51 protein-coding genes, 2 tRNA genes and 1 pseudogene (1 of these 54 running past the window's edge) are annotated in these 57,671 nt (G+C 43.3%); 31 read left to right on the top strand and 23 right to left on the bottom strand.

Going from position 1 to position 57,671, the window contains the following annotated elements:
- On the top strand, nucleotides 1–35 hold the 3' end of the coding sequence (locus tag ACZMIG_RS12075; RefSeq protein ID WP_021855401.1) for a chromate transporter. It extends 541 nt beyond the left edge of the window; 35 of the gene's 576 nt are visible here — the last part of the coding sequence; its start codon lies off the left edge, out of view; the stop codon is at nucleotides 33–35.
- Between the two features lie 734 nt (nucleotides 36–769).
- Here the strand turns inward: ACZMIG_RS12075 and ACZMIG_RS12070 are convergent.
- The 9 genes from ACZMIG_RS12070 to ACZMIG_RS12030 all read right to left on the bottom strand — a co-directional run bounded on the left by ACZMIG_RS12070 (nucleotide 770) and on the right by ACZMIG_RS12030 (nucleotide 12,287).
- Nucleotides 770–1,669, bottom strand: coding sequence for a hypothetical protein (locus ACZMIG_RS12070; protein ID WP_053398794.1), 900 nt, complete (start codon nucleotides 1,667–1,669; stop codon nucleotides 770–772).
- Between the two features lie 27 nt (nucleotides 1,670–1,696).
- On the bottom strand, nucleotides 1,697–2,554 hold the full coding sequence (locus ACZMIG_RS12065; protein ID WP_303054449.1) for a hypothetical protein: 858 nt from the start codon (nucleotides 2,552–2,554) through the stop codon (nucleotides 1,697–1,699).
- A 30-nt stretch (nucleotides 2,555–2,584) separates the two neighbouring features.
- Nucleotides 2,585–3,211 carry a DUF6108 family protein gene (locus tag ACZMIG_RS12060; RefSeq protein WP_239684914.1) on the bottom strand — a complete coding sequence of 209 codons (627 nt, stop codon included), beginning with the start codon at nucleotides 3,209–3,211 and terminating at the stop codon, nucleotides 2,585–2,587.
- 83 nt (nucleotides 3,212–3,294) lie between these two features.
- The gene (locus ACZMIG_RS12055; protein WP_302024668.1) at nucleotides 3,295–3,744 is read right to left on the bottom strand and encodes a PG0215 family putative anti-sigma factor; all 450 of its coding nucleotides are present in this window, start codon (nucleotides 3,742–3,744) and stop codon (nucleotides 3,295–3,297) included.
- Between the two features lie 17 nt (nucleotides 3,745–3,761).
- Nucleotides 3,762–4,286 carry an RNA polymerase sigma factor gene (locus tag ACZMIG_RS12050; RefSeq protein ID WP_418874968.1) on the bottom strand — a complete coding sequence of 175 codons (525 nt, stop codon included), beginning with the start codon at nucleotides 4,284–4,286 and terminating at the stop codon, nucleotides 3,762–3,764.
- A gap of 312 nt (nucleotides 4,287–4,598) precedes the next feature.
- Entirely contained in the window at nucleotides 4,599–6,980 is a 2,382-nt protein-coding gene (locus tag ACZMIG_RS12045) for a choice-of-anchor J domain-containing protein (RefSeq protein WP_487889618.1), read from the bottom strand.
- Between the two features lie 906 nt (nucleotides 6,981–7,886).
- Nucleotides 7,887–9,827 (bottom strand): GmrSD restriction endonuclease domain-containing protein, encoded by a 1,941-nt coding sequence (locus ACZMIG_RS12040; protein ID WP_487889617.1) that lies wholly within the window; start codon nucleotides 9,825–9,827, stop codon nucleotides 7,887–7,889.
- A 1-nt stretch (nucleotide 9,828) separates the two neighbouring features.
- Nucleotides 9,829–11,124 (bottom strand): DUF262 domain-containing protein, encoded by a 1,296-nt coding sequence (locus ACZMIG_RS12035; protein ID WP_487889616.1) that lies wholly within the window; start codon nucleotides 11,122–11,124, stop codon nucleotides 9,829–9,831.
- Nucleotides 11,125–11,162: 38 nt separating this feature from the next.
- A complete protein-coding gene (locus tag ACZMIG_RS12030; RefSeq protein ID WP_487889615.1) occupies nucleotides 11,163–12,287 on the bottom strand; it encodes a Fic family protein in 1,125 nt (374 codons plus the stop codon).
- 931 nt (nucleotides 12,288–13,218) lie between these two features.
- Between ACZMIG_RS12030 and ACZMIG_RS12025 the strand changes: the two genes are divergently transcribed.
- The 7 genes from ACZMIG_RS12025 to ACZMIG_RS11995 all read left to right on the top strand — a co-directional run bounded on the left by ACZMIG_RS12025 (nucleotide 13,219) and on the right by ACZMIG_RS11995 (nucleotide 19,177).
- Nucleotides 13,219–13,995, top strand: coding sequence for a caspase family protein (locus tag ACZMIG_RS12025; RefSeq protein WP_196071324.1), 777 nt, complete (start codon nucleotides 13,219–13,221; stop codon nucleotides 13,993–13,995).
- Nucleotides 13,992–14,810: a hypothetical protein gene (locus ACZMIG_RS12020; RefSeq protein ID WP_487889614.1), complete on the top strand. Its 819-nt coding sequence runs from the start codon at nucleotides 13,992–13,994 to the stop codon at nucleotides 14,808–14,810. Before ACZMIG_RS12025 ends, ACZMIG_RS12020 begins: the two co-directional genes overlap by 4 nt.
- On the top strand, nucleotides 14,782–15,564 hold the full coding sequence (locus tag ACZMIG_RS12015) for a caspase family protein (protein WP_487889613.1): 783 nt from the start codon (nucleotides 14,782–14,784) through the stop codon (nucleotides 15,562–15,564). The genes ACZMIG_RS12020 and ACZMIG_RS12015 overlap by 29 nt, the downstream gene beginning before the upstream one ends.
- 410 nt (nucleotides 15,565–15,974) lie before the next feature.
- The gene (locus tag ACZMIG_RS12010; RefSeq protein WP_022459665.1) at nucleotides 15,975–17,291 is read left to right on the top strand and encodes an AAA family ATPase; all 1,317 of its coding nucleotides are present in this window, start codon (nucleotides 15,975–15,977) and stop codon (nucleotides 17,289–17,291) included.
- Between the two features lie 268 nt (nucleotides 17,292–17,559).
- A complete protein-coding gene (locus ACZMIG_RS12005) occupies nucleotides 17,560–17,964 on the top strand; it encodes a TIR domain-containing protein (protein ID WP_118046249.1) in 405 nt (134 codons plus the stop codon).
- Between the two features lie 9 nt (nucleotides 17,965–17,973).
- Complete coding sequence (locus tag ACZMIG_RS12000) at nucleotides 17,974–18,954, top strand: caspase family protein (RefSeq protein WP_022459664.1); 981 nt, start codon at nucleotides 17,974–17,976, stop codon at nucleotides 18,952–18,954.
- 49 nt (nucleotides 18,955–19,003) lie between these two features.
- Nucleotides 19,004–19,177, top strand: coding sequence for a hypothetical protein (locus ACZMIG_RS11995; protein ID WP_196071322.1), 174 nt, complete (start codon nucleotides 19,004–19,006; stop codon nucleotides 19,175–19,177).
- 52 nt (nucleotides 19,178–19,229) lie between these two features.
- Here ACZMIG_RS11995 and ACZMIG_RS11990 read toward each other — a convergent pair whose 3' ends face one another.
- From ACZMIG_RS11990 to ACZMIG_RS11965, 6 genes are all read right to left on the bottom strand, one after another.
- Nucleotides 19,230–23,183 carry an Eco57I restriction-modification methylase domain-containing protein gene (locus ACZMIG_RS11990; RefSeq protein ID WP_487889612.1) on the bottom strand — a complete coding sequence of 1,318 codons (3,954 nt, stop codon included), beginning with the start codon at nucleotides 23,181–23,183 and terminating at the stop codon, nucleotides 19,230–19,232.
- A complete protein-coding gene (locus ACZMIG_RS11985) occupies nucleotides 23,180–24,214 on the bottom strand; it encodes a restriction endonuclease subunit M (protein ID WP_487889611.1) in 1,035 nt (344 codons plus the stop codon). The genes ACZMIG_RS11990 and ACZMIG_RS11985 overlap by 4 nt, the downstream gene beginning before the upstream one ends.
- A gap of 255 nt (nucleotides 24,215–24,469) precedes the next feature.
- Entirely contained in the window at nucleotides 24,470–25,672 is a 1,203-nt protein-coding gene (locus tag ACZMIG_RS11980; protein ID WP_087429717.1) for a site-specific integrase, read from the bottom strand.
- Nucleotide 25,673: 1 nt separating this feature from the next.
- Entirely contained in the window at nucleotides 25,674–26,153 is a 480-nt protein-coding gene (locus ACZMIG_RS11975; protein ID WP_022459659.1) for a hypothetical protein, read from the bottom strand.
- 3 nt (nucleotides 26,154–26,156) lie between these two features.
- A complete protein-coding gene (locus ACZMIG_RS11970; RefSeq protein WP_487889610.1) occupies nucleotides 26,157–27,077 on the bottom strand; it encodes a relaxase/mobilization nuclease domain-containing protein in 921 nt (306 codons plus the stop codon).
- Nucleotides 27,074–27,439, bottom strand: a complete 366-nt coding sequence (locus ACZMIG_RS11965) for a MobC family plasmid mobilization relaxosome protein (protein ID WP_009319097.1) — start codon at nucleotides 27,437–27,439, stop codon at nucleotides 27,074–27,076. The genes ACZMIG_RS11970 and ACZMIG_RS11965 overlap by 4 nt, the downstream gene beginning before the upstream one ends.
- Nucleotides 27,440–28,296: 857 nt before the next feature.
- Between ACZMIG_RS11965 and ACZMIG_RS11960 the strand changes: the two genes are divergently transcribed.
- Together ACZMIG_RS11960 and ACZMIG_RS11955 are read left to right on the top strand one after the other, a co-directional pair.
- Nucleotides 28,297–28,608: a helix-turn-helix domain-containing protein gene (locus tag ACZMIG_RS11960; RefSeq protein ID WP_196071320.1), complete on the top strand. Its 312-nt coding sequence runs from the start codon at nucleotides 28,297–28,299 to the stop codon at nucleotides 28,606–28,608.
- A 33-nt stretch (nucleotides 28,609–28,641) separates the two neighbouring features.
- Nucleotides 28,642–28,944: a helix-turn-helix domain-containing protein gene (locus ACZMIG_RS11955; protein WP_022459656.1), complete on the top strand. Its 303-nt coding sequence runs from the start codon at nucleotides 28,642–28,644 to the stop codon at nucleotides 28,942–28,944.
- Between the two features lie 75 nt (nucleotides 28,945–29,019).
- Here ACZMIG_RS11955 and ACZMIG_RS11950 read toward each other — a convergent pair whose 3' ends face one another.
- The 4 genes from ACZMIG_RS11950 to ACZMIG_RS11935 form a co-directional block, all read right to left on the bottom strand.
- Nucleotides 29,020–30,144, bottom strand: a complete 1,125-nt coding sequence (locus tag ACZMIG_RS11950) for a Fic family protein (RefSeq protein WP_487889609.1) — start codon at nucleotides 30,142–30,144, stop codon at nucleotides 29,020–29,022.
- Nucleotides 30,145–30,240: 96 nt separating this feature from the next.
- Nucleotides 30,241–30,615: a hypothetical protein gene (locus tag ACZMIG_RS11945; RefSeq protein WP_278410048.1), complete on the bottom strand. Its 375-nt coding sequence runs from the start codon at nucleotides 30,613–30,615 to the stop codon at nucleotides 30,241–30,243.
- A gap of 3 nt (nucleotides 30,616–30,618) precedes the next feature.
- Nucleotides 30,619–31,851: a site-specific integrase gene (locus tag ACZMIG_RS11940; RefSeq protein ID WP_487889608.1), complete on the bottom strand. Its 1,233-nt coding sequence runs from the start codon at nucleotides 31,849–31,851 to the stop codon at nucleotides 30,619–30,621.
- Nucleotides 31,852–32,094: 243 nt separating this feature from the next.
- Nucleotides 32,095–32,167: transfer RNA gene (locus ACZMIG_RS11935), tRNA-Phe, on the bottom strand.
- A gap of 132 nt (nucleotides 32,168–32,299) precedes the next feature.
- Between ACZMIG_RS11935 and ACZMIG_RS11930 the strand changes: the two genes are divergently transcribed.
- From ACZMIG_RS11930 to ACZMIG_RS11865, 14 genes are all read left to right on the top strand, one after another.
- A tRNA-Pro gene (locus ACZMIG_RS11930) sits at nucleotides 32,300–32,375 on the top strand.
- A gap of 281 nt (nucleotides 32,376–32,656) precedes the next feature.
- On the top strand, nucleotides 32,657–33,448 hold the full coding sequence (locus ACZMIG_RS11925) for a pyrroline-5-carboxylate reductase family protein (protein WP_302354096.1): 792 nt from the start codon (nucleotides 32,657–32,659) through the stop codon (nucleotides 33,446–33,448).
- Between the two features lie 494 nt (nucleotides 33,449–33,942).
- On the top strand, nucleotides 33,943–34,905 hold the full coding sequence (locus ACZMIG_RS11920; protein WP_053398803.1) for a Rossmann-fold NAD(P)-binding domain-containing protein: 963 nt from the start codon (nucleotides 33,943–33,945) through the stop codon (nucleotides 34,903–34,905).
- A 153-nt stretch (nucleotides 34,906–35,058) separates the two neighbouring features.
- On the top strand, nucleotides 35,059–35,970 hold the full coding sequence (locus ACZMIG_RS11915; RefSeq protein WP_288950517.1) for an AEC family transporter: 912 nt from the start codon (nucleotides 35,059–35,061) through the stop codon (nucleotides 35,968–35,970).
- Nucleotides 35,971–36,098: 128 nt separating this feature from the next.
- The gene (locus ACZMIG_RS11910) at nucleotides 36,099–37,124 is read left to right on the top strand and encodes a hypothetical protein (RefSeq protein ID WP_418874267.1); all 1,026 of its coding nucleotides are present in this window, start codon (nucleotides 36,099–36,101) and stop codon (nucleotides 37,122–37,124) included.
- 215 nt (nucleotides 37,125–37,339) lie between these two features.
- Complete coding sequence (locus tag ACZMIG_RS11905; RefSeq protein WP_021855424.1) at nucleotides 37,340–38,059, top strand: Bax inhibitor-1/YccA family protein; 720 nt, start codon at nucleotides 37,340–37,342, stop codon at nucleotides 38,057–38,059.
- 202 nt (nucleotides 38,060–38,261) lie between these two features.
- A complete protein-coding gene (locus tag ACZMIG_RS11900) occupies nucleotides 38,262–38,738 on the top strand; it encodes an arginine repressor (protein WP_021855425.1) in 477 nt (158 codons plus the stop codon).
- Nucleotides 38,739–38,874: 136 nt separating this feature from the next.
- Complete coding sequence (locus ACZMIG_RS11895) at nucleotides 38,875–39,477, top strand: GNAT family N-acetyltransferase (RefSeq protein WP_125105346.1); 603 nt, start codon at nucleotides 38,875–38,877, stop codon at nucleotides 39,475–39,477.
- 18 nt (nucleotides 39,478–39,495) lie between these two features.
- Nucleotides 39,496–40,701, top strand: coding sequence for an argininosuccinate synthase (locus tag ACZMIG_RS11890; protein ID WP_303054425.1), 1,206 nt, complete (start codon nucleotides 39,496–39,498; stop codon nucleotides 40,699–40,701).
- A 4-nt stretch (nucleotides 40,702–40,705) separates the two neighbouring features.
- Entirely contained in the window at nucleotides 40,706–40,909 is a 204-nt protein-coding gene (locus tag ACZMIG_RS11885) for a PspC domain-containing protein (RefSeq protein ID WP_302434271.1), read from the top strand.
- 305 nt (nucleotides 40,910–41,214) lie between these two features.
- A complete protein-coding gene (argC, locus tag ACZMIG_RS11880; protein WP_418874268.1) occupies nucleotides 41,215–42,183 on the top strand; it encodes an N-acetyl-gamma-glutamyl-phosphate reductase in 969 nt (322 codons plus the stop codon).
- 77 nt (nucleotides 42,184–42,260) lie between these two features.
- The gene (locus ACZMIG_RS11875) at nucleotides 42,261–42,650 is read left to right on the top strand and encodes a four helix bundle protein (protein ID WP_125104883.1); all 390 of its coding nucleotides are present in this window, start codon (nucleotides 42,261–42,263) and stop codon (nucleotides 42,648–42,650) included.
- 83 nt (nucleotides 42,651–42,733) lie between these two features.
- On the top strand, nucleotides 42,734–43,876 hold the full coding sequence (locus tag ACZMIG_RS11870; protein WP_418874269.1) for an aspartate aminotransferase family protein: 1,143 nt from the start codon (nucleotides 42,734–42,736) through the stop codon (nucleotides 43,874–43,876).
- Between the two features lie 1,041 nt (nucleotides 43,877–44,917).
- Nucleotides 44,918–45,151 (top strand): DUF4248 domain-containing protein, encoded by a 234-nt coding sequence (locus ACZMIG_RS11865; protein WP_021855432.1) that lies wholly within the window; start codon nucleotides 44,918–44,920, stop codon nucleotides 45,149–45,151.
- 341 nt (nucleotides 45,152–45,492) lie between these two features.
- Here the strand turns inward: ACZMIG_RS11865 and ACZMIG_RS11860 are convergent.
- Nucleotides 45,493–45,762, bottom strand: a pseudogene (locus tag ACZMIG_RS11860) (DUF234 domain-containing protein); the annotation flags it as partial.
- 460 nt (nucleotides 45,763–46,222) lie between these two features.
- Between ACZMIG_RS11860 and ACZMIG_RS11855 the strand changes: the two are divergent.
- Both ACZMIG_RS11855 and ACZMIG_RS11850 read left to right on the top strand, forming a co-directional pair.
- Entirely contained in the window at nucleotides 46,223–46,651 is a 429-nt protein-coding gene (locus ACZMIG_RS11855; RefSeq protein ID WP_021854535.1) for an HU family DNA-binding protein, read from the top strand.
- Nucleotides 46,652–47,103: 452 nt separating this feature from the next.
- Nucleotides 47,104–48,867: a GNAT family N-acetyltransferase gene (locus tag ACZMIG_RS11850; RefSeq protein WP_487889607.1), complete on the top strand. Its 1,764-nt coding sequence runs from the start codon at nucleotides 47,104–47,106 to the stop codon at nucleotides 48,865–48,867.
- Between the two features lie 298 nt (nucleotides 48,868–49,165).
- Here ACZMIG_RS11850 and ACZMIG_RS11845 read toward each other — a convergent pair whose 3' ends face one another.
- Complete coding sequence (locus tag ACZMIG_RS11845) at nucleotides 49,166–50,464, bottom strand: UDP-N-acetylmuramoyl-tripeptide--D-alanyl-D-alanine ligase (protein WP_418874271.1); 1,299 nt, start codon at nucleotides 50,462–50,464, stop codon at nucleotides 49,166–49,168.
- A 183-nt stretch (nucleotides 50,465–50,647) separates the two neighbouring features.
- Here ACZMIG_RS11845 and ACZMIG_RS11840 point away from each other — a divergent pair, with 183 nt between their 5' ends.
- From ACZMIG_RS11840 to ACZMIG_RS11820, 5 genes are all read left to right on the top strand, one after another.
- Nucleotides 50,648–51,142 (top strand): pyridoxamine 5'-phosphate oxidase family protein, encoded by a 495-nt coding sequence (locus tag ACZMIG_RS11840; RefSeq protein ID WP_418874272.1) that lies wholly within the window; start codon nucleotides 50,648–50,650, stop codon nucleotides 51,140–51,142.
- 219 nt (nucleotides 51,143–51,361) lie between these two features.
- Nucleotides 51,362–52,174 (top strand): dihydropteroate synthase, encoded by an 813-nt coding sequence (locus tag ACZMIG_RS11835; RefSeq protein ID WP_082335259.1) that lies wholly within the window; start codon nucleotides 51,362–51,364, stop codon nucleotides 52,172–52,174.
- Nucleotides 52,167–52,937 carry a diadenylate cyclase CdaA gene (cdaA, locus tag ACZMIG_RS11830; RefSeq protein WP_021854541.1) on the top strand — a complete coding sequence of 257 codons (771 nt, stop codon included), beginning with the start codon at nucleotides 52,167–52,169 and terminating at the stop codon, nucleotides 52,935–52,937. Before ACZMIG_RS11835 ends, cdaA begins: the two co-directional genes overlap by 8 nt.
- 553 nt (nucleotides 52,938–53,490) lie before the next feature.
- Nucleotides 53,491–53,781, top strand: coding sequence for a hypothetical protein (locus tag ACZMIG_RS11825; RefSeq protein WP_125104871.1), 291 nt, complete (start codon nucleotides 53,491–53,493; stop codon nucleotides 53,779–53,781).
- Nucleotides 53,782–54,030: 249 nt separating this feature from the next.
- A complete protein-coding gene (locus tag ACZMIG_RS11820; RefSeq protein ID WP_021854543.1) occupies nucleotides 54,031–54,906 on the top strand; it encodes an OmpA family protein in 876 nt (291 codons plus the stop codon).
- A gap of 641 nt (nucleotides 54,907–55,547) precedes the next feature.
- On the opposite strand, the gene ACZMIG_RS11815 is transcribed toward ACZMIG_RS11820, so the two are convergent.
- Together ACZMIG_RS11815 and ACZMIG_RS11810 are read right to left on the bottom strand one after the other, a co-directional pair.
- Nucleotides 55,548–57,029: an endonuclease gene (locus tag ACZMIG_RS11815; protein ID WP_302024733.1), complete on the bottom strand. Its 1,482-nt coding sequence runs from the start codon at nucleotides 57,027–57,029 to the stop codon at nucleotides 55,548–55,550.
- 449 nt (nucleotides 57,030–57,478) lie between these two features.
- A partial coding sequence (locus tag ACZMIG_RS11810; RefSeq protein WP_487889606.1) for a hypothetical protein occupies nucleotides 57,479–57,671 on the bottom strand: 193 nt, incomplete at its 5' end.

Below are 57,671 nucleotides of genomic sequence, written 5' to 3'. Positions count from 1 at the left end.
ACAGCGGTTTTGCCGGACTGATTCTGTTATATTGATAAACATAGTTTGAGATAATATCCCCTTGGCTCTTCGGTTGTTGTGAGTTGAGGGGATTTTTTTATTGCATAATTTCCGTAAATACAGATTTTGCTTTATGCAAAACGCCATCAACTGTATTGCAAAAGGTAGCTTTTTACATGCTCAAAGGTGCCCTTTTGCATTATGAAAAGGCATGTTTCGCAGTATGAAAGGCTACTTTTTGCGCCATGTAACATGGCGGCAGAGAGCATAAGCAAAAAAGTTTTTGTTAAAAACTCGTCACTCGTCACATCATGGCTTAATGTGCTGTCTGTCAGAATGTTATGGTGTGACGAGTTGAAATCTCAACTCGTCACACTCTAATGCTTTGTAAATCAGAAGGTTATGTGCTGATGTGACGAGTGATGAGTTTTTTAAGAAAAATAATCACGCTTTATATTCCTGCTTTGGATTGACTTCATGCAGGCCAACACCTGTTTTTAGTTGGCTATAGCCCGTGTTATCGCTATTGCCGGTCGACTTTATGCGCCATTGTATGTTATTTGTTTTTGCGTTGCCGTATGCTTAATGATTGATGTTAAGTGCCGATAGTCAGTATGAATATATAGCGACAAAATAAAATTCCGGCAGATTTTTTAATGTCTGCCGGAACATGAAGCATTGTCCTGTTATAAGCCTACTTAATTAGATTTGTGGTATTTCGGAAAAACTCTTTAATGTCTTTATATTGTTACGTCATATCTGATGTTTGTCATTTCTTCTTGTCGCTTTTAAAATAACGTATCATTTCCGGCAGATTAATGCCCATATGAATGGAAGTATAATAAGCCTTATTGTTTGTTATTGTCTTATACAACGGAGTTAAGGACATTGACGCTCCCATATATATACCCATGAAACAAAAAGAATATTCAAGGTTAAGTCCGAAGCGGTTAAGTCTTATGGCGTCAGGGACATTCGGTGCGGCACTGCCTGCTGCAGGAGAGAAGCGGTAAGCACCATTAGTGCGCACCTCTGCGGATATTCCGAGATTCATGCAATATGAACGATAGTCATGTTGTAAAGAGAGCATCAAAGGTATGCGCAGTGTTCCGTAATTCATGTTGTTGCCTGATGCCTTCATGTCAAGTTTGGTAAAGTCGAGCCTGTCGCCCTGCATGCCTGCTGCATAGTTCTTGTCGAAACACATGTGTACCCATGTTAGCTGAACGCCTCCAACCAGTCCTAATGTATTGCTCTTGTCGAATGGCAGGGCAAACGACCACGGCGTTATTCCTATTTCGAACGATTTGCTTCTGCGGCTGTATATGCCCTCATTTTTTGTAGAACCTATTTTGTTGCCCATATAGTTGTAACCATACCATATAGTCGGCAGATATGAGCGGAATTTCAGGTTCTGCAGGTTTTCAGTAGGAATTAGAGGTGAACCTACATAAACCTGCTCCACTTCCTGACCGTTAACGTACTCCATTTCACGTGTTTTCAGAAGCTGAAAACCGTTGTTGTCGTAAACTTTCACTATTGTTTTGCTGTCCTGCACGTCTACAACTATTTTCTTGTCTTTCACGTTGAACGTAGTGTCGTTGGCCTCCTCGGCGTATGCTGTGGCAGAAAGTATGAGTGCCGTAAATAAGAATAGCAGTTTCATCATTAATGTGTTTTAGGGTTATTGTTTGTGTTATATACGTATGCCCAGTCCGAACGACACGGGATAGCATTTGGGTGCAACGCTTGTCTTGAGCAGCGGCGTGAGAGCCGTGCGCGCGTAGATCATCAGACAGCCGTAGCCGGCGCGTATGTCGAGGTTGAGGCCCACGGGATTCATGTTTATGTCGCCTGTTTCGGTGGTCTTGTTCTTTCCGATGAAGTAGCGCGAGTGGTCGTTCCAGCGCAGTTCAATAGACGGACCTATTGCCGCGAACATATCAGCGCCGCCGGTGCGCTTCTGCCACTCTAACATCACCGGAATGCGGATGAAGGTGTAGCTTATGTAGCTCTTCTTGAGCGTCTCGCCCTCAATCTGCCTCATGGAGGTTATGCCGTCGGTTGTAGACAGAACGTAGTTGTCCTGAAAGTGATGATGCACCTGACCTATCTGAAACGCCGATGTAAGCGCCAGCGGATTGGTTATTCTGAAGGCCAGACTTGTCAGCGTGAAGCCATATTCCCACGACTTTGAGTCGCGTGTGTGCATGCCGGCGTTGCCTCCCGTGCCCATCACGCTTCCGGCAAGCTGGCTGAAGCCCATGAAGAACAGCGGATAGTGACTTCTGGGCTTGCTCTTCTTGCGGTTGAGGCTTTGCGGAATGAAGGGCGACGTTACATATACGCGCTCAATCTCTTGTCCGTCAACAAAGTTAGTCTCGTATGTGCGGTTAAACTTCTTGCCGTCGCTGCCGTAGACAGATATTTTTGTGCTTCCTGCTGAATCGTTTACAACAATCTTCTTGTTGTTCACCACGAATGTAGTGTCGCCGGTTTCGGCGGCCATGCCCGTCAGGGGCAGCAGCGCCGCCAGAAGTAGTGTCTTTTTCATATTTGTCATATTTATTGTTTGTTTCTTTGATTATGCGTAACACAGTTTCATTATGTCGTCGGGCGAGAGTTCGCCCTCTATGTATATCACCGTTCCCCGGTTGGGCTTCACCTTACTGAACAATATGTAGCGGTTGATGCCCTTGCTCTTTGGCGGCATTATGTAGTATCCGCTCACTATCTGGCCGTTCTCAACCACCTCGCGTATCTTCTTGGCGTTCTTTCTGTCGGCCTTCAGATAAGGCTCTATGCTTGCTCCGATGTTCTTGTAGGTAAGGCTCTTGTACACCTTCAGCTCATATCCCTTCAGCTTGGCGTTGTGCATCTCCACCATCTTGCAGCCCTTGGCATGTCCGAACCGCTGAAACACCTTGTTGACGTTAAGCCCCTCCTGCGCCATGGCTGGCGTTGCGGCCGTAAGGGCCAGTGCGGCTATGAGCAAGATGCGGCATAGTCCGTGCCACATAGTGCCGCTCCGTGCGCGGCTTGTGCCTTTGGCGTTGCGTCGTGTGGCCTCGCTGTTGCCGAAGTATGTGTTAACCGGCAGTCTGCATGCCGCGGCAAGGCGTGTCATGGCCGTTATCATTATAGCGCATACAACATCTATGGCGTCAGCATGCGTTGCCGGCAGTTGCGGGTTATAATATTGCTGTTTCATATCTCGGGTTAATGTTTTTTACATTGTTGTTTATATTATCGTCTTTCATGCGCCTGCATGAGGCGTTCAGCCGTAAGAGAGTGTCATTGGCGCATCAGTTCGAGCGCGCCAAAGTTGTCTTCCTCGTCAGAGGATACCATTTCGAGAGCCTTCAGGGCTTCTTCCTCAACCACCTTCTTGTTGGTGTACACCTTTCCGTCTATCACGGCATAGTTGTCGCTCTGGCGCGGCAGTGCGATCATCACCACCGCAATAAGTATGGCTGCCGCTGCCGTAATGGCCGTGTATATCCATCCGTGGCGGCCGGTCTTCCTTGCTTTGTTGAGGCTGCTGTCGGCTGTTGGGGCAGTCTCGACGGCGTCGGCCCGTTCTTCGGCAATGTAGGCAAACAAAGCCTTGTATGGCATCCATTCCTCCGGAATGTTGTTGTCCCTGTTGGTAAAATATCCGCGCAGAGCCCTTTCCTCAGCCGATGAGGTCTCACCGTCGAGATATTTGTCGAGCAGCTGCTTAATATATTCTTCCTTTTTCATCACACTATAAATATCGTTCAAAGCGTCAGTAAATCTTTTCTCTTGGCCCTTATGGCCGTAAGTTTTATAAAGTCCTCACGTATCTTGCGGCGTGCCCTCGACAGGTTTTGCCGTAGGCTTTCGGCCGTGCATCCCGTGATTTTCATTATCTCAGAGCTTTCGTAGCCCTCAATCTCCTTCATCTTGAATATCTGTCTTTGCAGTTCGGGCAGATGTTCAACGATAAGTCTTATCAGGTCGGCCTCGTCTTTGGCTTCGGCCTTGTGCCAGTCGTCGGCTGTCAGGCCTGTTGCTGAGGCCTTTCCGTCTTCCAGCCGGTCGTGGCGCCACTGGTCGCTGTATTTGTTGCGCAGCATGGTCATGGCCAGTGCCCTTTTGTTTTCATACCGGTCGAGCGTAGCCCGCATGCTCCAGAGCTTGAGCATCACCTCCTGCACCAGGTCCTCAGCGCTGTAGTCGTCTCCCGTAAGCTTGCGTGCCAGCCCTTTCAGCTCGTCGCGCATGGGTATTATTATGCGGTTAAATTCTTCCGGTTTCATCATTGTTTCATAAAGGTAACGTATGACGCGGAAAAACGTGACATCAAAAAAGAACTTTTTTTAAAATTTGTTTTGAAAAGCTGGATTGAAGCCGGGCTGCCGATGACGGCAGAAGCTTGCGGATTACATTGCCTTAACTTCAATCGGTTGATTTGGGCTTGATGTTATCATAGCTCCGTCGTGCCTATGTTGAAAGCCTGTTGTGATAGGTCTTTCCCATGCTCGTCTGCCGGTGCCGGCTTGTGTTTATAAAAATAATAACGGCCGGAGAAAATTTCCCCCGGCCGTAATATGGTCTGCCGTGATGCGGCGTCTTTACTTCTTCACAAACTTATATCCTCTGACGTTGCCGTCGGCAGATTTTACAGTGGCAATGTATATTCCTGCCGGAAGCGATGACAGGCTGACAACGTTGCCTTCGGCAGTCAGTGTGGTGCGGCCTGCCGTGTCGCTGATAGCTATGCTCTTTGTGCCTTCGGCGGCCCGCAGTTCGTTGCCCGATATCATGATGCCTTCGCCCTCGCCGGTAACGGCTGTTACGCCTGTTCCTGTAGAGCCGGTGTATATGCCTATGTTGTCGAGCAGCAGGCAGTCGCCGCCTTTGGTTCTGAGGCGTATTGCTATATAGATGTCCTTGCCGTCATAGTCGGCCAGACTTATTCCGCGTGTCTTTGGTTCTGCTGTCTCGCCCTCAACGTTGAGCACTTCTGTGTATGCTGCGCTGTTGTCTTCGGTGGCAGACACCATTATCTGATAGTCTTCAAGGAACTGCTGATTGAAAGAGTTTGCGTCCCACACGAGATAGCTGTCTTTGCCTTTGATGCTTACCTTCGGCATTATGAGCCAGCGGTCGGCCTGGTCGGTGCCCTCGAGCCATGATGTTCCTGCCAGCATATATTCGCCGAACACGTTGTGCTCTACGATGTTGAACAGACCCCATCCGTCTGCGTTAAACTCGTCGCCGGCTGACGGGTCTACGGTGCCGTTGTCCTCGACGCGGAATGTGAAGTCAGATGGAAGTTTGCCGTCCTCAAAGTCCCAGAATTTCACTGGCTTGCTTACCGCGGTGAAGTCTTTTGTCAGCACGTTGTTGTCGGCGTTCTCATCGTTGTCGTTCGCAACTTCCACCTTCAGCTTGTGGCTGCCGTCGCTCATGTCTGCCAGCAGGCCGCTGAACGTAACGGTTGTGGCGCTCTGAGCCTTCATGGCGATGGTGCTGTCTTTAACGGCCACGTCGTCGATGCTAACTGTTACTTTGGCGTCGAGGTCAGCCACGCCGCTGTTGGCCAGGTTGAATATCACGTCCTTGAGGTTGCTCTCGCGCACAAAGTCGTAAGGACTCTGCAGGTCGGAAACGGCAAGGTCGTTGAGGTTGCTTTCAACCTTCTCGAACGAAACGTCGTCAACGAGAATGAGGTTCTGGTTCTTGTCGCTGAACGCATAGAAGCCTAAATAGATGGTCTGCGCCTTGTCGAAATGAACAACGTTGACAGACTCCTCGTATTTGTTGTTCAGAATGGGGTTGAACTCCACAATCTTGTTGGTCATGGCCTCAGGCTTGGCCTCGTTGCCCCAGTATACGGCCATCTTCTCGGGATAAGAGTCGAGGTTTGAATACCAGAACTTCAGCACGTAATAGCCCGGTTCAACGTTTATCGGGTCGAGCATGGCCCAGTCGTCGCCGCTGTTGTTTGAGTCATAGCCGTAAGCCAGACATCCGTTGCCGGTGTGCGCCATGTTGAAGAAGCCTGATTCGATGCTTACGTCCCATGTGCCCTCGTCGTTGTTGAGGTTGTAGAAGGTGAAGTCCTGTGTGTTCTCCGAAGCCTCGAAGCCCATTGTGTAAGGAGCATTCAGCGGTGCCTTGTGCCTTACCGAGGTGTAGCATGTGTCGTTCGTGTGGTCGAAGTCGTCGGGATGAGTGGCCCATGCCTTTATTTCGTATGTAGTCAGCGGGGCAGAGAGGTCGGCTTTGGTCTTGAACGTATATTCAAGTGTCTCGCCGGCTGCGAGCGGCTCGCTTACAGTCTCGTTGGCAATCTCCTTGCCGTCAACGGCAAACGCTACGTCAAATCCGCTCAGGTTAGTGCGTCCGCTGTTCTTTATCGCCACCTTTACAGTCTCCTGTCCGAGGCCGTAGCCCGTGACAGGGCTCAGTATCTCTGCAGCTTTTATGTCTGTCGGGTTGGCAATCGGCTCAACCGTAACCGAACAGAGATAAAGATAGTCCTTGTAAGCCGTAGATGTGGCGCGGAACGCTATGTGGAACGGTTCGCCGGCCTTGGCGTCAACGAGAAAATAGCCCGACTGCTCGTCTTTCTTTATATTGTCGTATGTAGCCTCCTTGCTGGTCATGTCTTCCACGGTGCCGCCCTTGCCCGAGTACACCTCCATGCTTTCGCCATACATGCTTCCGCTGAATGTGTATTTCACTATCAGCGTGCCGGTCTCGCTTGGCGTTATGGCAGGCGAAATCAGCCAGTCGTCGCCGTTGTTGAAGTAGTCGTACTTATAAGCCACTTTCGACGGGGTGCCTTCTTCGTTGAAGAGCCATGTGGCGCCGTCGCTGTTGGCATCAACCACGGTCCATGCGTTGAACTCGTCAACCGTCTCAAATGCTGTTGTATAGATTGCGTCTGCATGTGCAGAAACAACCGACAGCATAAGGAAAAGTAAAAACGTAGATATCTTCCTCATAATAATAATGTTGGGGCTCACTTGAAAATAACGCCTGAACGCCCGCAAGGCTGATCCCCCTTTAACCTTACGAAAGTTGGCCTGATGAAATGTTTAGATTATAAATATAGTAAAAGAATCGTTATGTATGGTTGCAAAATGAAATACTTTAATTAAAATTAACTCAAAAATGAAAGCAAACAGAAGTTTGGTAGATAATATGTGATATATGGGACAAACAACGTGAGACATAAGACGGCGACAAAATGAAGCAGAAAGACGGCCGAAAGCATGAATAGAAATAGATAAAACCGTCATTGTCTTAATGAAATATTGGGGCTTGGTAACGTCGAAAAATACATCTCCTGTCATGTTCTGCGTTTGGTGTTTTTGATAAATAAATCAAACGGAGTTTGTAAACATTTATGACATTTTCCGTCCGTTTGACGCTCTCAGAATGGCGATGCCCGTCCTCAATCCACTTTTTGCCTTGAAAATCGCCATATTTTGCCCATTTCTGTTAAGTCGTTGTCTTACAGGTATTTACATGAAAATACATCCCAAATATCAATAGCTAAAAAACATTACTCTGCCGTTTACCACTCAAAAGTGGCCCATTTACGATGCGTTACTCATCGCTTTTCGCATCAAAAGCAACCGTCTTTGCATCAAAAAACGCCTGTTTCAGCTCAGTTTTATGGGGTAAAAGTGAATAGAAGTTAATATGTCTATTGCGTAAAGACTATAATTTTAACTTCCGTTACAATTTAACTTTCTAGATTGAGAAAATATTTTGTCATGATTATTTACTGGGAAGTTGGTTCGTAATAAGCATCATGAACAGATATAAAAAATCGAGATAGTTAATTTAAATATTATGTGTACTATCTCGAATTTTTAAAGTCTTTTGGCAATATTATAATATTGTTATTCTTGTTCCGTTATTTTACTTTTTAGCAATTCAACCATTTCTTCCTCTAATTCTGCACATTCAAAGTCTCTCCAGTTTTGTGGTGTCGATGTTCTTTCGGCCATTACTCTTAATTTGAGACTTCCTTTTTCTATTTGATTTTTGTAAGTACCCTTTTTTGAGTCAGGGGCAATATTAGAAAATTGTGAGTTGATATTTCTTTGTAAAAGGCACAGATTGCCAAATCTGTCCACTTGGTCCCATTCGTCAAATGTTCCTTTAGAGGGATTTTGTGGATACCAGTGTTCAACAGAGTTTCTGAATTCAAATGTAAAGTCCTCATATTTTCTGTCAGAATTTTTATCTCTTTCCCAAATTAAGTAATCCAGATAGTTCAATATTATATGAGGAGTGTTTACTCCTAGATTCAGACAATTGTCTATTTTGAAGAAGTTTTTAACTTCATCAATAGCTTCCTGTTCAATTATTTCGCTATATTCAGCAATGTATCCGTTAAGCTCTCCGTTCTTTTCGAGACATTCTTCTGTCAACCAAGAGAGTAATGATGTAATCCAGTGCATAACTTTTGGTGAGGTATATGACACACGCAAAGCCGACTCCAGCATTATATTAGTTTTACATCTGTTTCTGTTCGTCTTATCCCATTCGCCTGCTCTAGTGAATATAGAATTTTTAAAATATGGTTTCTTTTGTGAGCCTTGCCCTGATACATAAAGAGTTTTCAGACTCCATTCACCGTCATTACTGTTATTTGCGTATTCACGTTTAATGATATACTCGTCAAACAATACTCTTGTTTGTAAAAGACATATAGTAAAGTCACGGACAAATTTTTTCCTGTCGTTCTTTATCGGTTGGCCTTTCTGTATTCCATTTTCAATTACATTATTAAAACTGGTTATGAGCTTTTTGTCGTCTAATAAATCATCTATAATCTTTTTATTTAGATTTTGGTGCGTTATTTCTTTTTTCCAAATAAAGACCTTTAATGCATGTAGCAGAAAATAAGGAAAGCTGATTATGCTCTCAAAACGCACTCTTTCATCATTTTCATTATATCCTTCTTCTTCCTCTGTTTTGAAGTTTTGGTCAATAATTTCTGATATCTTATGTGCTTGACTGTTCTGTTTCTTCCCTAATTGCGGAATAATCCTCATGCTGTAATTACGGAGCGTGTCAATAGGAATATCGTTCCAACTGTCTCCAAACAATTCTTTACGTACAACATTATTCTTGCTTATAAAGTGCATTTGTACATATCCGTCCATATCGCTGCATGCATCCCAAATTATGGAGAACATTTCTTTTTCCATTTCTGCGTTATCTCCCAAATAGTCCATAAGTTTTGCCTTTAGAATATCATGCTGTTCGAGCTGTTCGCCTCGTGTGTTCATTATTTCGAAATAGCGGTTCATGTCAGTGTTTTCAGGTACTTCTATTTGATAAAGAATAACACGTGACAATTTTTCTATAAATTTATTTTTATCAAAATCCTCTCTTCCTATATTCTCTTTTAAAATTTTTATGCCGGTTTTTATATTGTCTTGCAACATTTCACCTTCCAAATCACCATCAGTTTCATTAATCACTTCATGAATATGTTCTAATGTGTAATTTGATTTCTTACGGCATGCAAATGATAAAGAGTGTTTTGTATTAATGCCAAGACAATTTAATAAAAGATATAATGATGTCAGTCTTTGTTGGCCGTCGATTACTTCGAGCTTTTCGCCGGTATTGGAGACAATAAGTGAACCAATATAGTATTTTTCTCCTTCTTCAATATCATTGACGTCTTCAAGTAACTGTACAAGTTGTTTGTCTTCCCATGCATAGGCTCTTTGATAAAGTGGAATTATGAATTGTAATTCGCCATCGAATATATTTGTATTGTTCTTTAAATCAAGAACTTTTAATTCCTTAACCTGATCTTTCATATTATAAAGTCTTTAGAATGTTATATAATGGTTCCCATTTTTCATCATTAGGAACATCATTAATTTTTATTTGCAATCCAGATATTTCAGTATGTTTCCTTGCATAGCAGATTTGTGAAAACATAGGTATGCTGTTTGTATAGCGTGCATTGTTCATATCTCCTATGGCGTATTTGTTGATGCTGTCAAATCCCAACGATACCATATCAAGCCTTAACGCAAATGCCCAACGGCATAACTTTTTTACAGCCATTGTATCAAAATTATGAAACCTGTCATAATAACACAACAAGGCGCAAAAGAATAAGTTGCGTGTATGCCTAAAACCGATACTGTCTTTTTTTACTTGGATGAACTCTTTTTCTTTGTCATCTGCATCTGGATTTTTTGTTATGGTGATGATTTTACATATTTCCTTGAAATCCTTATTGACACATATTTCCGTCTGTATATTGCTCAATAATTGTAAATAGTGGTCCACCATTTCAAAGAAATCATTGCCGGCTACAAAAGGTTCAGTAATCTGAAAATATGGTGTTGCCTTATTTACACGTTTTGCATAAGTGTAATCCGAAAATTCCGGAACACCCTTATATATGTCAATTTCTTTTGTCGTGAACGTTGTCGTCTTTCTTCCTCTTGACCAATTCCATATAGGAAACAGATAGTTGGCAAACAGTTCTCCTATTTTCTTGGTATCTTTAGCTTCCCATTTTGTTACGGCTGCTTCCATTTCGTATGGATACTTTTTCATTTCTCTTAAATGGAACGCTTTAAGTAAGTCATGTGGATCGAGAGCTTTGCCTCTGGTGTTTTGCGAGTCGAATAATTGAAATGCCTCAGAAACTTTGGTTACACTGATGACAACAACTTCCAGTATATTTCTAAATGCATTGATAAAGTTGTCTTTAACCTTCTTTTCTTTTAAAGAGAACCATTCTTTTATATATTCAAAATTGTTGTGAATATTTATCTGAGAAGATTTATTGGCAAATGAAATATTGAATATGTCGCATGAAAAATTACTATCAATACATTTTCTTATTAAGGACAAAGATATTATTCTTTGCTGTCCGTCAACTATGTCGTAGCTTAATCCGTTTGATTTATCGTGTAAGATTATAGTTCCAACTCGATATTTAAATTTAAAATTGTATTTTTGGTAATCGTTTATTGCATCTGAAATATCATTCAATAATGCGTCAATGTTTTGCGTTGTCCACTTATATGGCCTTTGATAATTAGGAATAACCAGAGGCATTTTTAGCAGATTGTCAACACTTAGAATTTTTGCCATGTTTTGTGTATTTTGTAAAAATTCAGGATAAATAATAATCATAAATCTTCTAGCATAGGGATGACAAGTATAGAGTCGCTGCACCGTATTCCATAAAATACGTCGCGAACACGGCCATGCTGTGGAATCAGAATGCCTTTCTCTATCAAATCTTTAATATCGCGCGCTGCCGTATCAGGCGATACCTTTACACGCTTTGCCCAGTTCTTGGCTGTCAGTTTGCCGGGGTAACCGTCTAAATACATATTAAGAACTTCACGTTGTCTTTCAGACAGAATGGTTTCGGCATGGTTTTGCCAGAATATTGCCTTATTTAGCACTTTCGACAACGTTTCATCAGATTGCTCGACAGAACGGAGCAGGCAGTCAAGATACCAGACAATCCATTCTGTAATGTCACAATTTCCTTTTTGTGTTTCCTCCAGTATGTCATAATATTGTTTTTTGTCTTTGTTGATTTGATGCGATATACTGAAAAAACGCATTTTTGAGTCTTCTGCTTGTGAAAGTGCCATGTCGGCGATGGCTCGCCCGATTCGTCCGTTTCCGTCATCGAAAGGGTGGATGCAGACAAACCACAAATGGGCTATCGCCGATTTTACATAGCCGTTATGTGTATCTGAATTGAACCAGTCCAGAAACCGATTCATTTCTTCGTCTATTCTTTCAGGAGCAGGTGCAATATAATGCACCTTTTCACGGCCGAACATTCCTGATATAACTTTCATTTCTCCGCTTCGATATTTTGCCACGTCTATTTTCGTAGGGCCGCTCCAGCCCGTCGGGAACAGGCAGTTATGCCAGCCGAAGAGTCTTTCGTTGGTTAAAGGCTTGTTGAAATTAATGGTCGCATCAAGTGCCATTTCAACCACTCCGTCTATATAGCGGGAAGATTCTGTAGAATTCTGTATTTGTACTCCAAGTTTGCGGGCTACCGATGAGCGCACCTGCTCGCTGTTCAATTCTACTCCTTCAATTTCTGATGATGCAATGATGTCATGGGAGATTGATTCCACCACGGCAGACATCTTGTCGTTAAAGCCTATTAGGCTAAGACGCCCCATCAGATAGCCCACAGCCTTGTGAACTTTGTTTAGTTCCTCGCCAACACGTTCTTTGTTCCACGAAAAGTGGGGCCATTCTTTATGTTCATATATATACATAGGCAGAATTGTTTTTTGCAAATATACAGTTTTGCGGACAATTAACCGCATATTTTGCGGCTTGTTGTCCGCAAAGAACGATGATTTTAATGATTTAGTTATGTAAAATATAATTTGTATCTGTTGTTTGTGCAATGTATTTTGTTAGTCTTTCATTGGATATTTACATTGCCTGGCATGGGCTTATGTATTTGTTATTGCCGCTTTTTGTGTGTTTGATGAAAACAAAAAATCCTGATTTCGTTTCGAAATCAGGATTCTGTTTGTTGAGAGTGGTACCACCAGAAATCGTAATCTAACGATAAGTGGCTGAATATCTTTGATGTATATCTTAGCTAAAGACGTAATCTCCCGCTATTGCTCCACCGGAGGCTTGCAGTATTTTGCAGTGTCTTGCGAAGTCGATTTCCTATTATACGACAAAGGTATAGAAATAATTTGAAATAGAAATGGATGCACTCATATTTTGCTCCACTGCTAGAAGGATAATGTAGCTATTTCTAGACTGCCTCAATTCAATAATCACTTAAGTGATATTAGAATTTTATCATATATATTTATAGTATTCTGCCGTTTACCCAATAAATCCATTTTTTATAGATTTATGTTTTATATAAATATTTTCTTTCATCTATATACACGGATATTAATGCATAGAATAATTGTTAAATTAAACAGTAGTGCGTGCTTTTTTATTCTGTGGCTTTTGTGTAAAAATATATGATTTATGAAACAAAGAGTGTGGCTATTGAGAGATATTCGTTCTAAAAAGTGTCACTAATTATTTTTTTCATGCTACTGCACTATTTATTTCATGATAATAATGGCGTTCCCACTATTTATAGTATTTTTGTTCACTAATAAAAATAAAATAATTGCGTTCGTACATCATTGTAGAAATAGTTTGTAATTTAATTAAAATATTAAAATAATGAAACGTTGTCTTATAATTATAGGAAATCAAGGTACACCTAGCAAGGGCAATTATCTTCCTGGTGTATCGCGTGACGTAAATAACTACCTCTCTTTCTTTAAGAGTGATAACGGTGGTGCATGGGAAGATGATGAGATAATACCAAAAGTTTATGATTGGACATCTTGGGGACTTTACGTAAACATTTTGCAACGACGACTAAATGGATTAGACTATGCCATTATAGTTTTTACAGGGCATGGATATGCTTTGAAAAATGGAGAGACATATTTTGAATTGTCTGAGGGACATGATGTGTCTTTATCAACTATAAAAAGTTGGTTTCCTACGCAAAAAGTACTTATGATAGCGGACAGTTGTCAAAGTTTCGTTAATTTATATAGAGAGGGAGGCATACTTGGGGAGGCTCTTATCCAAAAAAGCTTTTCATCACGTCGAGATTATTTGCGTAATTTATATAATAACCATATAGAATCAGTTCCACAAAAAGCATTTATATTTGCTTCGGCAGTATCTCCAGGAGAGGGGGCAAATGATTCCTCAAAGGGGGGACTTTATAGCTACAATATGCTCAGTATGGCAAACTCCATAATTAAGAATACAGTTCTATCAAAATCTGTTTGGAGTATAGATATTATTCATAACATGGCTAAAACAAATGTAGAAAAAGGAAGTGATGGTCAGCAACACCCCAAACTTACAATGACTCTTACTTCGGGAACTTATGATTCAGAACTATATTCTTTAACTTTTCCACCATTCTTTGTAAAATGAGTAAAAAAAGAGTAGATAGGATAGCAAAAGATGAGGATCAAAGGTTATATCGTGATTACTTCAATATTACAGATATGTATCTAATTCAATATAACTATGATCCAGAAAAAAAAGGTGCCAATAAAAGTGGATATATCATATTCATAGATTACGATTATGACATAGATTATGTAGATTTAAGAGATAACAACAAAAATGCCTCTGAAATATCTCGTGCAATAGCAAAACTGCAACGTGCAGAAGCCGTTCCTACCAAACATCTTCCCGAAGATATTCAGCTTGAGTTTAAAAGGAGTTTAGGTATTGGTTATATACATGCTCTGAATGAGCAATTTGAAGATATTCCTGCAATAATAGACAATGCTCAGAAGTATTTAAAAGAAAGGAATCGTGAATTCTCTCGATGGCTATTTTTGAGTTCAGGATGCCCTGCTGCTATTGTTGCTTTTTTGGCAGGATTTGTCATGTACATAAATGGATACCTTAATCCATGGTTTTTTGGAATCGTTTTTGGCACTTTAGGAGCTTTTGTTTCTATATGGGTGCGTTACGGCAAAATCAATAATTCTGGGTTTGGTGGCCTGAAGCTACATATACTTGAATGTTATTCAAGAATTATAATAGGGGTGATTTTCTCTTTAATTGCAATGGTGGCAATAAAGTGTCATATTATTCTACCATATATTGCGGATAACAAAGAAATCTTAGCATTTATTCTTGTTTCATTTATAGCTTCTTTTAGTGAGCGATTTATACCATCTGTTTTAGAAAAAATTACAAAAGACAATGATAATAATGAGAGCAATGAGGCGTAGGGCCCTAATATTACATTACGCTGGAGATGTGACAAATTATCTCACTGGAGTAAGTGCTGATATAGAAAATATCAAAAATTTTCTTCATAGTAATTATGGTGGAGCATGGGAGGATTCTGAAATAACTGTTGCACCTAACAATAGTTCTGTCAATGACCTTAAATGTTATTTCAATGAAAGTGTTGAATCTACTTATTACTACCTTATATTCTACACTGGTCATGGATCGTATATCGAAGGAAAAGGTTCTATTTATTGGTTGAATAATCAGGAATACATTAATGATGCTTGGTTGCAAAATTGTATAGGGAAAAAAGCTGCTGCTATGTTGATATCCGACAGTTGTCAAGTAATTGAAAAGTTACAAGAAGGAGGTATCTTAGAACAAAGAGCTTTTTCAGTTGAAACTTTGAAATCTGTAAGGGAGGAGTGTCGGGTACTTTATAATGAAGCATTGCGAAAATTACCTTCAGGGATGTTTGTCATGGCATCATCTGTCTCTCCTGGCGAAGAAGCTGCTGAAGACTCAAAACTTGGAGGTTATTATATTCACTCTCTATTACAGGCAGCAAAAAAGGTTGTTCAAAATAATAAACATCAGAATGGTATATATGGAATAGGTTATATCCACTCACTTGCATATGAACAGGTAGAACAGCTTTCAAATGGTAAACAAACTCCTTATCTCAAAGGGTATACACGTTCATCACAACCTCCATTTGTCGTAAAAATCATTCCAAGCAGATTATTTTAATATAATATTAATAACACCTATATTATTAATTGGTTTTACGATGGCTATTAGCTTAAAAATTTATTGTATATTTTGAGTTGCTCAAAATACACTGAATCACTTCCGAAAGCATTGTTGTCAAAATACCTCCTTGAAGTAGAGTTCTTTAAACAGTGAAAAAGAGGATATAGGTCCACATCTATATCCTCTTTGCTTGCTTATCTGAATAATAACTTAGCTCCTTTGGGTTCGCAAATGCCATAATTTCATTATCCACCTTGCTAAAATGAAACTTTGCCACAGAAAGATACAATATATTCATCATACAAACAATATATGCGAGTATTTTCCACGGAAATGCCGATATAGTTTTCAAAATACTTGTTATTTTGAAAGTACGAATGTATCTTTGTACTTAAATTGAGGCTTGTATGATAGAATCATTTATTATAAAGAATTATAGAAGCTATCGTGATGTAACTGAACTATCATTTTTAGCTTCAAAGAAAGAGGGTGGTAAAACAAAGGATCTACCGCCTGTTTGGTACAAAGAAATTAACGGTAAGCGTATATTGCGTTTACTTTTATGTGTTGGGTTGAATGGAACAGGGAAATCTAAGATGTTTTCTGCCTTAAATTATTTGCGGATGATCGCAACAGCCAAACCCCAAAAGCCATCTGATAAGCCAGAATATAGACCTTTTTTATTAGATAATTTTTCTTCAACCAAACCTACTGAACTTGCATTAACATACTATATTGGAGAGGAATGCTTCAATTATAGTATAAAAATTTCATCTCATTGTATTGAAGAAGAAGAACTAAAATTGATCCAATCTCGAAGTTCTCGTATATTTTATCGATACCATAATAAAGAATCGGACAAGGTCATAATAAATTATGGAAATGTATGTGATTTATCCAAATCAGATCAGCGTGACTTAGAGTTAAATACCCTTGCTAATGCTAGTGTACTTTCTACATTTGGTGCATTAAATTTAGAAAGCCAAATCCTATCTAAGAACTTTGACTATTTTGAGAATCATATAAGTATGGTTCATAAGTCTGATAAAAACCTAGCCGATAAGCTTCAGACAGGTGATTCTAATAAAGATAAGGTTTTGAAAAATTTACTTTTGCGATTATTGGATGATGTTGGAACAAATATTTGCGATTACATTATTGAAGAGGCAAGTTTAAATATTTCAGATCTAAAAGCAAATGGAGCTCCAGATATTGTTATTAAGGCTATGCTGGAGCAATATCCCTCGGGAATAATTACCCATAAAAATTTGCGATTCATCCACTCCACAAAAGAAGGAAAAAATGGGTTGGATTTTGAATTAGAATCTTTGGGTACAAAAAATATGATTAGATTATTAGTAGTATTATATGATGTAATTATAGGTGAAAAAACTACTTGCATTGATGAAATAGAATATGGTATACATACTAAAGCACTTGCTTTTATTCTAAAAATGTATTTAACTATAGCCGAGAATTGTCAACTTATAGTAGCTACACACGATCTGTCGTTACTTAATGCCGATTTTTTAAGAAGAGATGCAGTAAGACTATTTGAAAAAGATGAATATGGCTCAACTAGTGTTCGACGTAGAGACTATTTACATAATACAATCAGTTTTTATAAAACCTATGAGAAAGAAGTTTTTCCTCAAATTGATGAACTTATGAAAAAAATAGAGATGTTTCTCAAATATAAAGATGATATAGAAAAGGATCTTTGATATATTTTTATATTATCAAAAAAAGTAACAAAAAAGTAAAGGCTTCAACATGAAGCCTTTTTTTATGTACTTTGCAGATGATTTTCTTTCTTTTTGAAGCTAATAACCACGGAATATGTATTGTAAAATAGGGGATAGAATTATTTTCTATTGGTTTGCGTGTTTTTTTCACGGAAATCTTGTTTTTCGAATAATAAAATGATATATTTGCAAAGTCAATTCGAATTTAAGACCCTGGCAAAAGGACCAGAGAGTTGACATTGATCTTATGAATAAGATTTATAGAATTTTTATTTCTCATTCGTGGGCTTATTCTGAGGCTTACGATAAGGTTGAGTCCTTTTTAAGACAAGAAGGTGTTAGTTTTTACAATCATTCTGTTCCTAAGAATGACCCAGTACATACTAATGGTACAGATAAAGAGCTGTATGATGCTATTGATGCAAAAGTAAGAGGATGTAGTTGTGTAATAATTCTTGCAGGAGTTTATTCAACATATAGTAAATGGATAAATAAAGAGATTGAGATTGCAAAGAAATACAATAAGCCTATTATTGCTGTTCAACCGTGGGGCGCTGAACGCACTTCTTCTGTTGTAAAAGATGCTGCAACCACTATTGTTGGTTGGAATGCCAAGTCTGTTGCCGATGCTGTAAAACAATATGCATTATAAGATTTCCCAATGAGAAGAGCTTTATTAATTGGAATTAACAATTACCCAGGTACATTACGCCTGGGTGGTTGTATTGAAGATATTCATTGTTTGAAGGATGCAATTGAACGCCATGGTAATGGAGAGAAGAATTTTGGGGTAAAACTACTGGAGGATGTGCAAACATCGGAAGAAATAATGAAAAATATAATAGAGCTATTTCATGATGATGCAGATGTAGCTTTGCTATACTTTTCTGGCCATGGGTACGTTGGGGCTACTGGAGCGGAGATTGTTACTCCTCAAGATGTTTTGAATTCTGGTAGTTATTATAAAGGCATTCAAATGAATGATATCATGAAAATAGTTCATAAATCTAAAGTAAAAAACAAGATTATTATTTTAGATTGTTGCCATTCTGGACAAATTGGAAAATTTGATATTACAGATACGACAAGTGTTCTTGGGGAAGGAATATCTATACTTACTGCTTGCCGAGAAGATGAGTCTGCTATGGAAGCAGGAGGACATGGACTATTTACAGAACTTTTATGTAGTGCCTTACAAGGTGGTGCGGCTGACTTTAATGGTAATATTACAATTGGTAGTATATATGCCTATATTGATAGAAGTTTTGGTGAATGGGAACAAAGACCTGTTTTTAAGACAAATGTGTCAGCTTTTGTTTCATTAAAAAAAGTAGAGCCTAAAGTTCCATTAAGTATTTTCAGAGAGTTACCTAATTTATTTTCATCTCAAGATGAAATTCATAGCTTGGACCCTTCTTATGAATATACTAATTGTCCAGAAGAACAGCATAAACTGGTAAAACCGTATGCTAATAAAGATAATGTAAATAAGTTTAAGCAACTTCAGCAATTGCAAAGTATAGGTTTGGTAGAACCGGTAGAAGAGCAATATATGTATTTTGCGGCAATGAATAGTACAGGATGTAGACTAACACCATTAGGCAAACACTATTGGAGATTAGTTAAAAACGATAATATTTAGTAATGTTGTAGATATATAGGTAACATAATTTAACTTAGGAGGAATAAAGATGGCTACAAATCCACCGTCCGGAGACGGACATCGAAATGGCGCAGTGAGAAAACGTTCTCAGGTTTATAATCCCAAAACAGAACAATGGGTAAAAAGGGATAAAGATACTGGACGTTTCATGGATGTCAAACAAGATGGTACGCCGTTTAAAGGTGTACGAAAAGAAAAGTGATTTAATGAGGACAGGTATTTATACTTGCCCTCATTTTATTTTACACTACCTTTTATATTGGTTTTATCATTGATTCAACAAAAGCAACTTCTTCATTGGTCAGCTGATATTTTGCATAGAGTTGATTGTCTATCTCAGGTATGCTTTTGTTCCAATCAATATCGCTTAATGATGTGAAGTCTTGCAACGGAACAAAACGAAAGACATCTTGAGACACCTGCATTGTTCCTCTTCCAAAAAATAATAATATTCTACAAAAATTAGTTTTAAGATATCGATTTACATTTTTTTGTTCAACAGAATTTTCAAATGGTCCAATTACGAGAAAGGTTTCACTACATACGACTCCCGGAGGTGCTATTATTATTTCAGGAGGAACTATGGCATCTGCTGAATAAGCTTTAGATATAAATAGCTTATATTTATTTATCCATTGTCTATTCTTTTTTATTGCATTGGAATCGATATATCCTGTAATACGTTTTGCACCACCTTTAATACCATAAACACCCCATAATAAAACAGAATTCTCATAAGGTTTATCATTGAGTCTATATTCTGGGTAGCTCGATTTATTGTTGAAAATATCAGTGTTAATACCAAAAGGTTTACGTGCTGAAACTATCTGACTAAATGATTGTAATTTAGAAAACTTATTAATAATACTTTGTCGCCTATTATCTCTGATAATTATATCTGAATTGCCGTCAGATAAATGTCTTATAGAACAAAAAGACTTTTCATTTGTAGGTTTATACGTGTAGTTTGTAAGCCCTTCATACTTTCTACTCCAAAGAAAATAGCAGATTCCACCATCTATATGCTGTCCGTTAAAGCATTCGTCAGAATCCTCATAATCATAGATGGATGCAATATGTTTATCTTCCATCATTTCTTTTCTGAATGGTTTGAGAACAGCTTTTCCTCCAATCATCCATTTTGAAGGCATAATCAGGGAAAAGTATTCAGGTCTGATCTGTTTTGCTATCCGTACAAATATTTGGTATATAGGATTTGCAGCATCGTCAGATGCACCGCTTCCATCATTGATTTGGTATGGAGGATTACCGACTATAGCATTAATCTTCATGTCTTTGCCTATTAAGTCATGTACTTTTTTAATGAATAATTCTGATTGATTCTTTATTTTGTTGATAAGATCTTCCGGAGCCCACATATTTGTCTTTGCTTTACGGAATCCGGCAAGCGTACGTTTGGTAATACTCTTCGCCATTGGAGTCTTACAGATGACAAAGATGTTCTCAGCTATGACCTTGTCCCATACAGACTGCTGCTCTTCTACTGTTTCTACAGCGAAAAGAGAAGCCTTTGCCCTTGCCCGGTAAATACCGTATGCCATATAGAGCGGATAAAGTCCGGATTTGGAATTGATTTCCAGAATACGGGATTCAGGGGAGAAAACTTCTGCGGTAACCCCTCCTTTATCTATAAACCGTGGTTCAGATATTACATTCTGATACTCTGTGTCATAGAAGTTATAGCCTCCCAGACAGTCGCCGAGGTGCATGTTTACTACACGCCACGGAGTAAGCACCGTTTCCTTGTCCGGATTGCGGAAAGTACTGAAGATGTCCGTAATACGTTCTATTCGTTCCTCAATACTCAGTTTGTCCGCAACACGGGCCATCGCGCGGATTCGTTTTCCGGCAGCACAGAATATTTCTGGATCATAATATTTCTTGAAGCTGTTGAATTTCTGCTTGGTCACTCCCTTGGGCATGAACTCTTCCCACGACTGTGGGTCAATAAGTGAGGCGAAATTATCAATCGTGATTTCCTGATTCTCATCACTCAGTTCCGCACCATAAATCAACAGGGGCATACGGATGGAGATGCCTCGGAGTATGGAAATGGCCGCTTCCCTGTTCTTGGTCTTCTTTTTCAGTTCTTCCAGCCGTTTCAGTTCTTCCTCCGTAAGTTCCTTCTTGGGTTTCTTTTCCAGCTTCTCCTTTTCCTCGTATTCCTCATTGTTCAGGCCTTGACTGTTGATGTCCACCTGGTTGGTCTTTGGCATAGCTTTGGTCTGGCCGATAATCTTTTTCAGGGCATCGAATTCCTGTAGTTCCAGATCATCCAGTTTCATCAGCTCATCGTTATACAGACTGTTGTCTTCAAACCCGTTACGGACGACACGTTCCACATATACCCGTTTCAACTGTTCCAACATACGGGGTACATCAAAGCGGTTCATCTGTGAGCCCTCTATGGATATGATGGGACAGAAATTGATAAACTCACCCATAGCCTTACGGTCGCTTTGTGAAGTTTTTCCGGCTTTGGACGATATTTTGGCTGTTTCAGCAATCACTTTCAGGGTACGGTCAGGAGCAAAATCAAAAACATAGCACTGCTCCTTCATCCGTCCGTTGATGGTTGCCGGTGTCTGTACGCGGAAGATGGTTTGCATATAACTGGATGCGGCTGTATTATAGGAACCGGACAGCATGAACACGGCAGTCCATGCCTTTACACTTACTCCAGTCGTCAGCCGTCCACAAGAGAGGGTAATGGTCCGTGTAGCATCCGGATCTTTTCCGATAGCCTGTTCCACGGCTTCCAGGGCATCACGGCTCTCCTCGTCCTGATCACCGTCACCGGCTACATTGACTACCTTGAAATGCTGGAACACCGGATGTGTCTGGAGCATGGCACTCAGTGCCCGTGCTTCCTTCACGCCGGGCACCATCCAGAGGGTATGGCGGAAAATATTCCTATATTCCTCGTTGGCATATGGATAAAGGCTGTCCTTGTCCTCCTTGGTAAGAAGATTCAGAAAAGCCCGCACATCTTTTTCATGACAGAAACCGCCAGCCTCATTGACCCGGAAAAATTCCCTGAAGTTAAAGGCGACATCCTCATCTACAAACTCATGAAGCAGCCGTCCCAAATCGTAGGTATAGATATTGAGTGTAGGCAGTGAGGCATACGGATTGGGATCACCAAAATGGAGTTCGTCCCAGCTCACCTTGGCCCGCTGTTCCATCACATAGTCCCATGTATAGATTTCATCCTCTTTGAAATCATCCAACAGGTTGAATGGAGTACCTGACAGGCGTAATACTTTGGTCTGTTCCTTGACCAGCTCTCCCATAACCGCTTTACCCAGTTCGGTCTGGGTGCCTTCGTGCGCTTCATCAACGATAATCAGGTCCCAATCGGTAGCAAAAACCTTGTTATTCTTGTCAAAGTTACCACCTACAAGTTCAGAACCGCGCAAATCCTGCATGGAGGCAAAATAGACATAATGCAATCCGTGACTTTCTGCCTGCCGTTCAAGACTGTCGTAACTTTCCCCGTTGTTCTTGGAACCGTATGCAAAATCCTTGCGGTCGTAAAATATCTTACCGAAATCCTCAAACCATCCGGCATCCACCACAGGACGATGAGTCAGAATCAGGATACGCTGAAACTCCATATCCTTGACAACCTGCAGAGCAGACAGGGTCTTTCCGAAACGCATTTTTGCGTTCCAGAGCATCTGGTTGCCTTTTCTGAACTGTTTTTTAGTCTTGTTGATGGCTTCTTGTTGTTCCGGCCGGAATACAATCGGGGAATATTCCTGGGTAACTTCCGCTGATGAAAGAGAGCTCCGGCCTTCCTTGACAGCCGCAATGGCACGCTTGACGGTTTCCAGATCGGTGATGAACCATTCATTAGCCTTGTTGACAGTATCGAAGACTTTCTTTTTGATACCGGAGCGTTCCAGAACATTGTGTACCTCTTTGTCGTTGAACGAACGGAGTCCGCCACGGTTGTAAACGGTAAGTTCCGTATATAGTAGATCGTATGCGATGCCTGCCGTCTGTGTGTACTGGTTAATACGCTTTCTTGCCGCTTCATTAAGTGCCTTGCTGTTAGGAGACAGACCGAACACGTTTTCATCCTCACAGGTTGCCTCGCCAATCTTCAGGCATCCACGGTGTGCCGTATCATTGATACGAAACACATAGATAAGTTTTAGTTTCAGGGACGATGTGAATCTCATGCTTCTTCATTTATGAGGTCGATAAATCGGATTCGTTTCCCCTTTTTGCCTGTTGCCTTGTCCGTAGCCCGCCAGTCCTTGATAATACAGTAAATTCCGTTGTGCTTGGTCAGGTCATTTTTCAGACAGCCCTCGCACGGCTCCCGTCTTTCAATCGTACCGAACAGACTTGGTTCCATCCGCACACGTTCTCCGCAACTGTCCGGAACAACACCTTTCAGTCCGTCCATCTGCCATACATTCCAGGAGATGATATAGGCTATATGGTTGATGGATTTAATTTGCGGATCTTTACCGAACTTGTTCCGGTAATATTCGATGAAGGATAAGAGAAGGGCTTCACGGGCAAGAAGAAGACTGTCGCCCTGCCATTCATAGGCATAGATGCTTCTGTAAGCATCCTTGGCTGCCTCCAGCCATTCACGCGTTGTCGTAGTATTCTCACTGACAATACGGAGCTTACGGTCAAGCAGGCCGATACGTTTCTCCACAGGAATGAATGTTCCGGTAGTCGTATCATACCGGCTTACCAGATAAGGAGCTTCTCCACAGGTAATTTCCAACCGGTTTTCCCGTACATAGTCTTTCCATGTCCTGCCTTCAGGAAAAGCAATTTTATCAGGATTGATTTCCCATGAATGTGTACCGTCTTTAGATGTCACTTCATGGTTGAATACATCCTTTCTGCCAAACCAGGCTTCATCGATAAGGTTGTTCTGGGCATTACATATCCAGGACGGAGTAAATACCTCCGCCATTTCCCGGGAACGTGTGCTTTGGGTATCCCTGTGTTTCAGGACACGGGGCATGACCACATGCCCGTTCTCTCCGGTTATCAACTCTGGGAGAATCTGTGACCCGTATTCATAACCTTTGCCGAGCTTTTCATAATCGGAAGTAGCCCAGAATATATTACACTGTTTTCCTTCCTTACTCGTCGTATGATCTTTGAGCAAGGTATTCAGTAAGTCGGGTGAAAGTTCTTTCAGCTTGTTCTCCTGTATGTCGGCTTCTCCGTTCGTTTTCTCCATCTTCTTTCTGTGCGTAAAGGGGATGAGAAAGTCCCGGTGTCTGCGTCTTTCTTAGACAGAGGGAGATTTCAGGCTGTAAGGTTGATTTGCTGATGAATTATATGTAGAATTGCTAAACAACAGTTGAAATTCAATGACTTCCGGATGAAAATCCAACGGCCGGAATTGCAGGATTTTCAATAAAATGTATAACTTTGCGCAAGAGTGAGTCCCTCTGTCTAAGAAATGAATGCTTTTGCTAAACGTTCTCCAATCCTACAGACTTTTCAGAATTTGTGCATTAGCTTTGTCCACTACGGAATTGTCTAATGAGGCCAGATAAATTTGTGTGGTTGCCTCGGAATCATGTCCCATTCCTTCACTGATAACCGAAATCGGAATGTTCTTGCCTTTGGCTGCGCTTGCCCATGAATGACGGGCACAGTACATGCTAAGAGGAACGGATATATCGGCCAGTCTGGCTATTTCTTTCAGGTTCCTGTTTATTCCGGACATGACATTCCTGTAATGCCTGTGCGTATCCTTAAAAGGATATTTCAATACCGGCAAAAGATAAGGACTGAGACTGTCTTCCGGATATTTGCCGACAATCTCCTGCATACATTTTTCCCACCTGATAACCAGCTGCTGCCCGGTCTTTCGTCTGCGATATGATAAGAATCCGTTCTGAAGATCTTTCTTTTTCAGGTGAGCCATATCTATGAACGACATGCCACGGGTATAGAAGCTGAACAGGAACATGTCCCTTGCAAATTCCAGATTAGGCTGTAAGGACAGATTCAGATTCTTCATACGCTTGATGGCAGATAAGGGAACGGCACGCTTGACGGTCTTGTCCACTCCCGTATAGACATGCCTGAAAGGATTGCGCTGTTCCATCAGTTCCTTTTCCAGGGCACGGTTATATACCGCCCGAAGGATACGCATGTAGAATGAACTGGTATTCCGTATGGCCCCTTTCCCATGAAGGTAGGCTTCATAAAGCTGCATCAAATCTGAATCAATTTCGGACAGCAGAACATCCCTTTCCCCTCTGAACTGCATGAAACTTTTCAGGGTGCAGGAATAATTTTCAGCCGTGCGTATCTTGCCCATTTGTTTGAGACGGGCTATGATGCCCTGCATAAAGTTGAACAGCGACTGTCCCTCTGTATTGTTTTGAAAAGAAGCGACAATATCATCTGCCGTATATGCAGCTTTCCGGTTATCCAGTTGGCGGATAATCATGTCCAGTCGTTTCAAGTCCCATTCCATGCGTTCCTGCAAGGAAAGAAGCAGATTGCTTCGTTCCGAACTAACAACAATGATACAGCTTCCAGCTTCGTTCCATTCATCCGTAAATATCCGGTAATCCGTCTTTAACTGACGGATTACACGGTTCTGGATAATCTGATAATAGATGGTTCCTTCCTTTCCCTCTATGGTGGAAGGTCTGAATTTTACTTTAACACTGGCCATATCAATCGGATTCAGATTCTACCTGTAATTTAAGTTTCTCCTGCATCAGGCTGTCGGAAACCGCTTTTAGCTCGTTCTCGTACCCGTCAGCCTGTTTTCTGACCCATTCGATGGCCTTCTCGTCGCGATGAATATCGAAAACCTTGTTCAGCCAGAGAATATCTTCCGGAGTACACCCACTCCAGGAACGGATGGCACGGAACTTCAGGGCATCGTCTGCATATTGCCGATTAGACTGCCAAAGTCTGATATTTCCCCATAAGGACAGACTGCATACCACTCCCATTCCAACCAAAAGAGAAAATACTTTGCTTGACCTGATGTCAAAACTATGCCGGTGAATATGCCTTACGCATGTCGGGATCACTTTTTCTGCCTGTCCGTCAGTAGGTGTTCCGGCCTTCTGTTCCAGCTTCCCGTTTATCATCTCAATCTTGTTCTTGATTTCTTCAAACAAAACATATACATTGTCTTTTTCCATACTTTACCATCTTATTTTACGTTGTTTTTTCTTTTTCTTCTTTCTCAAATAATCGTTCGGATAACCTTCTGGTTGTTCCGGTTGTGGGTTCGGTGTGAACAGACCTAAAGAACCGCTGTATAATTCATAGCCATGCGGTTCCTGTTGCCATGTTGGTTCACTCTGAATCACCACCTGTCTTTGGGTTTCCGAATGTGACGGTGTCTTTAACGCGGCATCTATTTTGGAATAGCTGAACTGCCTGTCAATTTTGGAACCGCTGAAGGAATAGCCGTTCATGATGAACACGATACCCTGTACTTCATCCGAATTTCCCTTGTATTTGAACCGTACATTCACTCCCTTTTCGCTTAATCCGGCAATCAGCTCCTTCCAGTTTCCGGCTTTTCTGACTTCCGTTTTAAGCAGACTGTAAAGTTCATATTTTGTCTTGTCCGGTTCTCTTAAGCGTTCAGTCTTGACATGATCCTTGCCTTTAGCCATGTGCAGACCATATTTCAAGGTCAGTTCCTTGCAGATGCGTGCACTCCGTAACCGCTCGTTTTTGTCGGATATGGTCCTGCCGTCATTATCTATCCGGTTGTAGGCAATATGTATATGAGGATGCTCCTTGTCGAAATGTCTGGCTATAAAGAACTGCGTGTTCCTTATGCCCATCCGTCCCATGTATTCCAACGCTATTTCTGCCATAATTCGACTGGTCAGCCTGCTTTCATCCTCTTTGGAAAATCCCAGTGCAATGTGTCCGACCGGTCTGGATACTTTCGGATTCATGCCGGCCTGTGCTTCGAAAGCCTTTGTTATTGTGTCAACATCCTCAATGAACAAGCCTGCATGTGCGATAATCCTGGCATTCTTTTTACTGTCAATGATATAGCCGGTAACCTCACGGAATCCGCTTCCCTTTACAATCTTCGCAATCATAGCAGGATATGGTTCAGAAGTTCTTCGATTCTTGCCACCTGTACACGGCATTCCAGCTTTGCCGTATCGAACCCTCCGGCATTTGCCTTATGAGCCAGCTGGTTCAGATTGTTCGCCATACCGCATAGCTTACGGATATAGTCGGAATGTTCCGCTGTAAGTCTTTGCCGTACATATCCTTTACGGAAACATTCCCTCAGGTATTCGCTTGCCGATATGCCTGCGCTTCTTGCCCTGCTTTTCAACGTGTAGTAATCCGGTGTTGCCAGTTTCACGGTAACACGATATTTCAGTTTGTCGGTCGTACTCTTGGGAGGACGGCCGCCCTTGTTGTTTCTTTCTGTATTCTGTTTCTTTTCCATCTGTTGACTATTGTATAAAATGAATGTACTGATTAGACCAGCGGGATGAACCTCTCACTGCCTCTTGTAGTGGGAGCAAGCGGTTTCGGTCTGCCCGAAACACAAACTTGCTCCACTAAAAACCAGAGTCCCGCTATTTTGAGCAGCTCTGAATATCCTCCTTATAAATCCGGGAGAAATAATACCGTTGTCGGTATCATCTTATGGAGGGGACAGACCTGTTTTTCCGTTTCTGTTCATCATTTATTTTCTCATTTTGTTTGCTATGTTCCGATATATCTCGGAATGAATTGTCTGGCAAAAAAAGAATATAACTTTCCAATAGTCAAACAATTGGTCGGGATGTGGCAACAATGTGGCCTGTTGCAGTTTGTATGCAGGGCAATCGGTGTGGAATGCGGTATTTTTCCTGTTTGATGAAACAATGAACCGGGGATTCAAACAGTTACTGTTCTATTGACTTGAATATTTACTGACTTAATGTCGTATTGTCGTACTGTTGTAAACATTCATGTTTGTGAATTATTGAAGGAACACTTCTTTGCTTCTTTATCTAATCAATGGCTTGGAAAAGTGATGAAGTAAGGTTACATGGAAATAAACCATTCCTTATCCATTGCTATGGACCTTTATTGAATTAGGTTCATAGATATTTTATTCTGTAAATCGTTATTGGATGGAGTCCCTGAATATAGGGATATTTGAAGAAAAGGATATGAAAGTGGCCTCATAATTAGGATAATCAGCGCCACATGCTGCCAGTTAGGCGGAAACCATTGCCTTTCAGAATATATGGCTTTTCTTTGTCGCAAACAACGGAAAAAGAATAAACATCAATCAACAAAAAAGGAAACGATATGGAATTTGTAGGAATAGAAAAACAACTGTTTGAGGAATTGGTGCGTAAGTTTGAATACTTTGAGCATCGGGTCATAGAAATTTGCAACCGGGAGAACGACAGGACGCTGCACAAGTGGATGGATAATCAGGACGTATGCCGGTATCTGAACATCTCGCCCCGTACCCTGCAGACACTCCGTGATAACGGTACCCTGCCTTTTTCTCAAATCAATCACAAGATATTCTATAAGCCGGAAGATGTGCAGGGTATCGTCAAGAAAGTTGAGGACAGAAGAAAAGAGGCTCTTTACAGAGGACGTAACATATAACAGTTAAACAATAACCACTAAATCCATAATAACATGAGTGAACTGAGAACAGACAGCAGAGAATGGGTACACCGTATCATGGGAAGTCTTGACCGTATGCTGGTCGGGATTGAGAATCTGGCGGTCGGAAACCGTCCCGTACTGGGCGGTGAACGCTATCTGACCGACAAGGAAGTGTCGGCACAATTGAAACTGAGCAGACGTACGCTTCAGGATTATCGTAATGAAGGGAGAATATCCTATTACCAGTTGGGAGGTAAGATACTTTATCGGGAGAGTGATATTGAGAAAATGCTTCAGGAGAATTATCGGGAAGCATATATGAGTGGTAAATAAAAGATAAGCATAAAGGCTGTGTGCCGGTTTTGATGAACCGATGTCACACAGCCTTTATGCTTGTATGATGAACAATTATAAATCTTCAGGCATGGGGATGACAAGGATAGAGTCACTGCACCGGATTCCGTAAAATACGTCACGAACCCGCCCCTGCTGGGGTATCAGAATACCCTTTTCTACCAGATCTTTTATATCGCGTGCTGCTGTATCTGGTGATACCTTTACACGTTTTGCCCAGTTCTTAGCCGTCAGTTTGCCGGGATAACCGTCCAAATATAAATTCAAGACTTCACGTTGTCGTTCGGACAGGACTGTCTCGGCATGGGTTTGCCAGAATATGGCCTTGTTAAGAACCTTCGACAATGTTTCGTCGGATTGCTCGACAGAACGGAGCAGACAGTCAAGATACCAGATGATCCATTCAGTAATCTCGCAATTTCCCTTCTGTGTTTTCTCCAATATGTCGTAATACTGTTTTTTATCCTTGTTTATCTGATGTGAGATACTGAAAAAACGCATCTTTGAGTTTTCGGCCTGTGAAAGTGCCATATCAGCAATGGCTCGTCCGATTCGTCCGTTTCCGTCATCGAAAGGATGGATGCAGACAAACCACAAATGGGCTATCGCCGATTTTACATAGCCGTTATGTGCATCTGAATTGAACCAGTCCAGAAACCGATTCATTTCTTCGTCTATTCTTTCAGGAGCAGGTGCTACATAATGTACCTTTTCCCGACCGAACATTCCAGAAATAACTTTCATCTCTCCACTGCGGTATCGGGCTACATCTATTTTCGTTGGACCGCTCCATCCGGTAGGAAACAGGCAGTTGTGCCAGCCGAAGAGTCTTTCATGGGTAAGCGGACTGTTGAAATTGACGGTTGCATCAAGTGCCATTTCCACTACTCCGTCTATATATCGTGAAGATTCGGTCGGATTCGGTAGTTGTACTCCGAGTTTGCGGGCTACAGATGAACGTACCTGTTCATTGTTCAATTCCACTCCTTCAATTTCTGATGATGCAATGATGTCATGAGAGATGGATTCAACTACGGCAGACATCTTGTCGTTAAAACCGATTACACTAAGGCGTCCCATCAGATAACCGACAGCTTTGTTTACCTTGTTCAGTTTCTCACCGACAAGTTCCTTGTTCCACGAAAAGGAAGGCCATTCTTTATGTTCATGTATATACATAGGCATCACTGTTTTCTGCAAATATACGGTTTTGCGGATAATTAACCGCAGATTTTGCGGCTTATTATCCGCATGAAATAGTAAAATCAATATTTATCAGCATTTTAGATATGACTTATGATTTCCATTCACCATGCAGATAATCATTGACTTTTCAGATTGAAACAGCCTGCTTATTATATACTCACGTAATTGTTGGGCCGGATAAGTATTAATCTGAAAGGCAAGCGCAAATATCATTTCCAAGTTATAGACTACCTGATACCCCTCTTTTAACGGAATACGTTGTTCTGCGGTGAATGGTTGCAATATCCCAAGTTTATATATTCTTCTTTTCGCAGCCCTTAAAGTCGGTGCAACTACATTGAACAAGCCGACAAGTTCGGCTTCGTCCATACGAATCTTATCAGGATGGACAGCAGGAATAACAATCCTGCCGTCCTCCATTATATGGATAATGTCTCTTTTCATAAGCTATAGGCAATTTGAAAGTATATCCCTTACATTATTCATATCTTTCAGAATGGAACTGTCGAGTACCCTTGCATAGTGTTGCGTCATCTTGATATTGGAGTGACCGAGCATTTTGGCTACATTCTCAATGCTGACTCCATTGGCCAAACAGACAGATGTAGCATACGAGTGGCGGGCGGTGTGTGTAGTTAGGTTCTTCTTTATCAGACACAGGTCGGCAATCTCTTTCAGGTAACTGTTCATCTTCTGATTGCAGGGGACAGGCAGCAATACTCCTTTCTTTTTGCAGGCAGGATAATCTGCATATTTTCTCAGGATTTCCAAAGGAATATCCAACAGTGGGATATTACACATGTTCTTTGTTTTCTGACGTGGCTTCCTGATCCACAGGTTGCCGTTGTTGTCTTTTACGATATGCTCAGGGGAAAGTTGTTGCACGTCGATGAAAGCCAGACCGGTAAAGGCGGCGAAAATAAAAACATCACGGACTACGGTGATTCGTTCCAGAGGAAACTTCTTGTGGTAGATGGTCAGCAGTTCATCCATAGTAAGAAACTCACGGATTACTTCTTTTTCGTGGAACTTGATACCGATAAACGGGTCTTTGGCTATCCATTCATTGGCCAGTGCCAGATTGGTAATCTTCTTCAGACATTTCATATAACGGATAACGGTATTCTGCTGACATTCCTTTTCCGTCTTCAAATAAAATTCAAAGGCAAGTACCAGCTCACCGTTGACTTCCGCCAGCGGCAGATCATCCTTTCCGTATTTCTGTCTGATAAGTTCGGCAAGATAGCGCTTGCAGCTTTCATAACGGCGAACGGTAATCAGGGCATAGTCTTTCCCGACCAGGGCACGGCATTGATCGTTGTGCTCCTGCATGGTACCGATGAGAGTGCGTACCGCTTCCGGTTCTTTGTCCTGTCCGAAAAATATTTCCTGTAACAGACGTGCCGTTATAGGCTGGTTCTGTTCTTCCAGCTCACAAAAAATCTGATGTAATTTGATTCTCGCATTTTCGATATAGGCATTCAGATCACATGACTTGCGGCTTTTGCCTCTGGCGGATTCCTTAGCCTGACTCCAGAGAGACGGGTCAATGCTTTTGCGGATGTTGTTTTCAACTCGCGTACCATCTACAGTGATACGCATACAAACGGATGCTTCTCCGTTTTTCAGCAGCTTGGTCTTCTTCAAGAAGAAAAGCACATTGAATGAACTTCTTTTCATTTTCCTACAGTTTTTAGTTTGGACAAAAGTAGGAAACCGACCACGTTTTCTTGATGCGCAAAACATTGCAAATCAGTGAAAAAGACTCTAATTCGGTGGAGATTTTTGCTCCACCTTTTATCTCCACCTTTTGCTCCACCTCAAACGGTAATATTTTGCCGTTTTTTGCGTGCCGGGGGAAAACAAAAAATCCCGATTTCGCTTGGAAATCAGGATTTTACTGTCTTTTGCTTTTCTTCAAAGTGGTGCCACCAGGAATCGAACCGGGGACACAAGGATTTTCAGTCCTTTGCTCTACCAACTGAGCTATGGCACCATCGTTATTGCTTGATTGCGGGTGCAAAGATATGCCTTTTTTGTTAATCATACAAATTTTTGAGCATTTTTTTTGAAAAAAATGCACGAGTTTCAAAAAAATGCTTTACCTTTGCACTCGCTTTTAAGGCATCGGGATTTAGCGCAGTTGGTAGCGCACTACGTTCGGGACGTAGGGGTCGCTGGTTCGAGTCCAGTAATCCCGACCAGAAGAGGTCAACAGGTTGGAGACAGCATGTTGGCCTCTTTTGGTTTTTGAAACTTTATTAAAGTTGGATATTTGGACAGAAAGACACAATAATTATGTATATTTGTATGCCCGTTGTATCATTACGGGGGCATGGCTTGTGCTTTAAGCATGATGATTAAAATGCTGAAGCCGGTGGAGTGGGTGTCTTTATAATATAAAGTATGTCTTTGCCCGGACGGCAGTCGGTTTGCTGCGACAGGCATAACAGGGCTGACAGACTTATAAATAATATTGCAGGTTATGAAAATATCGGTTATTGGTGCCGGTGCCATGGGTGGAGCCATGGTGGAAGGCTTTGTCAAGTGCGGGATGTTGGCGGCAGCCGACATCACTGTTTCGGCTCCTCATGAAGCGACGCTAGAGCGCTTTAAAAGTCTCGGAGTTAATGTTACTACTGACAACAAAGCAGCGACAGCTGCAGGCGATGTGGTGTTTGTCGTGGTGAAGCCATGGCTGGCAGAGCAGGTTATAGGCGAAATACGGCCGGCAGTTGACTACAGCCGGCAGACCATTGTGTCGGTTATGGCCGGCGTAAGCGGCAGTCTGCTTAAGGAATGGCTTCGTGGAACAGACGGAAAGCTGCCCCGGCTGTTCATAGTGATACCCAACATAGCCATTGCCGTGAAAAGTTCGATGACGTTTATCGTTCCGGTTAATGCAGATGAAGAAGCCACGGCTGCAATGGCAGCCCTGTTTGACTCAACCGGATTGCAGATGGTTACGGAGGAACAGCTGCTCGGAGCTGCCACTACGCTTGCATCGTGTGGCATAGCCTACGCCATGAGGTATGTCAGGGCTTCGACAGAAGGCGGCGTTGAACTCGGATTTAAGGCGCGTGACGCGCAGCGGATAGTGATGCAGACGATGAAGGGAGCCGTAGGCTTGTTGCAGGCCAACGGCAGTCATCCTGAAGTTGAGATAGACAAAGTTACTACGCCCGGAGGCATGACGATACGCGGACTTAACGAAATGGAGCATGCCGGATTTACGAGTTCTGTGATACGCGGGCTGAAAGCCGGAATGTCGAAATAAGACAGAAACTTCAAAATGAATTTCTGATAACAGTGAAACCTGTATATTAGATAAATTATAATGCAAGTTTTATCCGTAATTTACGGATTGTAGAATATTTCGCTGTTTAAGTTTCTTTTTTTTCAAATTTAATTGTTACTTTTGGCAAGTTATATTTGGAGCCTGTGCAAAGGTGAAGATAAGAAATGCTCATGGCGGATGCTATGCCAATGCCTCTGTCGGGATTAGCCGAAAGGCACTTGGCGCTTAGCCTTGTGAGTATGCAGCCGGTTTGCTCTTTGTGGGCGATGAGGCTGTGAACGTTGAATATTTTAAGGCAACAGAATCTGATTTGTTGAGCAGGTGTAAGACGATACGGCATCTGCCATGCGTGATGCGCAGGCCTCCTGTCGCACTTTGCAGAATACAGGACTGCAAATCTGCTACACTGTCTGACGGAAAGTCAGACGTTTTTATGAACTTTCAGGTATTAGGGAAATTTTTAATAAAAAGATATGAATACATTTATAAACGTAGAAGATATCGGCAATCTGCAGCAGGCACTTGCCGAAGCACAAGAAATAAAGAACGACCGCTTTAAGTATCAGCATCTTGGCAAGAACAAGACGCTGATGATGATTTTCTTCAACAACAGTCTGCGCACACGACTCAGCACGCAGAAGGCTGCCATGAATCTTGGCATGAACGTGATAGTGCTCGACGTAAATGCCGGTGCATGGAAGCTGGAGACAGAGCGCGGAGTAATAATGGACGGCGACAAGAGCGAGCACCTGCTCGAAGCCATTCCGGTGATGGGCTGCTATTGCGACCTTATCGGTGTGCGCTCGTTTGCAGGCCTGACCGACCGCGAGTATGATTATGCCGAAACCGTGCTCCATCAGTTTATCAAGTACAGCGGCCGTCCTGTGTTTGCCATGGAAACGGCAACGGTGCATCCTCTTCAGGCTTTTGCCGACCTCATTACCATTGAGGAGCACAAGACAAAAGCCCGTCCGAAGGTTGTTCTGTCATGGGCACCCCATTGCCGTGCATTGCCGCAGGCCGTTCCAAACTCGTTTGCGCAGTGGATGAACGCTGCCGACGTAGACTTTGTTGTCACTCATCCCGAGGGTTATGAGCTCGATCCGAAGTTTGTTGGCAATGCCCGTGTTGAGTACGACCAGATGAAAGCTCTTGAAGGAGCCGACTTCGTTTACGCCAAAAACTGGAGCTGTCCCGGCGTGACCAGTCCGGCTGACTATGGCAAGATATTGAGCAAGGACATGTCGTGGACAATAGACGCGGCACACATGGCTGTTACAGATAACGGCAAGTTTATGCACTGTCTGCCCGTACGCCGCGGTCTTATCGTAACAGACGATGTGATAGAAAGTCCTAATTCGCTCGTCATTCCAGAAGCAGCCAATCGCGAGATTTCAGCTTCTGTGGTAATCAAGCGAATGCTCGAGTCATTATAGAATTCTACATTTTAAATCATATTTGCTAACGGAGAATGCAGGCCGATGATGACAAGTCGGGTCTGCATTCTTTATGGCTACAACCGGAAATAGTTCAGGCATTTATATATTAATACTCATTTTACTGAGTAAAAGGATATATTAAAAATAAAAATGGATAACATTGTCATACAGATGATCATACTCCTGCTGCTTGTAGTGGCGGGATTTGTTTCAAACAGATGCGGACTTATGGGCGGCGATTTCGACCGTAAGTTGTCAGGTTTTATTATCAACGTGTCGTGTCCCTGCCTTATCATATCGTCAGTGATGGGCGACGTTTTTCCCGACCGGGGCATGATATTGCCATTGCTCGGCGTAGGCATGATTACTTATGTACTGCTGTTTTTGATAGCCTATTTCCTTCCACGCTATTTTGTCCGCAAAGCCGACTATCGCGGAATGTATAGTTTTATGCTTATGTTTGCCAACGTTGGTTTTATCGGCTATCCCGTTGTGGCATCAATCTTTGGCAGCCAGGCCGTATTCTATGCCAGTCTGCTCAACATCCCCAACACACTTTTCATCTTTATTGTCGGTCTGTCGTTTGTCCTTGGAAGCACAGACGGACACAAATTTAATGTCCGCACGCTGTATTGTCCGCCAATGGTGGCGTCTTATGTCTCGATAGTTATAGTGGCCCTTGGACTTGATTCTATACCGAGGGTTGTGTCTGAGCCGTTTCATCTTTTGGGAGGCATCACCGTTCCGGGAGCGTTGCTTGTTATCGGTTCTTCGATGGCCCAGATGGATACCCGCCATATACTCGGCACAAGGTCGGTCTATGTCATGTCGGCCTTCCGTCTCTTGATAATCCCCGTAGCCATATATTTCCTGTTGCGCCTTTGTGGAGTAGACGAGACAATCAACCGCATCAACACCGTGCTTATTGGCATGCCGGTGGCCTCTTATGGCACGATGTTTTGCCTGAGATACGGGCGCGATGAGAGCGAGATGGTTGAGGGCACGCTGATCACTACCATTCTTTCCGTTGTCACCATACCTTTGCTTACGCTGATATTTTGATGCGCAGATGTTGACCGGTGTGAATGAAATATTATGTCTTTGATATCAATTTTGTGATAAAAAAGCTGTTTTTGCGTATGCTTTAAATTTTAAAGCATTATTTTTGCGCCTAAAAAGAATATCTGCTTATGGAAAAATATGCTGTTCTGTCGGCCGTTGCCAGGGGAAATTTTTGGGAGCGGCTGTGCCATCTCTACATGAAGACGGGCGATTATGTTGATATGGAGAATCTTGAAAACCGCCATATCGTTTATGTTAAGGTGTTTCTTAGCGACATCCGCAACCAATATGCCGCTCTGCTCGAGTCGCAGCTGTGGCACGACTATCTTTCGCATGTGCCGTGTTCCGTGGTAGGGCAGGCTCCGCTTGACGGGTCGAAGGTTTCGCTTCTTGTATGCACGTCAGATGCTTCGTCGGCTTCTTCGTTTTGCAGCTTAAGGCTCTGCGGGACCGACCTGGCCGGTAAGGATGCCTATGGGCAGGCTGTGGCTCTGTTCGAAAAGTTTGTCGGCTCGGCTCATCTTGCCGATGACGCTTCAGGAGTTGGCTGCCTGCGCGTGTGGCTTTATGTGGCTGATACTGACGGCTGTCTTGATGCCGTTGAGAAGGCACGCGACGACGTGTTCGGGCGTCATGGCATTGATGCCGGCAAATTGCGTATGGCGGTTACGGTTGTTGGCGGCGTAACACATGCCGACGGAGCCGTGGTGGCTCTCGACTTTCTGTCGTTTGGTGGCGATGCCAAGGCTGTCGTTCCTCCTTGCTCTGATGAAGGCTCGGCAAAAGATGAGTCTGCCGCAGTCTATGGCTGTATAGACCTTGGCGTAGATTTAGGCAGCGGATTGCGTGTTGACATCCCGCCGTTCGTACTTCCTTCTGCGACTGATGCCGATATGAGTCAGCTCGATGTGCGCCAGTATACCGGACAGATTCTTGGCGACATGGGCGTAAGGCTTAAGCGCTACGGTCTGACGATGAACCACGTAAGTTGCTTTGTGGCTTATCTTCGTGACTTTTCTGACTATACCGATGTCGACCGTCTGCTCTCCATGGCTTTCCCTTATGTGCCTCACGTCATTGTATGTGCCGACGGAGCCGGCGGCTGCTTGCCGGTGATGATAGAGTGTGTGGCCGAGAGGCCTGCCGAGGCCTGAACGGGGCCTATCTGTCATGTACATCGACATTTACGTCTGTCACAATGTCTGTATATACGGAATATTTGTGAATAATCAATGATTTTTATTAAAACAAAGGCATTTGTCGCTTTTTTTGCTTATGTTTGCATAACATATTATGCCTGCTTTGCCGGGCATTTAAGAGTTAGGAGATAAAAAAGAAATCATAAAAACAACAAAACCGAAAAGAAAAAATGAACGAAGAAAGATTGTATGATCTCATACGCGAGAAAGAAAACATCGCGTCGGTAGCCTTCCCGTCGCTTATGCGCAAGGTTTACGTGTGGATGACTCTGGCCCTTGTCATAACAGGCTTTGTGGCTTATGGCGTGGCTTCAAGTCCCGGCATAATAACAGCCCTGGTGTCTAACAAACTGCTGTTCTGGGGCTTGTTCATAGCCGAGCTGGCTTTGGTATGGACTGTTTCGGCACGCATCAACCGCCTGTCGCTCACCACAGCCACACTGCTTTTCATCCTTTATTCAGCCCTCAACGGAGCCACGCTGTCGCTTATTCTGCTCGTATATACAATGCAGTCTATTGCCAGCGTATTCTTTATCACGGCCGGCACGTTTGCCGTTATGGCAGCCATAGGCTATTTCACCAAGGCCGACCTGTCTTCATTGGGCAAGATACTTATGATGGCCCTTATCGGTCTGATCATTGCCACTGTGGTCAACGCCTTCCTGCTTAAGAGCGGCGGCTTCAGTCTTATACTTAGCTACGTCGGCGTACTGATCTTTGTCGGTCTTACAGCCTACGACACTCAGAAGATAAAGCAGATGCTGATTATGGCAGACGATGTTAACGAGGAGACACAAAAGATAGCCCTTTTAGGCTCGCTTTCGCTCTATCTCGACTTTATCAACCTCTTCCTTTATCTGCTCAGGATATTCGGAAACAGCAGAGAATAAAAGATTCATCAGTTGCGCCTTTTGACGGTGCAAATTATAAGTGTTGAGGCAGGATGCAGTTGTGCATCCTGCTTTTTTGTTGAATATATATTCAGAAATATGTGAAAAATAGTTCTGTTGGCGTATTTTTATACAAAAATGTTTGTATATATACGTGAATGGTTGTATATTTGCAAACATAAATGAATAAATATACAGGCAAATGAAATCAAAGAACGGTAGATTACAGACTTTGCGTATGCTTATCTCAAGCCAGGAGCTTTGTTGTCAGGACGAGGTGCTCAAGGCTCTTGAGAAAGAAGGCTACAAGGTTACGCAGGCCACGTTGAGCCGCGACATGAAACAGCTTAAGGTGGCAAAGGCTACAAGTTTGAGCGGCAAATACTTCTATGTGCTGCCCAACGAGACGATGTATAAGCGCGTGTCGAGCCCTAAGACGGCTGCCGAGATGCTGCTTACGTCGGGATTTATGTCTATCAACTTTTCTGGCAACATGGGCGTTATTAGGACACGTCCGGGCTATGCCAGCAGTCTGGCTTACAACATCGACAACAGTGGTATACCATTGATATTGGGCACTATTGCCGGCGATGACACTATTTTTATTGTCATAAAGGACGGTGTGAGGCACGGAGACATTGTGGCCGAGCTGCGCAACGTCATTCCTGACATAAAATAAAGGTGGCAATAGATAATAAATAACAGAAACTTTTTAATATAAACAATGTATCAATGCCGGTTTCGTCCGGTCTTTCCCGTGCCTCATTTGGTTCGGGCAGGGGCTTGACGTCCTTTACGGCAGAAACGTTACAATGATGAAAGAAATTGAAGTAATGGTGGCTGATGCGTCACATGAGAAATATGTTGACACCATTCTCGATACAATGGCGGCAGCCGCCAAAGTGCGCGGAACGGGTATTGCCAGCCGTAGCCATGAGTATCTGGCAACCAAGATGAGAGAAACCAAGGCCGTTATAGCCCTGTGTGACGGAAGGTTTGTCGGCTTCAGCTATATTGAGACATGGGGCAACAAACATTATGTAACCACTTCGGGACTTATCGTTCATCCCGACTACAGGGGCATGGGCGTGTCGAAGCGCATAAAGGACATGACCTTCACGCTGGCCCGCACACGCTGGCCTAAAGCCAAGATATTCAGCTTGACGAGCGGTTCGGCCGTGATGCGCATGAACACGCAGCTGGGCTATCTGCCCGTAACCTTTGCCGACCTTACTGACGACGAGGCATTCTGGCGCGGATGTGAGGGCTGCATCAACGTAGACGTGCTGAAGCGCACGGGCCGCCGCTACTGCATCTGCACAGGCATGCTTTACGACCCGGCCGAGCACGAGGGCGACAAAACTCCGATAGAGTTGCCCGCAAACGTTATTGAGAGAATTAAAAGAATTGGAAACTGATTAAAAAACATATTTGTTATGGCAGACAAGAAAAAAGTAGTTGTGGCATTCTCAGGTGGACTCGACACCTCTTACACAGTGATGAAACTATCGCACGACATGGGCTATGAGGTCTATGCAGCATGCGCCAACACTGGCGGATTCAGCGACGAGCAGCTCAAGCAGAACGAGGAAAACGCCTACAAACTGGGCGCAAAGGAGTATGTCACGCTCGACGTTACACACGAATATTATGAGAAAAGTCTGAAATATATGATTTTCGGCAATGTGCTCCGCAACAACTGTTATCCCATTTCAGTGTCGTCAGAGCGCATCTTCCAGGCCATTGCCATTGCACGCTACGCAAAGCAGATTGGTGCCGACGCCATTGCTCACGGTTCAACGGGAGCAGGCAACGACCAGATACGTTTCGACATGACGTTCCTCGTTATGGCTCCGGGCGTTGAGATTATCACGCTTACACGCGACAAGGCTCTGTCGCGTAAGGAGGAGGTCGACTATCTTAACGCTCACGGATATTTTGCCGACTTCACCAAACTTAAATACTCTTATAATGTTGGCATCTGGGGCACGAGCATCTGTGGCGGCGAGATTCTCGACTCGGCACAGGGACTGCCCGAGGAGGCTTACCTGAAGCACGTTACACGCAACGACGAGAGCGAGCTGCGCATAGAGTTCAAGAAGGGAGAAATAGTTGCCGTCAACGGCGAGAAATACGACGACAAGGTTAAGGCCATACAAAAGATTGAAGAGATTGGCGCTGCTTACGGTATAGGCCGCGACTGCAATGTTGGCGACACTATCATCGGCATAAAGGGCCGTGTAGGCTTTGAGGCTGCCGCTCCGAAACTGATAATAGAGGCTCACCGCATGCTCGAGAAATATACGTTGAGCAAATGGCAGCAGTACTGGAAAGACCAGGTTGCCAACTGGTACGGAATGTTCCTGCACGAGAGTCAGTATCTTGAGCCTGTAATGCCCGACATCGAGGCTATGCTAACAAGCAGTCAGCGCAACGTGAACGGTACGGCCATACTGAAGCTCCGTCCGTTAGGCTTCGAGTGCGTAGGCGTTGATTCGCCCGACGATCTGCTTAAGTCAAAACTTGGCGAGTACGGCGAGATGCAGCACGGCTGGACAGCTGAAGAGGCCAAGGGCTTCATAAAGGTGCTGAGCACTCCACTGAGAGTTTATTACGGAATACACGAGGACGAGGAAAGATAACGGTATGATAGGCCGAAAATTATATTTGTCGGATAAAGACCGCAAGATTGCGGGCGTATGTGGCGGCTTGGCCGACTATTTCGGAATAGATTCTACCATTGTACGTATATTATGGGCTTTGGCCGTAATGGTGAGTTATGGCACAGGTTTCATTCTTTATCTCGTCTTTTGGCTTATCGTTCCACGAGAAAGAAATATACTTCCTTGAAAACTGCAATGATCAGGGTTGAGTGAATTTAGATAGAGTGAAAAGTGAACAATTCAAATGCTGAGTTGCTCTATAACGACAATAAAACTACAAAGCTATTGTTCTGTCGGATTTGTAATCCGACAGTATAAAGTATCAGGATCTGTGATCCGAAACTCATACCTATTAATAAAAAATAGGAAGTAGGCAAATTGAATTTAGCTTCACAGATTGTTGGCTCTTTATTTATAGCAACAAGGCATTTGACTTTAACTCCTAGCCAACTTGTTGGCGATAACTCCTCTAACTCCTTTAACTACTTTAAAATGATAAAAATCGGAATACTTGGTGCCGCCGGATATACCGGCGGCGAACTTATAAGATTATTGATAAATCATCCGCAGGCAGAGATTGTGTTTGCCAACAGCGAGAGCAACGCAGGCAATCCTGTTACTGATGTTCACGAAGGACTTTACGGCGACACGGATATGTGCTTCACGTCGGATATGCCGTTTGATAAGGTGGATGTTGTGTTCTTCTGTTTCGGTCACAGCAAGAGCCGTCAGTTTCTTCTGGAACACGACATACCGGCCAACGTAAAGATAATAGACCTCGCGCAGGACTTCCGTCTGGCTGAGCCGGGCAATGACTATGTTTATGGTCTGCCAGAAATCAACCGCGACAAGATAGCCAAGGCCAATCATGTGGCTAACCCGGGATGCTTTGCCACCTGTATACAGCTCGGTCTGTTGCCTGCCGCCGCCATGAAACTTATCAACGACGACGTGGCCGTTAATGCCATTACGGGCAGCACGGGTGCAGGACAGAAACCCGGTGCGACAACGCATTTCAGCTGGCGCAACAACAACCTGAGCATATACAAGCCGTTCAGTCATCAGCATGTGCCCGAGATTAGGCAGAGCCTCACGCAGATGCAAGGCTCGCTCGATGCCGACATCGACTTCATACCTTATCGTGGCGATTTCGCCCGCGGCATCTTCGCCACTTGCGTAGTGAAGACCGACGCTCCGGCAGATGAGATAATAGAAGGCTACAAGTCGTTCTACAAGGACGCCCCCTTCACTCATTATGTCGACAAGGCCATCGACCTGAAGCAGGTAGTAAACACCAACAAGTGCCTCGTTCACTGCGACAAGTTCGGTAACAAGCTTCTCATCACTTCATGCATAGACAATCTCCTTAAAGGTGCCGTAGGTCAGGCCGTTCAGAACATGAACATCATGTTCGGCATTGACGAAACAGAAGGACTAAGATTAAAGCCAACGGCTTTTTAAGTGAAGAGTGAAGAACGAAGAGTGAAGAAACAACGTTCGACGTTAGTCAATTCAATAGCTTAATTCACATAATGGACATGGGAACTAAAATAATAAACGAATATAACCGCAGCGATTCACCTTTACATCGGAAAAGTTATGAATTTTCGATACGGATAGTCAATATGGTGAAGTATATCAAATGTTCTGCCAAGGAATATGCGCTTACCAACCAGGTGCTTCGCTCTGGTACTGCCATAGGAGCGTTGGTAAGGGAAGCTGAATTCGCTCAAAGTTCTTCTGACTTCATAAATAAGCTGTCAGTAGCATTGAAAGAATGTAACGAAACTTTTTATTGGTTAAATCTTCTTAGAGATACTGATTTTATCAATGACAAGGAAGCCGAAAGTATGTTGCAAGACTGTAACGAACTGACTGCCATATTGGTGGCATCAGTAAAAACGGCAAAACAAAGAAATAATAAATGATATGGTGAAAAAACGAGGTGAATCAATCATAACAAAGCAATTGAATTCTTCACTCTTCGTTCTTCACTCTTAACTTAAATAAAATGACTTTATTCGACGTTTATCCATTATTCGACATTAACATAGTAAAAGGTCGTGGCTGTTCTGTTTGGGACGACAAGGGACAGGAGTATCTCGACCTTTACGGCGGTCATGCCGTTATAAGCATTGGCCACTGCCATCCGCATTATGTAGAGAAACTCAATGAGCAGCTCAATGCTCTCGGCTTCTACAGCAACTCGGTTGTCAACGACCTTCAGCGTCAGCTTGCCGAAAGGCTTGGCAAGGCGTGTGGCTACGACGACTATCAGCTGTTCCTGATCAACAGCGGAGCCGAGGCAAACGAGAACGCGCTGAAGCTGGCTTCGTTTAAGACGGGACGCACGCGTGTGCTGTCTGCCTCAAAGGCGTTCCACGGACGCACCTCGCTTGCCGTTGAAGCGACAGACAATCCTAAGATTATCGCGCCCATCAATGCCAACAATCACGTAACTTATCTTCCCCTTAACGACCTTGAGGCATGGGAGCGCGAACTGGCTAAGGGCGACGTCTGCGCCTGCATCATTGAGTGCATACAGGGTGTAGGCGGCATAAAGCTTGCCACTGAGGAGTTTGCCAAGGGACTTCAGGCAGCCTGCAAGAAATACGGTGCTGTGCTGATATGCGACGAGATACAGTGCGGCTACGGCCGTTCGGGCAAGTTCTTCGCCCACCAATGGCTCGGCATACGTCCCGACCTTATCACCGTGGCAAAAGGCATCGGCAACGGCTTCCCCATGGGTGCCGTGCTCATCTCGCCCGACTTCAAGCCCGAATACGGGCAGCTCGGAACAACCTTTGGCGGTAACCATCTGGCGTGTGTTGCAGCTCTTGCCGTGCTCGACGTTATTGAGAGCGAGCATCTTGTAGACAATGCGCATGAGGCAGGCGAATATCTCATGGCTAAACTGAAGGAACTTCAGGCCGAGGAGCCTCACATCAAGGAGGTGCGTGGTCGCGGCCTCATGATAGGTATCGACCTCGACATGCCTCACAAGGCGCTGCGTCAGAATCTTGTTTACACCCAGCACTGCTTCACGGGCTGTGCCTCAACAAACATTCTCCGTCTTCTTCCGCCACTGTGCTTCACCAAAGCCATGGCCGATGATTTCATCGGACGTCTCAAGAAGGCGTTCGCCGAGATTTAGGTTTAATATGGATTTATGGTTAATCATTATAGTAATAAATGCTTCATCCTAGGGCAGCCGACATTCTCGGCCGCCCTTTTTTGTTGAAATAAAACAGTGCTGTATTTCATGCTGGAGTTAAAGGAGTTAGAGTAGTTATCGCCAACAAGTTGGCTAGGAGTTAAAGTCAAATGCTTTGTTGCAATAAAGTAGTTCAGCAATTGGATTTTTCACTTTTCTCTTTTCTTTTTTCACTTTCGTCTGAAAACTTATTGGTTTACGATTAAAAAACGGCCCACTTTTGCATCAAAAGTGGCCCATTTACGACCCGTAAACGATAGGTTAATGATTTGAAACTAATACGCATGATTTTGCTTACAGTTACTCTTTAATCTGTATTCTTTTTACGTTTATGTTAATCATAATCCACGATTTTCCTTTCAGTTTTTGGACCTTGTCAAAATTTATTCTACTTTTTGATGTCGCCAAATTTGATTTGACCTTAGCTGACTCACCATGTCAATGTTCTTAAATCTTTACATTATGCTGATTTGTTGACTTTGTAATAGTCTGAAAATCAGTTTGTTGTAAATATCTAGCGTGATGTCTAGCGTGTTAAAATTTGCATTCTCTTTCAAGATGTGTTATCTTTGCATAAGATAATCTGCATCTCGGCATAACATTCAAGCAAGCTTGATGTTTCTGCTCTCGATTTGCGTTATCTTTGTACAAGATAGTCTGCATCTCGGCATAACATTCAAGCGAGCTTGATGTTTCTGCTTTCGATTTGCGTTATCTTTGCATAAGATAATCTGCATCTCGGCATAACATTCAAGCAAGCTTGATGCTTCTGCTTTCGATTTGCGTTATCTTTGCATAAGATAATCTGCATCTCGGCATAACATTCAAGCGAGCTTGATGCTTCTGCTCTCGATTTGCGTTATCTTTGTACAAGATAAGCGCCCGGCTGTATAATATATAATGTCAGCAAGAGTTGCTTTATGATTAAGCCGGATGGCGTAAGCAAAATAAATTAGGATAACAAACAAAAACATAAATATCATGAAAGATACACAGACACAGATTGAATTCAGGATTCGCGCCTATGGCCGTACAGAACTAGCCCAGCTTTATTGTCCCACACTGACTCCTGGTGCCGCCTACCGCAAGCTCCGTCAATGGATAGCCCTAAGTCCCGGCCTCACCGCCCGCCTCGAGACGCTAGGCAGCGGCAAGTCGCGCACATGGACACCCGCCGAAGTAAAAGAGATTGTTGAGGCGCTGGGGGAGCCGTAAAAATATGTTCTAACTTTTATTACCTATTTGCGGAATAAAAGCGTTGGTATAGTAAAGGTATTGGATAACAGTGGGTTACATGATAATTCAGTTGTTAAGAATTACTTAACAACTGATTATGAAGGTATGGATAATATAATGTTTTGTGCGCATGATATTGATATATTTGTCAAAACAATCAAATTTGCCTAAAAAGTTAAACAATGAATGAAGAAAAAGTATATAGGATACAGCATTTCTGTAATTACCGTAAAGCTTTAAGCTGATTAGCTACGGCAGTGGAGATTGTTACAAAACAGATTTATGATTACGATGAAATCTGAAGGATTTCATGCTTTATATTACATATCCTCCATTGACAGTGCCTTGTAGGATATGTTATACCCTTTGAACTCGCCAGTGGCACGCAGAAAAGCTGCTGCTTTTTGTTTCAGCACCTCTATGTCAATATTTGCGGCTTTACGTTTTACCTCGAAAAACGTAGCTTCATTGTTCAGCTCGTTCTCGGCCACAATGTCAATTTCATTTTCACCTTTACGGTCCCACCATCCGCCAATCCGTGTATAGGTTTGACATTCAATCAGCATGTGTCCGAAATAGCGTTTGAGCATTCTTTATTCCTTTTGTTTCAACTTCCGAAACAGCCGTTTCCGAAATGGTTGTTTCGCTACTGCAAATATAGCGTATTTTCCTGTAATGATGTTATTCAGCTTTATAACTTTGTGAAAGTATAGCAAGTGGCGTGTCGTATTACGAGTAGGCGGACGGCTGAAATATTTATAATAGGTATTAGCTGAAAATCGAAAATTCTTAGTATGAACGTCAGTTTTTTATAAACATTTCCATGTTTTCTTATCCTTTACAACCAACAATCCTCTTAAACCTTTCGTAACCTGCAGTAATCTGCAAACGCGAAATTGGTTGTTGTATCTTTGCAATGTCGAAAGGAACAAGGCGACACGGACATTAAAGCCACAGCCGGCAGGCGGAAATGAACGTAGCGGCAGTTCTGGAAGGCATGAGAGATAATAAACAAATAATGTACAACAACTAAAAAGAAAGGAAAGAAACATGATTAGGTATAAACTTTATCAGAACCGCAATTCAAACAGTAACACAAACGGTAAATGGTATGCACGCGCGGTGTGCGAGGAAACTTACGATACAGAGAAGCTGGCGGCTCATATGTCATCACACAGTTCGCCGTTCTCAGCCGGTGTTATCCACGGAGTGCTGAAAGACATGATAGCATGTATCAAGGAACTTGTGATGGACGGCAAGAACGTTAAGCTGGACGACTTGGCCATATTCTCGGCAGGTCTGAGAACATTGCCGGCAAACAGTCCCGAAGAGTTCACCGCCTCAGCCAACATCGACAGCGTCCGCCTGAGGGCACGCTCAACAGGAGTGTTCCGCTCATCAGTGCTGACACGCGAGGCAAAGACCAAGCAGTTCTCACAATATACGGTAGGCGAGGGCAGCGAAGTAGAGATGCCGTAATGCAGTAGAGTGAAGCTGCCATAAACATTAAGAAGCTTACTTTCATTGTGTTAACCCAAATCTGGAGTTATGATTCTGCCTGTATTTCTGCCTTGTATAGAGCCGATTTTTGTTTGATTTTTCGTAGGCATAGTGGTCTGTGTAAACGAAAAGACTGAAAAAACGGATGGAGGCAGAAATACATAAAATGGACAAAACTATATGCGGTCTGATGATGATTTGGGTTTTGTAACGTTGACGGGCATTGGTCATGCAGATTTAAGCTGGCCGATGTCTGTCAACTTTGTTAATAAAACGGAAGCATGTCGTGAAGTATATCTTATGACAGTCAGACATTTATCTCCTGCCTTGGCAGCCACGGGCAGTTTGTGCGCCTGAATTTTTTATCGGTGCATTGATGTTGTTTACATCTATTTTTTATAAATTTGCCAATTGAAACACAGACAATTTTTATGATAAAGTTTAAGGATATAACAGAAGACGACAAGGAACTGATACAGAGTTTTACGCTTTGGGGCGAAAGACAAAACTGCGACCTGTCGTTCTCGAACCTGATAAGCTGGCGCTTTCTTTACAACACACAGTTTGCGATAGTTGACGACTATCTTGTGTTCCGTTTCTACATGGGACATCATCTGGCCTACATGATGCCTGTGCCGCGGCCGAAGCGGCAAGAAGACGGTACGTTTAAGGTGGAGCCGTGTGACGAATGTTCGGTTAGCGTGATACGTGCCATACGCGACGACTCGATAGCCATGGGGCATCCGTTCCTGATGCTTGGCGTATGCAACTATATGCGCGACATCATTGAGGAGCATTTTCCCGACACGTTCGACATAAAGCCCGACCGCGACTTCAGCGACTATATCTACACTCGCGACAAACTGATAAATCTTTCGGGAAAGAAACTGCAGAGCAAGCGCAACCACATAAACAAGTTTAAGAACCTTTATCCTGACTACAGATACCGCGAGCTTACGCCGGAACTTATTCCGCAATGCCTCGAACTGGAACGGCAGTGGCGCCGCACGTCGAAAGACGACAACGGAGATGTGCCCGATGAAGACCTTTCAGAGGAACTGCGCTCAATGACGCGTGCGTTTAACCGATGGGATAGGCTGGGACTTGTGGGCGGAACAATATTTGTAGGCGACAAACTTGTAGCCTTCACCTTCGGCTGCCCGATAAACCAGTGTACGTTTGACGTGTGTGTTGAGAAGGCCGACGTAAACTATGAAGGAGCGTTCACGATAATAAACCAGGAGTTTGTGAAGCATCTGCCCGAGCAGTATTATTACATCAACCGTGAGGAAGATATGGGCGACGAAGGACTGCGGCGCGCCAAACTGTCGTATAAGCCCGACATACTGCTTGAGAAGAACGTGATAATGGAGAAACATCCGCTGGCGGCATTTGAAGACCAAGACCGCATAAAGGAAGAAACGCGCGAGATATGGAAACAGGTGTTCAACGATCCAGACAAGTTTATCAACCTTTATTTCTCGCGTGTCTACCGCAGCGAGTATAACGTGTGCTGCCAGATAGATGGAAAGGTGGTGGCTGCGCTGCAGACATTGCCTTACACCATGATTTATGACGGACGTGAGGTGAAGACTGTATATGTAAGCGGAGTGAGCACACGGCCGGAATATCGCCGTCAGGACATAGGCAACAACCTGATGCGGCAGGCCCATTTCCGTGTATATTACAGGGAAATAGTGTTTGCTTCTCTTATTCCTGCCGAAGACTGGCTATATGAATGGTATGAGAAGTGCGGCTATGCCCGCGTGATGACATGCACGCCTCCGCCGGCAGATACCATGGCTACGTCGTTTGAAGAGTTCGACCGCATTCAGCGCGCAAAGCGTTGTGTGCTTCTGCATGATGAAGATGGCTATGAGGTTATACGCGAAGACATACGCCTGGCAGGTGATGAATATCGTCCGCAGGCCAAAAACATTCAGGCCATGTTGCGCGTGATAAACGCCAAGAAGGCTCTGGAATTGTATGCCGAACTGAATCCTGACAAAGATATGGTGCTGAGGGTTGAAGGTGATGCCGACATTCCGATGAATAATGCCTACTATGTAATAAAGAACGGAAAGGTGCGTCAGACGGATGAACCTTACGCCGATGCCTTGAAGCTGACAATAAACGGCCTGGCAGAATTTCTGTTTGATGGCGTAGGGGCGGAAATGAACCTGATGCTGAATTAAGTTAAACCCAAATCAGTCATTAGACCGCATATAGCTTTATCTATTTCGTGCATTCATGCTTTCAGTCCGTATTTTTGTTTCTATTGGCGTCTTTTTGTTCGCTTTTTCTTGACATAGCCCGCTATGCCTGCGAAAAATCTAACGAAAATCCGCTCAATATAAAGCAAAAATCCCAGCCGAATACTAATGCCAGATTTGGGTTAAAAGTGAAAAGATAAAAGTGAAAAATCCATTAGCTATCTTGCTTTAATACAATGGCTAATGGATTCTTCACTTTTCACTTTTATCTTTTAATTTCTTAGAGTTTCGTTTTCAGTTCGTACAGTTTTGTTGAGTTGCTGCCTTTGATGAGTATGCAGAAGCCTTCGGGCTTGTTTTCGTTAATGGCTTGTTTAACCTCCTCAACATCGTGGAACTTGCGGAATGTACAGTCTGTAGATTTAAACTCATCGCCAACGAGCCACACCTGCTCGATATCTAAGGCTTTCAGCATGTCTGCAACCTTTTGATGTTCCTCGTCGCTCACTTCGCCAAGCTCCTTCATTGCGCCTATTATGGCCATCTTGTGGTCGGCCTTAATCTCTTTGAAGTTCTTCAGTGCGGCCTCCATGCTTGTCGGGTTGGCGTTGTATGCGTCGATAATCAGTTTGTTGCTTGCCGTAACCTCCAGTTCCGAGCGGTTGTTGGTAGGCACGTAGTTGGCAAGAGCATGGCATATCTGCTCCTCTGTAACGTCGAAATAAAGACCTATACATGCCGCAGCGAGCATGTTGTATATGTTGTAGCTGCCAATCATGTGTGTCCTTACCTCGTTCCACTGGGCTTTGCCGTGGCGCCATCTGAAGTTGAGGAACGGGTCGCATGACAGAAACTCTCCGCATACGCTAAGTTCATCGCTGTCCATGGTGCCGTATTTTATAAGGCTCAGTCCGCTTGAAATCTTCAGCAGATGTTCGTTGTCGTTGTGTATAAACACTTTGCCGTTGTGCTCGCGCAGATAGTCGTAGAGTTCTCCCTTGGTGCGTATCACACCTTCAAACGAGCCGAAACCTTTAAGGTGAGCCTTTCCCACGTTGGTTATTATGCCGTAGTCAGGCTCGACGATGTTGACCAAAGTCTTGATTTCGCCCGGATGGTTGGCTCCCATCTCTATCACGGCAATATCGTTTTCGGCCGTGAGTCGCAGCAGCGTCTTGGGCACACCGATGTGGTTGTTGAAGTTGCCCTGAGTGTAGAGCACGTTATATTTTTCGGCCAATACGGTTGCCACGAGTTCCTTTGTCGTGGTCTTGCCGTTGGTGCCGGTTATTCCAATGATTTTAGTTCCAAGTTTGCGGCGGTGGTAGTTGGCCAGCTGCTGCAGCGTGGTCAGACAGTCTTCGGTAAGGATATACCTGTTGTCGCCTTCAACGGCAAACTCTTTTTCGTCGATAACGGCATACGAGCAGCCCTGTTCGAGAGCCTTGGCTGCAAAGGCGTTGCCGTTGAACGATTCGCCTTTCAGCGCAAAGAAAATAGAACCTTTGGGGCAGTCGCGGCTGTCGGTGGTAACCTGCGGATGCTCGGTGAAGATTCTGTATAATTCTGATATGTCCATGTGTGATAGTTTTATTGGGTGCAAAAGTACATCAAAAAATCGTACCATGACAATTTTGCGGCCAAATAATAATCTGTTCTGCACATATTTTCTTACCTTTGTGATTCTGTTGATACAGAAAAAATTATTGATGAAATAAAAGATATATTGTTATAAATGCTAATCTGAAACTTTTTGAATAAAATGAAATACGTAAACGAAACGGTGCGCCGCCAGGACCGCCTGCTCAACGAAGAGCGTGCCTTGCAGCTTATTAGAGACAGCGAATATGGAGTGTTGTCCATGGTAGATGCTGACGGTGGAGCCTATGGTCTGCCGCTGAATTATGTTTGGGACGGCGAACACAGTCTTTATATACATTGCGCTCCTGAAGGAAAGAAACTCAGGGCCTTGGTGTACAATCAGGATGCGTCGTTCTGCATAGTTGGCCATACAAATCTGTTGCCGTCTCGCTTCACTACCGAATATGAAAGTGTGGTGATGAAATGTCACGCTGTAACGGCGCTTGATGATGAAGAAAAGAGGCACGCGCTGCAACTGCTGATAGACAAGTTGGCGCCTGAATATAAAGAAGCTGGAATGAAGGCCGCTGAAAAATCGTTTCATCGTGTAGGCATAATACGTCTTGACATAATTGAGTTCAGCGGCAAGTGTAAGGCTGTTCCGTCGGCTCATTGAGGTTTAAGCCCAAATCAGGCGGCTTGGATATAAATATATTTTCCGACTTGTTTTTATTCTTTATAAAAAACGTCAAAAATATAAAGAGTCTCAATATTTATGAGTATTTTTGCCATCTGTTGAGATTAATTTTATTCTTTAATTTATATTGTGAAAAGCTTTATTCCATATATATTGAACGTTAACGGGCAACTGATTGATTTGTCTGAGCCTTGTGTTATGGGCATTCTCAATGCCACTCCCGATTCTTTTTACGCCGGCAGCCGCAAGCAGACTGAAGCTGAGATTGCTGCAAGGGCCGACCAGATAATGGCCGAAGGCGGCAAGATTATCGACGTAGGGGCTTTCTCTACGCGTCCCGGTGCGGCTCATGTTACTGAGGAAGAAGAAATGGAGCGCATGCGCATGGCATTGAAAGCCGTAAGAAGCGTGCAGCCCGATGCCCCCGTTTCTGTCGACACGTTCAGACCCGAAGTGGCCCGCATGGCTGTTGAAGAGTTTGGGGCTGGCATAATAAATGATGTATCTGAAGGCAACGTCAATGGTGCTTTCGGCGGCAGCGAGGCTTATACGGCAGGCGATGAGGTCGGCGAAGGCGGATGTGAGTGTCCAGAGATGTTCAGGATGGTGGCCCGTCTTGGCGTGCCTTACATACTCATGTCGGTCAAGCCCGACATAATGAGCATGATGAAGGCTTTTGCTCATGAAGTGCAGACGCTCCATTCTCTTGGTGTTAAGGACGTGATTCTCGACCCTGGCTTCGGCTTCGGCAAGACGCTTGAGCAGAATTATGAACTGCTTGCCTCTTTGGGAAAGTTGCGCGAGTTTAATCTTCCGCTGCTTGTCGGCGTGTCGCGCAAGTCGATGATTGCGCGCCTGCTCGGCACTGATGCTGATCATTCGCTCAACGGCACATCAGTTGTCAACACCATTGCCATGATTAATTCGGGTGCGTCAATTCTGAGAGTACACGACGTAAAGCCGTGTGTTGAGGCTGTTACTATTGTAAAAGAAGTATTTAAGTATGTTTGAATTTGGCATAAAAGATTTTGTCGATATATTTTGCGTAGCCCTGATGCTGTATTATATTTACAGACTGATGAAGGAGTCGCGCTCGCTCAACGTGTTTATCGGCATCATGGTGTTCATCGTTGTCTGGCTGTTTGTAAGTCAGATTCTTGAGATGCGCCTGCTCGGAAGCATTATGGACAAGCTGGTAAGCGTGGGTGTCATTGCCATAATAATATTGTTTCAGGAAGAAATACGCAAGTTCTTGTATAATCTTGGTGCGCACCGCCGCGTGAACGGAATAATAAGGCTCTTTGTCTCGGGCGACAATAAGGATAAGGTGGACATGGAGTCGATAATGCCTGTCGTGATGGCCTGCATGAACATGGGCAAGGCGCGCATCGGAGCGCTCATTGTCATCGAGCGCATATCGTCGCTCGACGATATCGTTGAAACCGGCGACATCATCGACGCAAACATAAACCAGCGACTTATAGAGAACATCTTCTTCAAGAATTCGCCTCTGCACGACGGTGCAATGGTCATATCAAAGAAGCGTATCAGGGCTGCGGGATGTATCCTTCCAGTGAGCCACAGCATAGATATCCCGAAGGAACTCGGACTGCGCCACCGTGCTGCAATGGGCATATCGCAGGACAGCGATGCCATAGCCATTGTCGTGTCAGAAGAAACCGGGCGCATTTCGGTGGCCATAAAGGGACAGTTCCACCTTCGCTTGTCGGCCGAACAGCTTGAGAGCATACTTACACGTGAACTTGACTTCTGATGCATGACGTCATGGCTTGTGCCTTTCCGGTATCCATGCCATGACGTCATGATTCATTTAACTCCAGCCGTAATCAGTATTCAGCAGGCTGTAGTTTTATGTTGATTGTATTTCCGCTTTTGTTTTCTTGGTCATAGCGGACTGTTAATGGAAAGACAAACAATACTACAATAGAAAACAAGAAGACGGCAGAATACACCGATATGCTTATATAACATTTAGAACATATCTTGCCTGCTGATTTTGCTTTGTTTTATTTTATTCCTTTTATCTTGTTGATGCCGACGGCTTTCTTCGTGTTTCACATTGAAACTGATTTTATTCCCATATATTCTTCATGTTCTTTTTGTTTCTTTTCTGATGACAAATTGTTTTAGTTTTTAATAATATGTATTACAAAAAGTATAAAATATTATTTATTTGGTTAATAAAAGTAATTTTTATCTTGAAAATAATTAAAAAATGAAATTGTAACGCTTTTTTAATGCCTCGTATTTTTGTTTCTGAAAATAAAGAACTATATTTGTGAAGTCTCAATTTATAGTTTGTTATCATGATAGATTTTAAAAATTTCTCAGCTATTCAGACTTGTCTCGACGAGTATATGTCGCTTGCAGGCAAGAACGAAATTAACGACATGGAAGCCAACCGTGAGTTGGCCCGTGCCGGTTTGTTAGACGATTCTCTTCCAAATCCGGGCAAGCCATTAAGGCTCCTGCTCGCCGGTTTGAGAGATGCTAATCTTTTGCCTCAGAATATTAGGCAGATATACGGAACATGGGTTATCCGGCTGTCTACGACGATAGCCAAATGTCCGCTTGTCAACCAGTTTCAGTATTGCTGAAAGTCAGCAGCTGCAGGCTTGCCGGAAAAGATTAAATAACTGATTTTCAATGCACCTCATGGCATGTAAAAAGGCTGTGGAGTGCATTGAATTTATATGTGCCTTATGGCTGTTTCGGTTTAACGGTTGTTTACTTTACACGCTTATTGGCGTTAAATAATGCTAATGACATTCAACTTTAGCGCAACTTATCCGTCTTATACGTAAATTTGCAACAAATTATAACCTAAAAATAAACGAAAATTTATGATGAAGAAGAATTTATTGATTGTATCATTGGTTGCAGGATGCTTCATGGTGAGCAGCTGCGTAAGTAAAAAGGACTTGGAAAACTGCCAGCTTGAGAACAAGGAACTGACAAATAAATATCAGGAAACACAAGGCAAACTCTCTGACGCTAACTCTGAACTTGCTGCAAGCAAGGTGCGCGTTACAAGTCTTGAGGAGCAGCTTGCTCAGACTAAGAGCGCATACGAGGCACTGCAGAGCTCGCTCGACAAGAGCCTTACTGCAAGCAACCAGACAACTGTGAACATCTCTAAGCTGGTTGACCAGATCAACGAGTCAAACCAGTACATCCGTCACCTCGTTGAGGTTAAGAGCAAGAGCGACTCTCTGAACCTTATCCTCACAAATAACCTTACACGCTCGCTCAGCAAGGAAGAGCTGAAAGAGGTTGACGTTCAGGTGCTCAAGGGTGTTGTTTACATCTCTCTTGCCGACAACATGCTCTACAAGAGCGGAAGCTACGAGATCAACGACCGTGCTGCCGAGACTTTGAGCAAGATTGCAAAGATCATCAAGGACTATAAGGACTATGATGTGCTCATCGAGGGTAACACCGACAACGTGCCTGTAAACACATCTTCAGCTGCGATGAAGAACATCCGCAACAACTGGGATTTGTCTTGTCTCCGTGCATCAAGCGTTGTTCAGGCTCTTATCAATCAGTATGGCGTAGAGCCTAAGCGTCTAACTGCTGGTGGACGTGGCGAGTTCAACCCTGTTACATCTAACGATACTGAGGTTGGCAAGCAGCGCAACCGCCGCACTCAGATTATCATCACTCCGAAACTCGACCAGTTCATGGACCTTATCGACAAGGCTCCCGAGAGTGCTGAATAATCAGAACATTAGAACTTAGATAATATAATCATAAGGTCGGACATACGGCAGGCGCCGTTTGTCCGGCCTTTTTCTTTTTTATATCCTTTTCATAAATGCCCTAGGCTTTCTGCCTTTTGTCTTTTTCCTATAGTATGTGTTTTTGTTTTTGGGGATTGCTGTGTCGTATGCCTACGTGTCTCTGCATCATCTCAATATGTTTTCATGCTATTTTTGTGCTCTTGCTGCCGTTTTCGTGTTAAGTTTCTCATTTCTTTCCTTGCCGTTTATTGCTTGCGTTGGAGTATGTGGTGCGGATGTTGCTGAAAACTCATTGGTTTTCATTCAAAAAAGCGGCTGTTTTTGCTTCAAAAGTGGCCCGTTTTCGGGGTGAAAACAATAGGTTAATGATTTAAAACTTATTCATGCAGTTTTACTTTCACTATTTGCGCTTTTGGCGTTTAGTTTTGCCTGGTTGAAATAAAATCGGATCAGTTTCCTTACACTTTTTCGTGCTTTTCTTCTTGCTGCTTTGTCTTGTCCTTGTCGTTATGCTTTTTCGGGCTTCTGTTCAGATGTCCGTTATTGTTCTTCCGGCCTGCGCACGCGTAGACAAAAGATACTGTCAACGCTGCGCAGGCCGTTAGCCTTTTTCTTCAATCTTATCTGTTCATCACCTTCCAGGTCTTTCCGTCCTGTACGATAATCATTATTCCTTTATAGTCTTTTGGCGAAGCTATTCTCTGTCCGTCAGCGGTGTATGCCTTGTATGGCTTCTGCATGTCCGGCATGCAGTCAGCCGTTGTGCCGTCTATTCCCGTTGTCGTCCTTTTGCCTGTTATCGTCATTCTTTTTATTTCCCATGTTCCGGCCTCCGAGTCGTTGCTCTTGTAGTGGAACACTATGCTGATTTTCTTTCCGGCATAGCTGTTTAGCGATATCTCGCCCGAGTCGATAAACGTCCAGTTGTTGCCTGCCGGCCATGTTATTCCGTCGAGTGTGTTTGTCGTTCCGTCGCATATTACTTCTACGCTGAATGTGCTTTCGGGCGACTTGCAGAAGTTTATTGCATGGTTAAATGTCAGTGTTGCCTCGCTGAATCCTGTAAGGTCTATTTCAGGAGAAGTCAGCGTTGCTTCTGCCGCGTATGCCCTGTTGTTGGCATATCCTGTGCCTTTCCATCCATATTTCGTGTCTCTTATCCACACCTCAAATCCGCTGTATGGTTCGCTTATATTCTTTGCCGTGAAGTTGCCGGTTTCTGATGTGAATGTTGCCTGATATATTGTTTCTTCCGTAGGAACGTCCGGATTGTCCGTATATTCAGATGTCGTCACGGTGTTTTCCGGGTCGAAGGCATAGTCTATGCTGTCGCCCCATATATATTCCATGAGGTTTGGAAAGTCTACAAACGGATTGCGGTTGCCTTGAATCTTGTACACTTCGTTGTTGCGCTCCACTTCAGTCTGGTCAACGCCGTCGGTCTTGGCCCACTCTATATATAAGGTGTATGCCCATTCGCGCAGGGTGGGGTAGTCTCCTTGCTGAAGTATCTGCAGGGCCTGCGTGCCCGACCATGTAAAGTCCTGATATGCCGTAGCCATATACATATATCCTCGCGCAAAGTCGCCTTTCCATTTGTCTGCCGGCTCCCACAGCTTATATCCGTTGCTGCCCGTGCCCACCTTGGTGCATCCGTTGTCGGTGCTGGCGTTGTTAACCTTTCCCATAGGGTAGTTCGATTTTGCCGAGTTTATCTTCTGTTCCGACGGCATCAGGTTATACAGATCTTTGTATGCCTGGTTTTCGCTTCCGCCCCACCAGCTTTTCGGGAAAGAGTGCTCTATGTTCATGCCGCTTACAGCCTGACCTTTGTTGCCGAAGTATCTTTTGTCGTTGCTGTAGCGGTCAACCACCTGTCCGTCGTCCAGGCGGTCTGTCGTGTAGAAGCCTTCCCATGTGCGTCCTGAGCCTGAGCCGTATTTTAGCACAGTGGCATTCTTTATTATGTTATGCACTGCCGTTTTCAGTTCGGCTCCCTTCTTGCCTTTCAGCGAACTGTAATAGTTTTGTGGAATCTGTGCTATTGCGGCTGTTGCCGTCAGCATGGCCGTTGTTATGGCCGCGATGAAAAATTTTCTCATGTCTTTCTTAATGCAGGTTTTTAAATTTAGACAAATCTTCTGTTTGTAAATACTTGTATTATGAATTTTGCAAATGTATCGAAATATTTTTTAATCATACAACCTTTTCCTCTATTTTTATTCATTATTCTAAATATGTCGTCTCGTATTCGCCCGTGTTTCCGTTTGCTTTTTCGCCATCATGTAAGGCTATGTCAACGAAAAGCAGACGGCTATACTCTCAAGATAAAATAATAAGGCGTCTGAGAACGTCTGTCCGGTTGCGGAATTTAATGCGTCTGCATCCTAATGGCAGATTGGCTGCATCATACACTTTAATATTATTTTCATGATTCCTCCTTTTTCGTGGCAATGCTCTTAATGGTTTTTATTCCTGTCCTCTTGGAGAAGTTTGTCTTTCATGCATTTTTCTCAGTCAGAATGGGATTTTAAATCATATATACAATATTTTACTTTTGTCCTGTCCGATTTTTTGCTTGAATGTGTTGTTTGCGTTTTCGCTTTTTGCCAATCTTTATGCTTCCTGATTTTAGTTTTGCCTTTAAATTCTGCCATCGGTCTTTGGTTTTTGCCATTAGCGTATAATTTTCATCCATCCCTGCCTGTTTTATATCCCGTTCCAGTGTCATAAGTCTGCCTATT

The sequence above is a fragment of the Xylanibacter sp. genome (assembly GCF_057607445.1).
The sequence above is the reverse complement of the archived record's forward strand: the minus strand, read 5'-3'. Positions and strand labels throughout refer to the sequence as shown.

Coding starts and splice junctions, on each gene's coding strand:
- ACZMIG_RS12000 (WP_022459664.1), top strand. CDS start 17,974: ATGAGAAGAGCTTTATTAATTGGAATTAACAATTACCCAGGTACATTA.
- ACZMIG_RS11820 (WP_021854543.1), top strand. CDS start 54,031: ATGAAGAAGAATTTATTGATTGTATCATTGGTTGCAGGATGCTTCATG.
- ACZMIG_RS12070 (WP_053398794.1), bottom strand. CDS start 1,669: ATGATGAAACTGCTATTCTTATTTACGGCACTCATACTTTCTGCCACA.
- ACZMIG_RS11965 (WP_009319097.1), bottom strand. CDS start 27,439: ATGGAAAAGAAACAGAATACAGAAAGAAACAACAAGGGCGGCCGTCCT.
- ACZMIG_RS12060 (WP_239684914.1), bottom strand. CDS start 3,211: ATGAAACAGCAATATTATAACCCGCAACTGCCGGCAACGCATGCTGAC.
- ACZMIG_RS11970 (WP_487889610.1), bottom strand. CDS start 27,077: ATGATTGCGAAGATTGTAAAGGGAAGCGGATTCCGTGAGGTTACCGGC.
- argC (WP_418874268.1), top strand. CDS start 41,215: ATGATAAAAATCGGAATACTTGGTGCCGCCGGATATACCGGCGGCGAA.
- ACZMIG_RS11815 (WP_302024733.1), bottom strand. CDS start 57,029: ATGAGAAAATTTTTCATCGCGGCCATAACAACGGCCATGCTGACGGCA.
- ACZMIG_RS11920 (WP_053398803.1), top strand. CDS start 33,943: ATGAATACATTTATAAACGTAGAAGATATCGGCAATCTGCAGCAGGCA.
- ACZMIG_RS12020 (WP_487889614.1), top strand. CDS start 13,992: ATGAGTAAAAAAAGAGTAGATAGGATAGCAAAAGATGAGGATCAAAGG.
- ACZMIG_RS12050 (WP_418874968.1), bottom strand. CDS start 4,286: ATGATGAAACCGGAAGAATTTAACCGCATAATAATACCCATGCGCGAC.
- ACZMIG_RS12015 (WP_487889613.1), top strand. CDS start 14,782: ATGATAATAATGAGAGCAATGAGGCGTAGGGCCCTAATATTACATTAC.
- ACZMIG_RS11985 (WP_487889611.1), bottom strand. CDS start 24,214: ATGGAGAAAACGAACGGAGAAGCCGACATACAGGAGAACAAGCTGAAA.
- ACZMIG_RS11855 (WP_021854535.1), top strand. CDS start 46,223: ATGATTAGGTATAAACTTTATCAGAACCGCAATTCAAACAGTAACACA.
- ACZMIG_RS12030 (WP_487889615.1), bottom strand. CDS start 12,287: ATGTATATATATGAACATAAAGAATGGCCCCACTTTTCGTGGAACAAA.
- ACZMIG_RS11900 (WP_021855425.1), top strand. CDS start 38,262: ATGAAATCAAAGAACGGTAGATTACAGACTTTGCGTATGCTTATCTCA.
- ACZMIG_RS11960 (WP_196071320.1), top strand. CDS start 28,297: ATGGAATTTGTAGGAATAGAAAAACAACTGTTTGAGGAATTGGTGCGT.
- ACZMIG_RS11945 (WP_278410048.1), bottom strand. CDS start 30,615: ATGAAAAGAGACATTATCCATATAATGGAGGACGGCAGGATTGTTATT.
- ACZMIG_RS11975 (WP_022459659.1), bottom strand. CDS start 26,153: ATGGAAAAAGACAATGTATATGTTTTGTTTGAAGAAATCAAGAACAAG.
- ACZMIG_RS11845 (WP_418874271.1), bottom strand. CDS start 50,464: ATGGACATATCAGAATTATACAGAATCTTCACCGAGCATCCGCAGGTT.
- ACZMIG_RS11910 (WP_418874267.1), top strand. CDS start 36,099: ATGGAAAAATATGCTGTTCTGTCGGCCGTTGCCAGGGGAAATTTTTGG.
- ACZMIG_RS11915 (WP_288950517.1), top strand. CDS start 35,059: ATGGATAACATTGTCATACAGATGATCATACTCCTGCTGCTTGTAGTG.
- ACZMIG_RS12055 (WP_302024668.1), bottom strand. CDS start 3,744: ATGAAAAAGGAAGAATATATTAAGCAGCTGCTCGACAAATATCTCGAC.
- ACZMIG_RS11895 (WP_125105346.1), top strand. CDS start 38,875: ATGAAAGAAATTGAAGTAATGGTGGCTGATGCGTCACATGAGAAATAT.
- ACZMIG_RS11870 (WP_418874269.1), top strand. CDS start 42,734: ATGACTTTATTCGACGTTTATCCATTATTCGACATTAACATAGTAAAA.
- ACZMIG_RS11925 (WP_302354096.1), top strand. CDS start 32,657: ATGAAAATATCGGTTATTGGTGCCGGTGCCATGGGTGGAGCCATGGTG.
- ACZMIG_RS11905 (WP_021855424.1), top strand. CDS start 37,340: ATGAACGAAGAAAGATTGTATGATCTCATACGCGAGAAAGAAAACATC.
- ACZMIG_RS11990 (WP_487889612.1), bottom strand. CDS start 23,183: ATGAGATTCACATCGTCCCTGAAACTAAAACTTATCTATGTGTTTCGT.
- ACZMIG_RS11840 (WP_418874272.1), top strand. CDS start 50,648: ATGAAATACGTAAACGAAACGGTGCGCCGCCAGGACCGCCTGCTCAAC.
- ACZMIG_RS11980 (WP_087429717.1), bottom strand. CDS start 25,672: ATGGCCAGTGTTAAAGTAAAATTCAGACCTTCCACCATAGAGGGAAAG.
- ACZMIG_RS12040 (WP_487889617.1), bottom strand. CDS start 9,827: ATGAAAGATCAGGTTAAGGAATTAAAAGTTCTTGATTTAAAGAACAAT.
- ACZMIG_RS11875 (WP_125104883.1), top strand. CDS start 42,261: ATGGGAACTAAAATAATAAACGAATATAACCGCAGCGATTCACCTTTA.
- ACZMIG_RS12065 (WP_303054449.1), bottom strand. CDS start 2,554: ATGAAAAAGACACTACTTCTGGCGGCGCTGCTGCCCCTGACGGGCATG.
- ACZMIG_RS11995 (WP_196071322.1), top strand. CDS start 19,004: ATGGCTACAAATCCACCGTCCGGAGACGGACATCGAAATGGCGCAGTG.
- ACZMIG_RS12005 (WP_118046249.1), top strand. CDS start 17,560: ATGAATAAGATTTATAGAATTTTTATTTCTCATTCGTGGGCTTATTCT.
- ACZMIG_RS11850 (WP_487889607.1), top strand. CDS start 47,104: ATGATAAAGTTTAAGGATATAACAGAAGACGACAAGGAACTGATACAG.
- ACZMIG_RS12045 (WP_487889618.1), bottom strand. CDS start 6,980: ATGAGGAAGATATCTACGTTTTTACTTTTCCTTATGCTGTCGGTTGTT.
- ACZMIG_RS12010 (WP_022459665.1), top strand. CDS start 15,975: ATGATAGAATCATTTATTATAAAGAATTATAGAAGCTATCGTGATGTA.
- ACZMIG_RS12035 (WP_487889616.1), bottom strand. CDS start 11,124: ATGGCAAAAATTCTAAGTGTTGACAATCTGCTAAAAATGCCTCTGGTT.
- ACZMIG_RS11955 (WP_022459656.1), top strand. CDS start 28,642: ATGAGTGAACTGAGAACAGACAGCAGAGAATGGGTACACCGTATCATG.
- ACZMIG_RS11825 (WP_125104871.1), top strand. CDS start 53,491: ATGATAGATTTTAAAAATTTCTCAGCTATTCAGACTTGTCTCGACGAG.
- ACZMIG_RS11940 (WP_487889608.1), bottom strand. CDS start 31,851: ATGAAAAGAAGTTCATTCAATGTGCTTTTCTTCTTGAAGAAGACCAAG.
- ACZMIG_RS12025 (WP_196071324.1), top strand. CDS start 13,219: ATGAAACGTTGTCTTATAATTATAGGAAATCAAGGTACACCTAGCAAG.
- ACZMIG_RS11950 (WP_487889609.1), bottom strand. CDS start 30,144: ATGTATATACATGAACATAAAGAATGGCCTTCCTTTTCGTGGAACAAG.
- ACZMIG_RS11890 (WP_303054425.1), top strand. CDS start 39,496: ATGGCAGACAAGAAAAAAGTAGTTGTGGCATTCTCAGGTGGACTCGAC.
- ACZMIG_RS11835 (WP_082335259.1), top strand. CDS start 51,362: ATGGGCATTCTCAATGCCACTCCCGATTCTTTTTACGCCGGCAGCCGC.
- ACZMIG_RS11885 (WP_302434271.1), top strand. CDS start 40,706: ATGATAGGCCGAAAATTATATTTGTCGGATAAAGACCGCAAGATTGCG.
- ACZMIG_RS11865 (WP_021855432.1), top strand. CDS start 44,918: ATGAAAGATACACAGACACAGATTGAATTCAGGATTCGCGCCTATGGC.
- cdaA (WP_021854541.1), top strand. CDS start 52,167: ATGTTTGAATTTGGCATAAAAGATTTTGTCGATATATTTTGCGTAGCC.